This is a genomic window from Gemmatimonadota bacterium (genome assembly GCA_041390125.1).
Lineage (GTDB): Bacteria > Gemmatimonadota > Gemmatimonadetes > Longimicrobiales > Gaopeijiaceae > JAGQIF01.
In genome coordinates, this window is record JAWKQN010000016.1 from 1 (window position 1) to 57,093 (window position 57,093).

At 71.5% G+C, this 57,093-nt stretch carries 54 protein-coding genes (1 of these 54 only partly in view); 26 read left to right on the forward strand and 28 right to left on the reverse strand.

The genetic code is table 11. The annotated features are described in order from the left end of the window. From R3E98_16980 to R3E98_17025, 10 genes are all read right to left on the reverse strand, one after another. On the reverse strand, nt 1-886 hold an 886-nt coding region (locus tag R3E98_16980; protein ID MEZ4425093.1), incomplete at its 3' end, for a metallopeptidase TldD-related protein. 3 nt (nt 887-889) lie between these two features. Continuing rightward, complete coding sequence (locus R3E98_16985) at nt 890-2,497, reverse strand: TldD/PmbA family protein (GenBank protein ID MEZ4425094.1); 1,608 nt, start codon at nt 2,495-2,497, stop codon at nt 890-892. A 46-nt stretch (nt 2,498-2,543) separates the two neighbouring features. Then, nucleotides 2,544-4,145: a TldD/PmbA family protein gene (locus R3E98_16990; GenBank protein MEZ4425095.1), complete on the reverse strand. Its 1,602-nt coding sequence runs from the start codon at nt 4,143-4,145 to the stop codon at nt 2,544-2,546. A gap of 35 nt (nt 4,146-4,180) precedes the next feature. Beyond that, nucleotides 4,181-5,854 (reverse strand): hypothetical protein, encoded by a 1,674-nt coding sequence (locus R3E98_16995; protein ID MEZ4425096.1) that lies wholly within the window; start codon nt 5,852-5,854, stop codon nt 4,181-4,183. After that, complete coding sequence (locus tag R3E98_17000) at nt 5,851-8,685, reverse strand: DUF4159 domain-containing protein (GenBank protein ID MEZ4425097.1); 2,835 nt, start codon at nt 8,683-8,685, stop codon at nt 5,851-5,853. Before R3E98_17000 ends, R3E98_16995 begins: the two co-directional genes overlap by 4 nt. Continuing rightward, on the reverse strand, nt 8,682-10,148 hold the full coding sequence (locus tag R3E98_17005; protein ID MEZ4425098.1) for a BatA domain-containing protein: 1,467 nt from the start codon (nt 10,146-10,148) through the stop codon (nt 8,682-8,684). Before R3E98_17005 ends, R3E98_17000 begins: the two co-directional genes overlap by 4 nt. Beyond that, a complete protein-coding gene (locus R3E98_17010; protein MEZ4425099.1) occupies nt 10,145-11,032 on the reverse strand; it encodes a DUF58 domain-containing protein in 888 nt (295 codons plus the stop codon). The genes R3E98_17005 and R3E98_17010 overlap by 4 nt, the downstream gene beginning before the upstream one ends. A 5-nt stretch (nt 11,033-11,037) precedes the next feature. Further along, on the reverse strand, nt 11,038-12,069 hold the full coding sequence (locus R3E98_17015; GenBank protein MEZ4425100.1) for a MoxR family ATPase: 1,032 nt from the start codon (nt 12,067-12,069) through the stop codon (nt 11,038-11,040). Between the two features lie 175 nt (nt 12,070-12,244). Further along, entirely contained in the window at nt 12,245-13,639 is a 1,395-nt protein-coding gene (locus R3E98_17020) for an aryl-sulfate sulfotransferase (protein ID MEZ4425101.1), read from the reverse strand. A 218-nt stretch (nt 13,640-13,857) separates the two neighbouring features. Next, the gene (locus R3E98_17025) at nt 13,858-14,619 is read right to left on the reverse strand and encodes a carboxypeptidase-like regulatory domain-containing protein (GenBank protein ID MEZ4425102.1); all 762 of its coding nucleotides are present in this window, start codon (nt 14,617-14,619) and stop codon (nt 13,858-13,860) included. 213 nt (nt 14,620-14,832) lie between these two features. Between R3E98_17025 and R3E98_17030 the strand changes: the two genes are divergently transcribed. From R3E98_17030 to R3E98_17070, 9 genes are read left to right on the forward strand one after another with little or no spacing between them, the layout of a single operon-like run. Further along, a complete protein-coding gene (locus R3E98_17030) occupies nt 14,833-16,404 on the forward strand; it encodes a response regulator (protein MEZ4425103.1) in 1,572 nt (523 codons plus the stop codon). A 25-nt stretch (nt 16,405-16,429) separates the two neighbouring features. After that, complete coding sequence (locus tag R3E98_17035; protein ID MEZ4425104.1) at nt 16,430-18,244, forward strand: ABC transporter ATP-binding protein; 1,815 nt, start codon at nt 16,430-16,432, stop codon at nt 18,242-18,244. A gap of 3 nt (nt 18,245-18,247) precedes the next feature. After that, complete coding sequence (locus R3E98_17040; protein ID MEZ4425105.1) at nt 18,248-19,216, forward strand: lysophospholipid acyltransferase family protein; 969 nt, start codon at nt 18,248-18,250, stop codon at nt 19,214-19,216. A 13-nt stretch (nt 19,217-19,229) separates the two neighbouring features. Continuing rightward, on the forward strand, nt 19,230-19,976 hold the full coding sequence (locus tag R3E98_17045) for a glycosyltransferase family 2 protein (protein MEZ4425106.1): 747 nt from the start codon (nt 19,230-19,232) through the stop codon (nt 19,974-19,976). Next, nucleotides 19,973-20,809, forward strand: coding sequence for a DUF3108 domain-containing protein (locus tag R3E98_17050; GenBank protein MEZ4425107.1), 837 nt, complete (start codon nt 19,973-19,975; stop codon nt 20,807-20,809). The genes R3E98_17045 and R3E98_17050 overlap by 4 nt, the downstream gene beginning before the upstream one ends. A 15-nt stretch (nt 20,810-20,824) precedes the next feature. Next, nucleotides 20,825-21,376: an isoprenylcysteine carboxylmethyltransferase family protein gene (locus tag R3E98_17055; GenBank protein MEZ4425108.1), complete on the forward strand. Its 552-nt coding sequence runs from the start codon at nt 20,825-20,827 to the stop codon at nt 21,374-21,376. 7 nt (nt 21,377-21,383) lie between these two features. Continuing rightward, nucleotides 21,384-22,631: a glycosyltransferase N-terminal domain-containing protein gene (locus R3E98_17060; GenBank protein ID MEZ4425109.1), complete on the forward strand. Its 1,248-nt coding sequence runs from the start codon at nt 21,384-21,386 to the stop codon at nt 22,629-22,631. Then, on the forward strand, nt 22,628-23,161 hold the full coding sequence (locus R3E98_17065; protein MEZ4425110.1) for an RsmD family RNA methyltransferase: 534 nt from the start codon (nt 22,628-22,630) through the stop codon (nt 23,159-23,161). Before R3E98_17060 ends, R3E98_17065 begins: the two co-directional genes overlap by 4 nt. Before the next feature lie 4 nt (nt 23,162-23,165). Beyond that, nucleotides 23,166-23,540 (forward strand): cupin domain-containing protein, encoded by a 375-nt coding sequence (locus tag R3E98_17070; GenBank protein MEZ4425111.1) that lies wholly within the window; start codon nt 23,166-23,168, stop codon nt 23,538-23,540. Between the two features lie 15 nt (nt 23,541-23,555). Here R3E98_17070 and R3E98_17075 read toward each other — a convergent pair whose 3' ends face one another. From R3E98_17075 to R3E98_17090, 4 genes are all read right to left on the reverse strand, one after another. Beyond that, complete coding sequence (locus R3E98_17075) at nt 23,556-24,671, reverse strand: glycosyltransferase family 9 protein (GenBank protein ID MEZ4425112.1); 1,116 nt, start codon at nt 24,669-24,671, stop codon at nt 23,556-23,558. Next, entirely contained in the window at nt 24,668-25,072 is a 405-nt protein-coding gene (locus tag R3E98_17080; GenBank protein MEZ4425113.1) for a hypothetical protein, read from the reverse strand. Before R3E98_17080 ends, R3E98_17075 begins: the two co-directional genes overlap by 4 nt. Nucleotides 25,073-25,113: 41 nt before the next feature. After that, nucleotides 25,114-26,706 carry a hydantoinase B/oxoprolinase family protein gene (locus tag R3E98_17085; protein MEZ4425114.1) on the reverse strand — a complete coding sequence of 531 codons (1,593 nt, stop codon included), beginning with the start codon at nt 26,704-26,706 and terminating at the stop codon, nt 25,114-25,116. Nucleotides 26,707-26,811: 105 nt separating this feature from the next. Beyond that, a complete protein-coding gene (locus tag R3E98_17090) occupies nt 26,812-28,602 on the reverse strand; it encodes a hypothetical protein (GenBank protein MEZ4425115.1) in 1,791 nt (596 codons plus the stop codon). On the opposite strand from R3E98_17090, the gene R3E98_17095 reads away from it, so the two are divergent. The 9 genes from R3E98_17095 (at nt 28,547) to R3E98_17135 (ending at nt 37,430) form a co-directional block, all read left to right on the forward strand. Next, a complete protein-coding gene (locus R3E98_17095) occupies nt 28,547-29,356 on the forward strand; it encodes a hypothetical protein (protein MEZ4425116.1) in 810 nt (269 codons plus the stop codon). The genes R3E98_17090 and R3E98_17095 overlap by 56 nt on opposite strands. A 131-nt stretch (nt 29,357-29,487) precedes the next feature. After that, nucleotides 29,488-30,585 (forward strand): tetratricopeptide repeat protein, encoded by a 1,098-nt coding sequence (locus R3E98_17100; GenBank protein ID MEZ4425117.1) that lies wholly within the window; start codon nt 29,488-29,490, stop codon nt 30,583-30,585. 55 nt (nt 30,586-30,640) lie between these two features. Then, on the forward strand, nt 30,641-31,501 hold the full coding sequence (locus R3E98_17105; protein ID MEZ4425118.1) for a zinc ribbon domain-containing protein: 861 nt from the start codon (nt 30,641-30,643) through the stop codon (nt 31,499-31,501). Beyond that, nucleotides 31,498-31,908, forward strand: coding sequence for a hypothetical protein (locus tag R3E98_17110; GenBank protein MEZ4425119.1), 411 nt, complete (start codon nt 31,498-31,500; stop codon nt 31,906-31,908). The genes R3E98_17105 and R3E98_17110 overlap by 4 nt, the downstream gene beginning before the upstream one ends. Nucleotide 31,909: 1 nt before the next feature. Further along, nucleotides 31,910-32,962, forward strand: a complete 1,053-nt coding sequence (locus tag R3E98_17115; protein ID MEZ4425120.1) for an isocitrate/isopropylmalate dehydrogenase family protein — start codon at nt 31,910-31,912, stop codon at nt 32,960-32,962. 46 nt (nt 32,963-33,008) lie between these two features. Next, nucleotides 33,009-34,247 carry a hypothetical protein gene (locus R3E98_17120; GenBank protein ID MEZ4425121.1) on the forward strand — a complete coding sequence of 413 codons (1,239 nt, stop codon included), beginning with the start codon at nt 33,009-33,011 and terminating at the stop codon, nt 34,245-34,247. Between the two features lie 143 nt (nt 34,248-34,390). Next, nucleotides 34,391-35,596, forward strand: coding sequence for an acetyl-CoA C-acyltransferase (locus tag R3E98_17125; GenBank protein MEZ4425122.1), 1,206 nt, complete (start codon nt 34,391-34,393; stop codon nt 35,594-35,596). Between the two features lie 16 nt (nt 35,597-35,612). Next, the gene (locus R3E98_17130) at nt 35,613-36,482 is read left to right on the forward strand and encodes a hypothetical protein (GenBank protein MEZ4425123.1); all 870 of its coding nucleotides are present in this window, start codon (nt 35,613-35,615) and stop codon (nt 36,480-36,482) included. A gap of 69 nt (nt 36,483-36,551) precedes the next feature. Next, nucleotides 36,552-37,430 (forward strand): 3-hydroxybutyryl-CoA dehydrogenase, encoded by an 879-nt coding sequence (locus R3E98_17135; protein MEZ4425124.1) that lies wholly within the window; start codon nt 36,552-36,554, stop codon nt 37,428-37,430. Nucleotides 37,431-37,536: 106 nt separating this feature from the next. Here R3E98_17135 and rpsU read toward each other — a convergent pair whose 3' ends face one another. Together rpsU and R3E98_17145 are read right to left on the reverse strand one after the other, a co-directional pair. After that, complete coding sequence (rpsU, locus tag R3E98_17140; GenBank protein ID MEZ4425125.1) at nt 37,537-37,740, reverse strand: 30S ribosomal protein S21; 204 nt, start codon at nt 37,738-37,740, stop codon at nt 37,537-37,539. A gap of 151 nt (nt 37,741-37,891) precedes the next feature. Further along, nucleotides 37,892-38,476, reverse strand: coding sequence for a hypothetical protein (locus R3E98_17145; GenBank protein MEZ4425126.1), 585 nt, complete (start codon nt 38,474-38,476; stop codon nt 37,892-37,894). A 528-nt stretch (nt 38,477-39,004) separates the two neighbouring features. On the opposite strand from R3E98_17145, the gene R3E98_17150 reads away from it, so the two are divergent. From R3E98_17150 to R3E98_17165, 4 genes are all read left to right on the forward strand, one after another. Next, nucleotides 39,005-39,901 carry a hypothetical protein gene (locus tag R3E98_17150; protein ID MEZ4425127.1) on the forward strand — a complete coding sequence of 299 codons (897 nt, stop codon included), beginning with the start codon at nt 39,005-39,007 and terminating at the stop codon, nt 39,899-39,901. A gap of 18 nt (nt 39,902-39,919) precedes the next feature. Then, the gene (locus tag R3E98_17155; GenBank protein MEZ4425128.1) at nt 39,920-40,537 is read left to right on the forward strand and encodes a hypothetical protein; all 618 of its coding nucleotides are present in this window, start codon (nt 39,920-39,922) and stop codon (nt 40,535-40,537) included. Between the two features lie 370 nt (nt 40,538-40,907). Then, the gene (locus tag R3E98_17160) at nt 40,908-41,111 is read left to right on the forward strand and encodes a hypothetical protein (protein ID MEZ4425129.1); all 204 of its coding nucleotides are present in this window, start codon (nt 40,908-40,910) and stop codon (nt 41,109-41,111) included. Between the two features lie 222 nt (nt 41,112-41,333). Further along, nucleotides 41,334-41,675, forward strand: a complete 342-nt coding sequence (locus tag R3E98_17165; protein ID MEZ4425130.1) for a hypothetical protein — start codon at nt 41,334-41,336, stop codon at nt 41,673-41,675. 146 nt (nt 41,676-41,821) lie between these two features. Here the strand turns inward: R3E98_17165 and R3E98_17170 are convergent, their stop codons facing one another. Next, on the reverse strand, nt 41,822-42,292 hold the full coding sequence (locus tag R3E98_17170) for a single-stranded DNA-binding protein (GenBank protein ID MEZ4425131.1): 471 nt from the start codon (nt 42,290-42,292) through the stop codon (nt 41,822-41,824). A 179-nt stretch (nt 42,293-42,471) separates the two neighbouring features. On the opposite strand from R3E98_17170, the gene R3E98_17175 reads away from it, so the two are divergent. Then, nucleotides 42,472-43,257: an enoyl-CoA hydratase-related protein gene (locus R3E98_17175; protein MEZ4425132.1), complete on the forward strand. Its 786-nt coding sequence runs from the start codon at nt 42,472-42,474 to the stop codon at nt 43,255-43,257. A 60-nt stretch (nt 43,258-43,317) separates the two neighbouring features. Here the strand turns inward: R3E98_17175 and R3E98_17180 are convergent, their stop codons facing one another. Further along, entirely contained in the window at nt 43,318-43,839 is a 522-nt protein-coding gene (locus R3E98_17180) for a hypothetical protein (GenBank protein ID MEZ4425133.1), read from the reverse strand. 329 nt (nt 43,840-44,168) lie between these two features. Here R3E98_17180 and recF point away from each other — a divergent pair, with 329 nt between their 5' ends. The 3 genes from recF to R3E98_17195 are packed head-to-tail and all read left to right on the forward strand — an operon-like array spanning nt 44,169 to nt 49,273. Next, nucleotides 44,169-45,284 (forward strand): DNA replication and repair protein RecF, encoded by a 1,116-nt coding sequence (recF, locus tag R3E98_17185; GenBank protein ID MEZ4425134.1) that lies wholly within the window; start codon nt 44,169-44,171, stop codon nt 45,282-45,284. Further along, nucleotides 45,281-45,616 (forward strand): DUF721 domain-containing protein, encoded by a 336-nt coding sequence (locus R3E98_17190; GenBank protein ID MEZ4425135.1) that lies wholly within the window; start codon nt 45,281-45,283, stop codon nt 45,614-45,616. The genes recF and R3E98_17190 overlap by 4 nt, the downstream gene beginning before the upstream one ends. A 3-nt stretch (nt 45,617-45,619) precedes the next feature. Continuing rightward, complete coding sequence (locus tag R3E98_17195; GenBank protein ID MEZ4425136.1) at nt 45,620-49,273, forward strand: DNA gyrase subunit B; 3,654 nt, start codon at nt 45,620-45,622, stop codon at nt 49,271-49,273. Nucleotides 49,274-49,335: 62 nt separating this feature from the next. On the opposite strand, the gene R3E98_17200 is transcribed toward R3E98_17195, so the two are convergent. From R3E98_17200 to R3E98_17245, 10 genes are all read right to left on the reverse strand, one after another. After that, nucleotides 49,336-50,373: a hypothetical protein gene (locus R3E98_17200; protein MEZ4425137.1), complete on the reverse strand. Its 1,038-nt coding sequence runs from the start codon at nt 50,371-50,373 to the stop codon at nt 49,336-49,338. Between the two features lie 64 nt (nt 50,374-50,437). Beyond that, nucleotides 50,438-50,749 (reverse strand): hypothetical protein, encoded by a 312-nt coding sequence (locus R3E98_17205; protein ID MEZ4425138.1) that lies wholly within the window; start codon nt 50,747-50,749, stop codon nt 50,438-50,440. A 372-nt stretch (nt 50,750-51,121) separates the two neighbouring features. Continuing rightward, complete coding sequence (locus tag R3E98_17210; GenBank protein ID MEZ4425139.1) at nt 51,122-51,982, reverse strand: aldo/keto reductase; 861 nt, start codon at nt 51,980-51,982, stop codon at nt 51,122-51,124. A 67-nt stretch (nt 51,983-52,049) separates the two neighbouring features. Further along, nucleotides 52,050-52,454, reverse strand: a complete 405-nt coding sequence (locus tag R3E98_17215) for a DUF1622 domain-containing protein (protein MEZ4425140.1) — start codon at nt 52,452-52,454, stop codon at nt 52,050-52,052. Nucleotides 52,455-52,683: 229 nt separating this feature from the next. After that, nucleotides 52,684-53,955 carry an ankyrin repeat domain-containing protein gene (locus tag R3E98_17220; GenBank protein MEZ4425141.1) on the reverse strand — a complete coding sequence of 424 codons (1,272 nt, stop codon included), beginning with the start codon at nt 53,953-53,955 and terminating at the stop codon, nt 52,684-52,686. Nucleotides 53,956-54,207: 252 nt separating this feature from the next. Continuing rightward, nucleotides 54,208-54,759: a hypothetical protein gene (locus R3E98_17225; protein ID MEZ4425142.1), complete on the reverse strand. Its 552-nt coding sequence runs from the start codon at nt 54,757-54,759 to the stop codon at nt 54,208-54,210. Further along, nucleotides 54,756-55,517, reverse strand: coding sequence for a CPBP family intramembrane glutamic endopeptidase (locus R3E98_17230; GenBank protein MEZ4425143.1), 762 nt, complete (start codon nt 55,515-55,517; stop codon nt 54,756-54,758). The genes R3E98_17225 and R3E98_17230 overlap by 4 nt, the downstream gene beginning before the upstream one ends. Nucleotides 55,518-55,673: 156 nt before the next feature. Beyond that, nucleotides 55,674-56,063: a hypothetical protein gene (locus R3E98_17235; protein ID MEZ4425144.1), complete on the reverse strand. Its 390-nt coding sequence runs from the start codon at nt 56,061-56,063 to the stop codon at nt 55,674-55,676. 1 nt (nt 56,064) lies between these two features. After that, nucleotides 56,065-56,517: a phage tail protein gene (locus R3E98_17240; protein MEZ4425145.1), complete on the reverse strand. Its 453-nt coding sequence runs from the start codon at nt 56,515-56,517 to the stop codon at nt 56,065-56,067. Between the two features lie 98 nt (nt 56,518-56,615). Then, nucleotides 56,616-57,093: the end of a CRTAC1 family protein gene (locus R3E98_17245; GenBank protein MEZ4425146.1), read on the reverse strand. 1,028 nt of this gene lie beyond the right edge of the window; the window shows 478 of its 1,506 coding nt (coding positions 1,029-1,506); its start codon lies off the right edge, out of view; the stop codon is at nt 56,616-56,618.

The following is a 57,093-nucleotide window of genomic DNA, read 5'->3' on the forward strand; positions in this document are numbered from 1 at the left end:
CATTGAACGGCGCGGAGAAGAGGCGCGGATCCCCCGGATCGGAGTGGATGGTCACACGCGAGTCGATGAACTGCTCCCCGATCTTGTTGCCTCCGCCCGCCTTGCTGAAGAACGAGCGGCCCTCGTCCGCCGAGCGTGCGTTCAGCGAGTTGAGCATGAGGCCCACGAGGTTGCCCACCGCCGTGGGCTCCAGGATGACCGTCCACCGGCCCGGCTCGACCGCGCGCGCGTCGCGCGACATCTCGGCCTTCTCGATGGCGCGAGCGCCCAGCGCCGCGGTGTCGAGGTCGTCCCAGTCGTGCACGCCCGTGCCGGCCCAGCCGGAGCCGGTGCCGTCCGCCGTGCGCACCGTGGTGGTGAAGTTCACGCGCGTGCTGCGCGTGTAGGCGAACAGCCCCTTGGAGGTGGCCACCGCGGAGCAGTCGGCCGAATGGATCAGGAAGCCGGTGGACACCAGGCCGGCGCGCGCGGCCGGCTCGGTCACCGCCGCGATGGCGCGCGCGCGCGCTTCGGGCGCCAGCTCCGCCGTGGACTCGAAGAACCCGTTGGACTCGGGGTACTGCTGGGCACCGAGCTCGCCCATGTACTCCCGGTCGTCGGGCACCAGACGGGCGAGGCGCTCGCTGGTCTCCACCACGCGCTGCAGGGACTCGTCGTCGTAGCGATTGGTGGTGGCCGCCGCCGTCTTCTGTCCGAACGCGCTCGTGATGGTCAGCGTCCCGTTCAGGGTGTCGCCGGACGTGCTCATCTGGTTGACGGCGAAGCGCGTGTTGCCTTCCACGCCATGCTGGAGGTTCACCAGCGCCTGGTCCGCCTTGGAGAAGGACAGGGCCCGCTCGCAGATCCGCTGGGCTTCGTCCCGGGTGAGGATTCCGTTCTCAGGCATCGATCAGGCCCTCCGGCCGGTGTTGATGACGTTGACTTGCCGGTGGCGCGTGATGGGACAGCCGTGCGACACCGAATTGGACTGGGCGGGCTGGCCTTTGCCGTCGCCGAAGGCGCCGCCCATGAAGTAGGTGCTGGGACCGCCGATCAGGTCCATGGAGTTCCAGAACTCCGGCGTGCGGATCTGGTAGGCCACGTCCTTGAGCATCCCGCCGATCTGCCCGTTGCGGATCTCGCGGAACGTCTGGCCTCCGAACTGCGCGTTGTAGCGCTGCTGGTCGATGGAGAACGAGCCGTCCCCGGAGATCAGGATCCCGTTGTCCACGTCCGCCACCAGCTCCTCAAGCGTGACGTCGCGATCGGGGTGAGGCAGCAGGTTCACGTTCGGCATGCGCTGGAACTGCACGTCCGCCCAGCTCTGCGCGTACGAGTTGCCGTGCGAGCGCACGGGCCGGCCCTGGGAGCGGTACCAATCCGCCAGCATGGGGGCCTGCTCGCGCGTGGTCTGCAGATCGTTGAGCACGCCGTCCTTGACGATCAGGTAGTCGTCCGGCTGCACGCCCTCGTCGTCGTAGCCCACGGTGGAGAGGCCACCGGGGGTGGAGCGCTCGCCCTGGATGTTCATGAACTCGGGCCCGTACTGGAACGTGCCCAGGTATTCGGCCGGCGAGCTGATGAAGGACGTCCCGGCATAGTTGGCTTCGAAGCCCATGATGCGGTCGAGCTCGGTCGGGTGGGCGATCGACTCGTGGATCGTGAGCCAGAGGTGGTCGGGCATGAGGATCAGGTCGTACCGACCCGGCTGCACCGGCTTGGCGGACAGCTTCTCCACGGCCTCCTCGGCCCAGCGCGGCGCGTTGCCCACCATGTCCTGCCGCAGCACGTACTCCCAGCCCAGCGCGATGGGGGCCATCTCGTTGGCCTGGCGCGACTGGAAGTCGGACTGGTCGGGCGCCACGGCCGTGATGGTCATGTTGGGGCCGGCGCGATAGATGCGCTGGTCCGTGACCGTGCCCAGGCTGGAGGCGAAGAACTTGTCCTCGCGCAGGAAGAACAGGGACGAGTTCGCGAAGCGCGCGCCCTGCACCTTGAGCGCCGCCGCGTTGGCCGCGAGCAGCAGCTCCGCCTTGTCCTCGATGGAGATGTCGAACGGATCGATCTCGATCGGGCTCTGCCACGACACGTCCGCGTGCACCTCGGCGGGGGCGAGCTCCACCGGCCGGCGCTGGGCCACCCGGTTGGCACGCGCCTGCGCCACGGCCTCCCGCGCGACGCGGGCCATCTCGTCCGGGGTGACCATCATGCTGGCGGCGAAGCCCCAGGTCCCGTCCACCAGGACGCGCACGCCGAAGCCGTAGGTGTCGTTGTCCACCAGGCCCTGCACCCGGTCCTCGCGGGTGAAGATGCCCTGCGTGCGGTTGGCGCTGATGCGCACGTCGGCGTAGCCGGCGCCCGCGGAGCGCGCCTCGTCGAGCGCGCGCATGGCCAGGGCGCGCCGGTCGGCGGCCTGGTAGGCGTCGCGCGCGGCGGCGTTGAGGATCCGGGCATCGCCCAGGATGCCCACGCCCAGCATGGTCGCGGTTCCGGTCCGGACGAAGTCTCTTCGCTTCATGGGGTCTCCGTGAGGATGGGCGCGCTGCGCTCGGGCCCGGAGGCCGTCAGGCGTTGCGTCCGGTGTTGATGACGTTGATCTGCCGGTGCCGGGTGACGGGGCACCCGTGCGATACCGCGTTGGACTGGGAGGGTTGGCCCTTTCCGTCGTTGAAGGTCCCACCCAGCTCCCAGGTGGAGCGCCCGCCGATGCCGTCCATGGCGTTCCAGAACTCGGGCGTGCGCATCTGGTACACGACGTCCTTCAGCATGCCCACCACGCGGCCGTCGCGGATCTCGTGGAACACCTGGCCGCCGAACTGGGCATTGTAGCGCTGCTGATCGATCGAATAGGACCCGCGTCCGTCGATCATGATCCCGCGTTCGACGTCGCCGATCAGCTCCTCCAGGGACACGTCCCGCTCCGGATTGGGCAGCAGGTTCACGTTGGGCATGCGCTGGAACTGCACGTCCGCCCAGCTCTGCGCGTAGGAGTTGCCGTGCGAGCGGACGGGCACGCCCTGGGCGCCGTACCAGTCGGAGAGCCAGGGCGCCTGCTCGCGCGTGGTCTGCAGATCGTTCAGCACGCCGTCCTTGACGATCAGGAACTCGTCCGGCTCCACGCCATCGTCGTCGTAGCCCACCGTGGCCAGACCGCCGTGGGTGGAGCGCTCGCCCTGGATGTTCATGAGCTCGGGGCCGTAGCGGAACGACCCCAGGAAGCGCTCGGGCGCGTCGATGAAGGACGTCCCCGCGTAGTTGGCCTCGAACCCGAAGATGCGGTCCAGCTCGGTCGGGTGCGCGATCGATTCGTGGATGGTCAGCGCCAGGTGGGACGGCAGCAGGATCAGGTCGTAGCGGCCCGGCTGCACCGGCCGGGCGGACAGCTTCTGCACGGCCTCCTCGGCCCAGCGCGGCGCGTTGCCGACCAGGTCGCTCTCATGCACGTACTCGTAGCCGAGCCCGCGCGGGAGCACCGTCCAGCCGCGCTCCTGGAAATCGGAGCGATCGTCCGCCACGGCGGTCACCGACATCAGCGGCCAGCAGCGATGCACGGTCTGATCGGTGATGGTGCCTTCGGAGTTGGCGTAGAACTTCTCCTCCTTCACGAAGGCCATGGACGAGCTGGCGAAGCCGGCGCCCTTCACCGTGAGCGCCGCCGCGTTGGCCTCCAGCAGCAGCGCCACCTGGTCCTCGATCGCCACGTCGAACGGGTCGATCGCGATGGGCGAGCGCCACTCCTTCTCGGCGTGGACCGGCGTGGGCGCGAGCTCCACGGGACGGCGTTGTGCGGCCCGATTGGCGCGGGCTTGGCGCACGGCCACGTCCGCGACGCGGGCCGCCTCGTCCTGCGCGAGCGTGGCGCTGGCCGCGAACCCCCACGTGCCGTCCACGAGCACCCGCACCCCGAAGCCCCGGGTCTCGCCGTCGTCGATGCCCGTCACACGCCGTTCGCGGGTGGCGATGAAGCGGTTGCGGACGGTGCCCACGCGCACGTCCGCGTACGAAGCACCGGCCGAGCGGGCCGCGTCCAGCGCGCGGAAGGCGATGGCGCGTGCGAACGGGTCCCCCACAGTGCGGGGCCGCAGCGCCGCGTCGAGCAGGGAAGGATGGAGGGACAGCCCGGCCGCAGCGGCTGCGCTCCGCACCACGAATCCACGTCGGTCCATCGTGTCGTCTCCTCGGGCGGCGCATCGGCCGGCCGTCAGGGCCCGCCGGCCCGCCGTCTCATCGTCCACTCCACCGCCACCACCAGCGCGAGCAGCGCACCTGCCGCGAGCGGCAACCGGGGCTGCTCCGCGGGACGCCACGGGACCTCGGATACGGGCGCAGGGCCGCTCGCGTTCCCCGGGGCCACGGGAATGCCCGGGGCGTCCGCGCGCCCGGAGGCGATGGCCGTGAGCGCCACGTCCGCCGGGTCGGCGGCTCCAGGGGTCTCCACCACGGCCACACCGATCGGCCCACCGGGCCCGTCCACCCGCCACAGACCGGGCACCGCGGCCAGGAAGCGGGCCACACCGGGCTGGACATCGTACGGCTCTGCCCCCGCCCCGCCCACCCCCGCGATCACCGGCACCTGGACGACCCGCCCGTCCGGGGCTTCGACCTCCAGCGTGGCGGGCAGGCGTGCGCCCGCCTCCAGCGGGCGCACCTCGATGCGCACCGGTGTGCCCGGCAGCACCGGGCCGTCGGGGCCCACCAGCCGCAGGGGGGTCGGCAGGCCGCCTGCGGCCCACTCCACCCAGCCGCGCCACCACGCGCGGTGGGCCTCGACCGCTCCGCCCTCCATGCGCCAGCGCCAGGTCTCGGGCAGGCCCAGGAAGCCCACCCGGCCGCGTCCGACCTGCGCCACCGCCGCGACCGGCCGGCCGGCGCTGTCGGTGGCGGCCACCGACGCGGAGACGTCCCCGGCCAGCGTCACCAGACCCGACCGGACGGGCGCCGCCGGGAGCGGGCTCAGCTCGGCCGGAAGCGCCCAGCCCGGCGCCGCCCCCACCGGGAGGGGGATGCCCACACCCAGCGAGTCCCCCAGGCCCCACCCGGTCAGCAGCGCGGTCAGGCCGGGGGAGGGGCGCCGCCCGTCGAGCCCGGGCGCGAGGAGCACGCCCCCGCCCGAGGCCACGAAGCTGCGAAGGGACTCGATGAGGGCCGCGTCGGGGCGGACGTCCCCGAGCAGCAGCACCACGTCGTAGGCGGCGAGCTCCTGCGGCCCATCGGCGGGGATGTCCACACGACCCAACTCCACCCGGGCGTCCACCTCCGCCCCGGCCTCGTCCAGCGCGCGCAGCGCGAAGCGCGACTCCCAGCCGGGCTCGCCCGTGCGGGCCAGCACGCGCACGGGTCTGGCCGGTCCCACCCACGCCCCGACCGCAGCGGTGTCCCGCCCGCTCCACGCGGACCAGCCCTGCCAGCCCTCCCGGGCGGGGCGGACCTGCAGGCCCACCCGACCGACGCCCTCCGGACCGATGGGGACGTCCACCGAGTCGACCGCGCCCGGGCCCTCCGTGAAGTGGAGCCACACCGTCTCCCCGGGCGCGCCGTGCACCGTGGCGGCCAGCGCGGCCGCACGTCCCGCCCGCGGCCGGTCGGGGGCGACCAGCGACACCGTGCGGGGCGGGCCCACGGGCAGGGTCAGCGGCGGCACCGCGGGACCGGGTGCCAGCAGCGCCAGCGCGGCGGCGTCGGGTGCAGTCGCGCCGCTCCAGCGGATGCGTGTGGGTGGAGCTGGGGCCAGCAGCGCGCCCGCGACGCGTGCGGCCTCCGGCCGCTCCAACAGCAGCGTGCGGGGAACGCCGGCACCGGGCTCGCGCAGCAGCAGCAGGCCCAGCACCGCCAGGCCACCCAGCAGGACCCCCCGCAGGAGGGCGGGGACGCTCATCGGGTCAACGCGTAGAGCAGGACGTTGACGCCGAAGCGGGTGTTGTCGAGCGCCAGGAAGCGCTTGTTCTCGGCGTGGTAGTTCCACTCCGAGGCGTAGTCCTTGTTCGAGTAGAGCACGCCGATGCGCCCACCCTGCTCGATGGCGAACAGCTCGCGGTGGATGAGGCCGTCTCCCCAGCCCGACAGCTCGTGGCCGGTGATGGGCGGGCCGTCCTCGAACGGGAAGAACGTGGAGTAGAGCGCGTGGTCGGACGGCAGCGGTTGGAGCGCGTCCGCGCCGAAGATGCGGGCCAGCTCCGACAGCACGGACCGGTGGAAGGCGCCGTCGATGTCGTGGTTGTGGTCGTCGATGAAGAGGAAGCCGCCGCGCTCCACATAGCGCTTCAGGTTCTCGCTCTCGGCCTCGTCCAGGCGGAGCGGCAGGTGTCCGGTGAGGAACACGAACGGATAGCGCAGCAGCTCCGGGCTCGAGAGATCCACGATCACGCCCTCGCCGTCCACCGGCAGCGACGTGTACTGCGCGAGCGAGTGGGCGAGGTTGGACGGCACCAGCGGCGCGGAGTCCCAATCGCCCGAGCCGTAGCGCGCGGTCGCGAACACGAAGGGCGGCGTCACTGGTGCGCCCCGGGCCGGGCGTGCGTCCGCGGTGTCCGGCGCCGCGGCCCGGCGCGCCAGCCAGGCGGCGCCCGCGGCGTCCGTGGCCACGGGCAGCGGAGCGCCTGTCCCTGCGGAGCGCGCGGGCGTCAGGGCCCGGCGCGCCTGTGCCAGCAGCCTACGCGCGTCCTCCGGCTCCGCCGCGTCCACGCGGTCGGCCGCCCGCGCCACCGCGCTGGCCGCCTCCACCGATCCGTCCGGAGCGCCCAGCAGGGCCGCGGCCAGATCGCGCAACCGGAGTGCGAGCGCTGCATCGGCGTCGTCCCCGAGCGCCGACAGCGCGGCCTCCACGTCCCCACGCCAGTGGGCGGCGTCCGGCGCGGCGTCGCCCCGAACGCGCGCCGCCGGTCGGGCCTCGTCCACCTCGCCGGTGCCGCGCGCGGCCGCCAGGTCGAGCGGGGGTCGCGTCACGCGTCCGCGCGCGTACACACGGTCGGCTTCGCGCAGCGCCTGCAGATGGTCGAGCGCCACGTGCTGTGGGGGGAGGGAGGGCTCGGCCTCCGCCTGCCGCAGAAGGCGGCTGGCGTCCCACATGGCGTTGAAGGCCGACACCAGGTCGTTGTTGACCTCCACGATCGGGCTGCCGTCGTGGTCGTGGCCGGGCGGCTCCAGGGCGGGGGGCGGCCGGGTGGGGTCGGCGGGCTCGGGCTCGTCGTCGGCGTGCTCGTCGGGCGCGGCCTCGCGCACGAACATCACCTCCTCCACCCGCTCGCGCAGACGATCCTGCTCGTCCGCGATCTGCGCGGCCTGCGCGGCGAAGCGCTCGTCCGTCAGCGTGTCGCGCGCGGCGATGAGCTCCTCGGTGAGCAGGATGATCATCCGTTGCGACAGCACCGGATCGCGCTCGCGCTCGATCGGGAAGCCGATCAGGGTGGTCACCTCCGCGAGGCCGTCCTCGTCCGCGACGCGGATCAGACGCGTGGCGGAGACGCCGAGCGCGGGCCCGGTCACGTCGTTGCGGTCGCGCGCCTCCGCGCGCACGTGCAGCACGTCCCCCGGGCCCAGGCCGGTGCCGGCGACATCGAGGTCCAGCACCCCGACGAGCGTGTCCCCCCGGCGCTCGACCGCGTCCCACGCCCAGGTGCCCTCCTCGAACGAGAAGGACTCCCCGCTTCCGCTCGAGCGCACCCAGTGCAGCTCCCACGGACCGGTGCCGTAGTCGTCGGTGGCGCGCGCCGCGATCCGGACCGTGCCGGACGCCTGCGCCAGCACCAGGTCGGCCGCCGGTCGCTCCAGGGTCACCTCCGGAGGGCGATCCTCCAGGACGGACAGCGCGATCACGCGCCGGTCCACGACGTCGCCGTCCGGTGCGGGGCGGAGGCGGAGGTCCACGCCGCGGTCCGCCGGACCCACCGTCCAGCGCGCCACGGCCGCACCGGCGCCCGACTCGAGCCGGAGGGGCCCCACGCCCACGCGGTCGGCCTCGACCACCCCACCCCCGCGCTCCACCCGGAGGGTGAGCACGGAGCCCGGCAGGACCGGGACGACCCCGGAGGCGTCACTGCGCCGGACGGGCAGGCCCGTGTAGGCGGGCGGCGTCACCTCGAGGGCGAGCCCGGTGAAGGCCGGCGGCGGAGCCGTGGGATCGGCGACGGCTCCAGCCCCGGCGGCGCCGGGACCCGCCCCGGCCGCCCGGCCATCCTCCAGGTGCACCCAGCGCGCGCGAAGCCCCTCCAGGCCCACCGGGTGGAGGGCGAGCGCCAGGCCCAGCGCCACCAGGCCCGTGGCGGCCCAGCCGGCCGGGCGTCCGCTGTCGACCGGGACCACGCGCGCCGGGGAGACGGCGCGGGCCCGCACCTCGGCCCGGCGCCGGAACGCCGCCCCGGTGGGCCCGCTCAGGTCGCCTTCCAGGGCGGTGGTCAGCAGGTGCTCGAGGGCCGGGTCGCGCTCCTCCACCAGGAGGGCCGCGCGGCGCGTGTCCCCGAGTCGCCGGGCGGTCCGCGCGCCGAGCGCGAGCGCGACCCCGGCCAGCAGCGCCGGGAGCCACCGCAGCACCGCCCGCGCACCCGTCTCCAGCCCCACCAACGCGTCCAGCCCCAGCAGCAGCAGCGCCGCCGCGGCCGCGAGCGCCAGCGCCGCCAGCGCGCCCTGCAGCCACGCCCGGCCCCGCCAGCGCCGTTGCACGGCGCGCAGGAGCGCGTGGACCGCGTCTCCACCGATCCGGGACGGGGTCATGATCGCCGTCCGCGCTCGAGCCGCGTGACCCGCACCGTCTCCGCCACGGCCACCAAAAGGGCCGCGGCCAGGAGCCAGCCCTCGAGCGGGCGTCCCGGGCCCGGGCCGAGCGCCGCGGCCGCCACCGGAGCGGGCGCGCCGCCGGCGAGAAGCGCGCGCGCGGCCTCGTCCAGGGCCGCGTCGGCGCCGGTGGCGTCGTCCGCCGACCGGCACCCGTCCACCAGCGTCCGGATCAGCGCCGGATAGGAGGGGTCCTCCCGACCGGCCTCCCAGGGCGCGCCGTAGCGCACGACGCAGCCGGCGCCCCACGGGAGCGCCGCGGCCACGGGTCCGCCGTCCACGCGCACCACGGGAAGGAGCCTCCCCTCCGCCGGCGCCGCGGCGCGCCCCGGCTCGAGCCTGGCGTCGTGGAGGGGGAGCCTGCGATTCCCGACCCGCAGCCCGGACGGTGCGGCCGCGGCCGCGGTCGTGGCCCAGCCCTCGGCGTCCCACAGCGCGTTCAGGGGCGGAGGAAGGGCGTCCGCGGCCGGCGCCACCACCAGCACGGTGTCGCCCAGGCGTCGGGCCCGGTCCAGCGCCGGCTGGAGCGCCGCCGCCACCGAGACGAAGTGGAGCGTGGGCGCGTCCCCCTCGGGGGCGGACTCTGCCACGCGGTAGCCCAGGACCTCCAGGGCGGCCCGGAGCGGGGCGGGAGCGCCGGGGTCCACCCGAGCACCAGCGGGCATCCCGGCGCCGCGCGTCGACGCGGACGGGTCGCCGGGGGCGCCGGCAGGACCGGTACGGTGCGCATCGGCTCCCGGCGTCCGCCCGGACGGGTCTTCTCCGCCCGCCGCCCCCTCCCCGACCGCCACCACCCGCAGCGGTCCCGGCCAGGCCTCCGCGCGGAGCAGCCCGAGCTGCGCATCCCAGGCGCTCCAGCGCGGACGGGTGATCAGCACGGCCTCGACGTCGCGGGTCGTCGTGTGCGGGAGGGCGCCGCGCAGGGCGCGCAGCGCCACCAGGTAGGAGGACTCCTCGCCCGTTGTGCCCTGCTCGGCCACGGCGCTGGTGTCGGCCGCCGGCACGGCCGTCCCGGGGACCGACGCGAACGGGACGATCCAGGTGCCCTCCACCCCGGCCTCACGGGCGGCGGCCGCCCGTGCTTCGGCCCACACACCCGCCATGCCGGCACCCCGGTCGAGCAACACCACACGCGTGCTGCCGTCCTCCCGGTCGGGCCGCCACCGTGGGGCGGAGAACAGCGCGCCCAGCAGCAGGGCCAGCAGCATGCGCAGCGCGAGCACGCCCGGATCCGTGGGACGGCGCCGGAAGCGCAGCGTGCTGCGCGCGTCCTCGCGCAGAAAACGCGCAGTGGGGAGGGGAGCGCGGTCCGGCGGTCGCGGCGCCAGGAGGTGCAAGACGAACACGAACCCGGCGAGCATCGCGCCCGCCACGAGCGCTCCCGGCGCTCCGAACGCGATCATCGCAGCGCCAGCCAGGAGCGGAGCGCGTGCCCGATCGGCGCGTCGGTCGTGAGCGGCACCAGCTCCGCGCCCCGTTCGTGGAAGCCGGCGGCGAGTCCGTCGTACCACGCTGCCACGCGCGTCCGGAACTGCGGATCGTCCCCGGGTGCGGCGGCGATCTCGGCACCGGGCCGCTCCGGGTCGAAGAAGCGCGCCGGCCCGAGCGGCTGCAGACCGAGCTCGACCGGCGTGGCCACGCGGAAGCCGATGACCTCGTCGCCCCGGGCCCGCAATCGACCCACCGCGTCCAGCAGGCCCGTGTCGTCCAGGAAGTCGGACAGGATGAGCACGCGTCCCTGGCGGCGCAGCGCCTGGCCCACGCCGTCGAGCGCGTCGGCCAGCGAGCCGGTGCCCTCCGCCCGCAGGCGTTCGAGCGCGAGCAACACCTCGTGCAGGTGACCGCTGCGGTTGCGGGAGGGCAGGGCCAGCCGCACGCCGTGGGGCCCCGTGGTCGCCAGCCCCACTGCGTCGCCCGCGCGGAGCATGACGTGCGCGAGCGCGGCCGCCAGGTAGGAGGCGTAGCGCAGCTTGCTCGGCTCGGAGCCGAAGCCCATCGAGGAGGACGTATCGAGCAGCAGGAACGCCTGCAGGTTGGAGTCCTCCCGGAACTCCTTCACGTACAGGCGATCCGTGCGCGCGAAGAGGCGCCAGTCGATGTGGCGGACGTCGTCGCCCTGCTGATAGGAACGATGCCGCGTGAACTCCTCGCCCGCACCCAGGAACGGGGACCGGTGCAGGCCGGAGATGAAGCCGGCCACCACCTGCCGCGCCACGATCTCCAGGCCACCCAGGCCCGCGAGGAGGCCCGGTGGAAGCAGATCCGCGGAGCGTGCCGTCGCGGTCATCGACTTCAGCGGACGCCGCTCGTCGGCGGCGGCACCGCATCCAGGAGCCGCGTGACGACGTCGTCGGTCGACGTGCCCTCGGCCTCCGACTGGAACGTGAGCAGGATGCGGTGACGGAGCACCGGCGCCGCGATCCGCCGCACGTCGTCCGGCGATACGTGCAGCCGTCCGCGCAGGAGCGCGTGGGCCTTGGCGCCGAGGATCAACGCCTGCCCGGCGCGCGGACCTGCCCCCCAGCGCAGCGCTCCCGAGACGGTGGGGCTCCCGCCGTTGCGGCCGGGGCGCGTGGCGCGCACCAGGTCGGTGGCGTACCCGATGACCGCATCCGACACGGGCACCGAGCGCACCAGGCGCTGCAGGCCGAGGATCCCTTCGGCGTCCAGGACCGGGGTCACCGACGGCGCCTTCAGACCGGTGGTGGCGCGCAGGATCTCGGCCTCCTGGTCCCGCTCCGGGTAGTCGACCCGGATCTTCAGCATGAAGCGGTCGAGCTGGGCCTCCGGCAGCGGATAGGTGCCCTCCTGCTCGATCGGGTTCTGGGTGGCGAGCACGAAGAACGGCGTGGGCAGCCGCAGATCCTCGCCGGCCACGGTGACCGTGCCCTCCTGCATGGCCTCCAGCAACGCGGACTGGGTCTTGGGCGGTGCGCGATTGATCTCGTCGGCCAGCAGCACCTGCGTGAACACAGGGCCCTGGAGGAAGCGCGCCTCACGTCGCCCGCTGCTGCGGTCCTCCTCGATGACCTCGGTGCCGGTGATGTCGCCGGGCATCAGATCGGGCGTGAACTGCACGCGCCGGAACTGGAGCTCGAGTGCCTCCGCCACCGTGCGGACGAGCAGGGTCTTCGCCAGGCCGGGCACGCCTTCCAGGAGCGCGTGCCCCCCGGACAGGATCGTGAGCAGGATCTCCTCGAGCGCGGCCTCCTGCCCGACGATCCGCTGTGCCACCTCGGCACGCAGACGGGCGGCGGCCGCCAGCAGCCGCTCGGCCTCCTGCTCCACCCGCTCCGCGTCTTCCAACCGGGACGTCTCTGTCATGCGCTCCTCTACCGTGGACGGTCCGGGCCTGGTCCCCGGGCGCGCCGTGCGTACCCGCGCGGGACGCCAAGGATCGGGGGGCGGGCGTGGCGGCGGCCGCTTCGGGGATGCCTGGCGGGGCGCTCGTGGTTGCTCTCCGCGGACGCGCCGAGGAGGACCGTCGCGCACGCGGACCTCAGGGCCGCTGATACCCGTACAGCGAAGGAAGCGCGTGCGCGCGGTAGAAGATGGCGGGTTGTCCCCGCCAGCGTGGCTCCGCCGACCAGACCACGGAGCCCGCCGGGGTCACCTCCGCGATGTGGGCCGGCACGCCGAAGCCGACGAGCGTGTTGCCGTTGGTCAGACGCTCGGCGCCGCTCACGAACATGCTGAACAGCGGCGGGTCGGGCCGGTACTCCCACACCATCGTGGCGGTGCGGGCGTCCAGGTCCAGCGCGTACTCGACCGCGCGACTCTGCGGGGGGTCGTGCCGGACACCGTTGTCGAAGAGCAGCAGGTTGCCGTTCGGGAGGGTGCGGGCCATGTGCTGCGCGCTGAAGAAGCCCAGCGGATCGCCCACGAATGCGAACTCGTTGTGGACGCCCCCCAGGCGCCAGAGGATGTCGCCGCTGCGGCCGTCGATGGCGGTGACCTCCCCCAGGTGCCGCCACGAGACCACGTAGTTGCCGTCGGAATCGACATCGATCGAGTTCGGGTGCTCGAAGTCCAGCACGGGCTGGTTGCGCAGGGACTCGGGGGGCTCGATCCAATCGGCCGGATCGAGGTGATCCCACGCGTTCCACTCGAACTCCACGGCGCCCGCCGCCGTGAGTCGCTGCAGACGGTGTCCCGCCACCAGCGCGCCGTCGATCCCGCCCCAAGGGCGGAAATCCATGGTGCGGTGATCGTACGCGAGCAGGTGGATCCGCTCGAGCGCGCCGCCCTCGAAGTCCAGCAGCAGCTCGTGGGAATCCGTGTAGAGCCCACCGGCGGCCTCGTACTCCCGCACGATGGAGCCATCCAGGCCGAGTTCCACATAGCGGCCGTCCAGCGGCTCGAACCCGCTGGTCTCGCCCACGAACACGGTGATGTGGCCGTTGGGCTGCTGCTTGGTCTCCTTGGCCGGGTTGGGGGCCACCGGATACTCGTGCAGCTCCCGGTACCAGCGGATCCGGCCCTGCCGGTCGAAGGCGTACACGAGGCCCGGCGTGCCCAGGTTGCCGCCGTTGACGAGCGTCAGCGGGTGGGTGGGCGTGCCGGTGGTCGCGATCGTCACCTCACGCAGCCGCTCGGGCAGGGCACCGGTGGTGAAGGTGTCCGCGGTGGCGGAGGCCCGGCCCTCGGGGCCGGCCAGGTCCACGATCGTCGTGTAGGCCCGCTCCTCCAGCAGGCCGAGCGCGAGCAGCGTCCCCTTGCCCGCGGTGAGTGCCACCCACGGCGTCGTGTCCGGCGGTTCCCCGGACGTCTGGAGGCGCAGCCGGGCGGAGTCCGCGAAGCTCGCCTCGATCTCCACGGAGACCGACAGGCTGTTGTGGGGATTGGGGGTGACGACGGCCGCGCCGAGGCTCGGGGGGAATGGATCCGCGATCACCGTGGGCGGGTCCGAGCAGGCGCTGGCACCCAGGGAAGTCGCGGCGCAGCAGAGCCACCACGGACCGCGGCGGAGGCGCAGGGGAAGTGGGCGTCGGGCGTCGGTCACCGGCCCAGGATGCGCGGCGGCGGAGCCGGACGCCAGCGCACGGCGACCGCGGCGCGGCGCGCATCGCCGCGACCCGCCCCCGGGTCACCCGGTGGGGTTCGGCTCCGAGCCTACCGCTTCGTCCACATCAGGATCACCCCGCAGCGCGCGTCCCCGAACTGGGGAGGCACCTCGGCCGGGCTGTCGTAGACCTCGAGCCCGGCCAGATCCCCCGCGGCCACCAGGTTGTCGAAGTCGGTGGCCGGCGGCGTGGTCCCTCCGAACTCGACGATCGCGTTGTCCAGGTAGATGCGGGGAAAGCACGGGGGCCGGTTCTGCATGGTGCTGCGGAGCGCGTAGCGGGTGATCACCGCGCGGAAGGGCATGCCGGTGCCGCTCTCCAGGACCTGCACTCCGGGGATGACCCGCAGCAGATCGGTGGGGCGGATGGGTGCCCGCTCGGCGATCTCCTGCTCGTCGAGGAACGTGCCCGGCCACAGCCGCTGCCGCTGGTAGAAGCCCGCCGCCTGCAGGCGGATGGAGGTCCGCTCCACGGCCACGGCCAGGGAGTCGAGCAGCACGGGACGCGGGTCCACATGGAAGGTCACGAGGGTGTTGCGCGTCGTGCTCAGCTCCACCGGACCGTCTACGTAGGTCTCGGCCGACAGGTGGCTGACCCGCACGTAGTAGACGCCATCTTGCGGGACCGGGATGGCGAAGCGGCCGTCGAACCCCGTGAAGGCGGTCGCCACGACCTCCTGCCGCAGATCGATGAGCTCGACCGCGGCCGACGCGATCGGGCTGTCCCAGGTGGTATAGAGTGTCACGCCCTGGATGTACTGGGCCGCACCGGGTGCCGCCGTCGCCGCCAGGGCGAGCAGCCCTGCACCCACCGACGCCCCTTGTCGACGACGCCGGTGCGCCGTCCCCGCTGCCCCACGTCCCGTCATCAGCTCCCCCTGCCCGCGGTCCCTCGTTGCTACGCGCCGGTGCCGCCTGGGGTCCATACCGGGTTGGCCGCGCATGGGCCTGGCCCTCCGCAGGATCCAGGCCCCGCCTCTCCGCACCGACGTGGCCCCCCCTTCCCGCTTTCCCTAGCTTCCGGCATGTCCACCGCGGGCGCGAAGCGCATCCTCTGGGTCGATGACGAGATCGACTTCCTGAAGCCCCACCTGCTGTTCCTGCAGCAGCGGGGCTATCACGTGGACGCCATCGCCAACGGGGACGACGCGCTGGCCCTCCTCGGCGAGAACCCGTACGACCTGGTGCTCCTGGACGAACAGATGCCGGGCCGCCGCGGCCTGGAGGTCCTGGAGGTGCTCCGCCGCCGTGATCCCCACGCCCGCGTGGTGATGATCTCCAAGTCGGAGGAGGACCGCACCATGACGGAGGCCATCGGGCGCCGGGTGGACGACTACCTGGTCAAGCCCACGAGCCCCCGGCAGGTGCTCTCGGTGGTGACGCGGATCCTCGAGGGCTCGTCCATCCAGCAACAGCGGGTGGCGCAGGACTTCGCGGCGCGTTTTCCGCAGCTCTCGCGCAAGAAGGCCGAGGCGGCCGACGCCGACACGTTCCGTGAGGTCTACGCCGAGCTCGTGGACTGGCACATCCGTCTGGAGAACGCGGGCGAACACGGCTTGTTGGAGAGCGTGCAGGGCCTGACCGAGGAGCTGCGTCGCGACTTCGGGACCTGGACGGTGCGGCAGTACCCGGCCTGGCTCCGGGCCGGCCGCGACGACCGGCCGCGCCTGTCCGTGGACGTGGTCGCGGACTTCCTGGTGCCCGCGCTCGGGCCCGACCCGGTCTATTTCGTGGTCCTCGATTGTATGCGGTTGGACCAGTGGCGGGTCATCGCGCCGCTGCTGTCCCCCTGGTTCGACGTCGAGGAGCACTTCCAGTTCTCGATCCTGCCCACGGCCACGCCCTACGCGCGCAACGCCATCTTCTCCGGTCTCTTCCCGGACGAGATCGCGCGCCGCAACCCCGGCTGGTGGGACCTGTCCGACGACGAGGGGAGCCTCAACGCCTTCGAGGACCGGTTGCTCGCCGAGCAGTTGAAGCGGCTCACGGGTCGGGAGATCCCGGTCCACTACGAGAAGATCTTCGGGGATCGGGGCAGCGAGCAGGTGCGGGCGCGGATCCGCTCGGCGCTCGGCAACGGTGGCGTCATCGCCCTGGTCTTCAACTTCGTGGACCTGATGACGCACGGGCGCTCGGAGTCACCGATCCTGATGGAGGTGGCGCGCGACGCGGCGGCCCTGCGCGACCTCACCCGCTCGTGGTTCGAGCGCTCCGCGCTCTTCCAGGTCCTGCGGGAGGCGGCGCAGGAAGGCCGGCAGGTCATCTTCACCACCGACCACGGCTCGCTGCACTGCATGCGGCCGGCCACCGTGTTCGCGCGCAAGGATGCCACGTCCAACCTGCGCTACAAGTTCGGCAGCGACATCCGGGCGGAGGATCCCAAGGCGGTCCTCATGGCCAAGAACCTCACGGACCTGCGACTGCCCGCGGGCAAGCCCGGTGTCCACTGCCTGATCGCGCTGGACGACCACTTCTTCGTCTATCCGACCAAGCTCCGGGAGTACCAGGCGCGCTATCGCGGCTCCTTCCTGCACGGCGGCGTCTCGCCCGAAGAGATGATCGTGCCGGTGGCCCGCCTGCTCCCGCGCGGCCGCTGAGTCCAGATCCGGTGCCCCCGGTTCCGTGAAGCTCTACCTGCGCGTCCTCGGCTATCTGAAGCCCCACGCCGGCGTCTTCGTCGTGGCCGCGCTGGCGATGTTCATCTTCGCCGCGCTCGATGCGTTCTCGCTGGCGCTCCTGATCCCGTTCCTGCAGACGCTGTTCGGAGGATCGGGCGTGGGGGCGTCGAGCGGGGGCCGCCTGGACGCGATGCTGGACGCCACCATCGGTCGGGTCGTGGACCTGCGAGGCGATCCCCAGGATGCCATCCAGGGGATCATCCTGTTCATCCTGGTCGTCGTCACGCTCAAGAACATCTTCGACTTCATCCAGAACGTGCTGGTGGCGCGCGTGGAGCAGGGCGTCACGCGCGACCTGCGCGACGATGTCTACGACCACCTGCTCGAGCTCGACCTGGCCTTCTTCGGGCGCACCCGCACCGGCCAGATCATCTCTCGCCTCACCAACGACGTCGAACAGCTGCGCACCCTGGTGACGCGCGAGCTGGCCAAGACGCTGTCGTCGTTCTTCGAATTCACGGCCGCCATGGTCCTGATGCTGGGTCTGTCGGTCAAGCTCACGCTCGCCGCGTTCCTGGTGGTGCCGGGCGCCATGGCCATCTGGGGCCCGCTGGTGAAGAAGCTGCGGCGGGGAGATCGGCGCGTCCTCGACCTGGCCGGCCAGGTGAGCTCGCACATCCAGGAGACCCTCTCCGGCATCCGCCTGGTGAAGACCGCCTCGGCGGAAGGACACGAGCGCGAGCGCTTCCGCGCCCTGACCCGCAGCTACTTCCGCACGTTCCTGCGCACCCAGAAGTGGCGGGCGCTGGCCGCGCCCATCACGGAGCTGCTGGCCGCCTTCGGGACCGTGGTGCTGCTGTGGTACGGCGCCCGTCTGGTCCTGGTGGAGAATGCGCTGAGCGGCGCCGAGTTCGTGGGCTTCCTGGTCCTGAGCATGAAGCTCTACTCGCCGGTGAAGTACCTCTCCAAGCTCCCCGCGCTCGTCCAGCCGGGCCTCGTGGGCGCCGAGCGCGTCTTCGAGTTCATGGATGCGCCCATCGAGATCCGGAACCGCGCCGACGCCCGTCCCTTCTCCGGACTCGAGCGCGAGATCGTCTACGACGGCGTCTCCTTCGGCTACCGCGCCGGCGACCACGTCCTGCAGGACGTGTCCTTCCGGGTGCCGCGGGGCAGCGTGGTCGCGCTGGTGGGGCCGAGCGGGGCGGGCAAGAGCACGCTCGTGGACCTGCTGGGCCGCTTCTACGAGGTGGGGGAGGGTGCCATCACGATCGACGGCACCGACATCCGCGACTTCGAGGTGCGGAGCCTGCGCCGTCAGCTCGGGATCGTGTCGCAGGATACGGTGCTCTTCCACGACACCGTGCGCGCGAACATCGCCTATGGTCTGGACCACGTGGACGACGCCGCCCTGGAACGGGCGGCCCGGGCCGCCCACGCCCACGAGTTCATCCAGCACCTCCCCAAGGGCTACGACACCGTCGTGGGGGAGCGTGGCGCCGAGCTGTCGGGTGGACAGCGGCAGCGCATCTCGATCGCGCGGGCGATCCTGCGCGATCCGCCCATCCTGATCTTCGACGAGGCCACGAGCGCGCTGGACACCGAGTCGGAGCGGCTCGTGCAGGCGGCCATCGAAAGGTTGCTGGCCGGCCGCACGGTGTTCGTGATCGCACACCGACTCTCCACGATCCGGAAGGCCGACCAGATCCTGGTGTTGGAGAACGGACGGGTCGTCGAGCGCGGGGACCATCGCGCGCTCCTGGACGAAGGCGGCCTCTACAGCCGGCTCTACGCGCTGCAGGCCGCGGGCAGCGAAGGCTGAGGCATGGAGGAGCGCAGGCCCACGGTCGCGCACCGGCTGGAGCACGCGGGGCTGTCCGCCGTGCAGACGCTGGTGCGTCTCGTGCCGGAGTCCGCGGCCCTCGCGGTGGGCGCCGGAGTGGCGCGGACGGCTGGTGCGCTCCGCATCCGGCGCCGGCAGGTGGACGAGAGCCTGGCGCTGGCCTTCGGGGACCGCCCGGCCGGATGGCGGGCGCGGATCGCGCGCGAGGCCTACGGCCATCTGGGCCGCGAGGTGGCCATGCTGCTGCGGTTGGGCGCGCTCCGCGGTGCGGCGTTGCGCGAGGCGGTGCTCGCACACACCACCTGGGGCGACGCCGCCACCGAAGCGTTGTTCGCGGAGCTGCTGGAGGCGGCTGCGGCTGGACAGGGCAGCGTGCTGGTGACCGGACACCTGGGCAACTGGGAGCTGGCCGGGGCGGCCCTGGCGGTGCGCGGGCTGCCCCTGGATGCGGTGGCGGTGCGCCAGCGCAACCCGCTCATCGACCGTGAGCTGCGCCGCCATCGGGACGCGCTGGGCTTCGGCGTGCTGGATCGCAGGGAAGCCGCCACGCGGGTCCCGGCCGCGCTGCGGGCCGGGCGCACCGTCGCGCTCGTCGCCGACCAACACACGCCGGGCGGCGTGGTCCTCCCCTTCTTCGGGCATCCGGCGGCCACGCCGAAGGGACCGGCCGTGTTCGCGCTGCGCACCGGCGCGCCGGTCCTGGCGGGGTGCGCGGTGGTCCGGCCCGGGCCGCCCCGGCGGTATCACGTCTTCCTGGAGCGGATCGAGGTCCCGCGCTCGGGAGACCTGGACGCCGATATCCGATCCGTTACCGGATCGTTCACGAAGGCCCTGGAACGGCGTATCGAGGCCGATCCGGGCCAGTACCTGTGGCATCACCGCCGCTGGCGGCGACGTCTCCTGGAGGAACCGCCCCCGGCGGCCCCGGTATTACGCGGCAACCGACCCTGACCGGATCCTCCCCATGATCTACATCTGCATCCCGGCCCACGACGAAGCGCGCACCCTGGGTGTGCTGTTGTGGAAGATCCGGAAGGTCATGCGGGAGTTCGGCCGGGACTACCGCATCCTGGTCCACGACGACGGGTCCCGGGACGGCACCGCGGAGCTGCTGGGCCGCTACGCGCGCGTGGTCCCGCTGGACATCGAGCGTTCCTCGAGCGCCCGCGGCTACGGCGCGACGTTGCACGCCCTGCTCGAGCGGGCGGCGGAGGTGTCGCCCTACCCGAAACGGGACGTGGTGGTCACGCTGCAGGCCGACTTCACCGAGAGCCCCGACGCCATCGTCCCCATGGTCAAGGCCATCGAAGGGGGCGCCGATCTCGTCTGCGGCACGGTGACCGAGGACCGGGGCCGGACGCGCGGAGAGCGCTTCACGCGCTGGGCCGCGGGCCGACTCCTGGGCTCCTCGCTCCGCGACGCACCCGTGCCCGATCCCTTCTGTGGCCTCCGGGCCTTCCGGGTGATCGTGCTCAAGAAGGCGCTTCGCTCCGGGCAGTTCACGCCCCTGGCGCCCCTCTCCGGACCGGCCGTCAACCTGGAGGTCCTGCGCTCGCTGTCGCCCTTCGCCCGACGCCTCGTGGAGAGCCCCGTCGTGGAGCGGGGGGATCTGCGCCAGCGTCCGTCCCGGCTCCGGGTCCTGTCGGCCCTGCGCTCGTTCGGACGGATCCGGGGTCGCGTCTGGACGGTCGGGGTCGAGGACGCCGCGTGAGGCGCCTTGCGCAGGCGGCGCTGTGGATGGTCGTGGCCGCGCTTCCGGTCCCGGCCCAGGCCCAGTCCGAAGCCCAGGCCAACGGCGCGGGAGACCAGCCGCTGAACTGGCCGCGCACCCTGGTGGAGATGCCCTGGGGACCGGGGGAGCGGCTGGGCTACAAGCTCAAGTTCGGCTGGTTCAACGCCGGGCGGGGCACCATGTCCGTCGAGGGCGTCGAGAACGTGCGCGGCAAGGCCGCCTACCACATCCGCTGGACGCTGGACGGTGGGCTACTGGGCGCCGAGGTCCACGATCGCTACAGCTCGTACGTGGACGTGGAGAACATCACCAGCCGCCGCTTCATCCAGGACATCCACGAGGTCAACTACAAGCGGCACCGCGAGTACGAGATCTACCCGGAGGAGCAGCGCTGGGAGCGGATGGACAACGACGATGCCGAGACCATGCAGGCCACGCTGCCGCTGGACGACATCTCCTTCGTCTACTTCGTGCGCTCGCTGCCCCTCCAGGTCGGGGACGTGGACACGATCCCGCGCTACTTCAAGGACAGCGGGAATCCCGTCATCGTGCGGGTCCTGCGCACCGAGACCATCGAGGTGCCGGCCGGCACCTTCGAGACCGTGGTGGTGCAGCCGCTCATCCGGACCTCCGGGCTGTTCGGGGAGGGAGGCAAGGCGGAGCTGCACTTCACGAACGACGAGCGCCGCATCCTGGTCTACATGAAGTCGGATCTCACGATCGGGTCGTTGAGCCTGCATCTCGAGTCCATCGAGGAGGGCACGCCGATCACGCAGGAGTTCCTGCGCGCGCAACGCCTCCGCATCCGGTAGGAGGAGACGCGCCCCGTGCGTCTGTCGCTGCGCAAGATCCGCCTCCGGCTGGTCTGGCTCCTGATCCTGCCCTTCCTGTGGTTCGCCGCGCCCACCCCGGCCCTCCTGGCTACCGGCGCCGCCGTGGCACTCGTGGGACTGGCCATCCGCGCCTGGGCGGCGGGCTACATCCACAAGGAGATGGAGCTCGCCACCGACGGGCCCTACGCGCACGTCCGCAACCCGCTCTACGTCGGCTCGCTCCTGGTGGGCCTGGGCGTCACGGTCGCGGGCGGTCAGTGGGTGTTCGTCGTCGCGTTCCTGCTGTTCTATGTCACGGTATACGGGCGCACGGCGCGGGGGGAGGCCGAGTTGCTCTCGGCCAAGTTCGGCGAACACTATCGCGCGTACGCTGCGCGCGTTCCGCTCTTCTGGCCGCGCCTGACGCCTGCCGCCGTCCCCGGGCCGCAGCCGCGGCCGCGCTTCACCGTGCGACGCTACTGGAAGAACCGGGAGTACGAGGCCGCCCTGGGGCTGCTGGCGGGCTTCCTGTTCCTGGCCGCCAAGCTGCTCTGGTGGCCGCGCTGAGCGCGCCGTGGGCCTGGGCTACGACGTCGCCTATCTGACCGCGGCCGTGCTGGCCAGCCCGGTGTGGGCCACCCGCATGCTCCGTACGGGCAAGTGGCGCACCGACTGGTCGGGGCGCTTCGGTCGGGGGGCCGCGCTGGCTCCCGATCCCCGGCCCACGGTGCTCGTGCACGGCGTGAGCGTCGGAGAGGTGGCCTCGGTGGCGCCGGTGCTCGCGGAGCTGGAGGCGCAGGGTCTGCGCCCCGCGATCGCCACGACCACCGATACGGGCGCGGCCCGGGCGGAGGCCCTGTACGGCAGCCGCATGCCGGTGCTGCGCTACCCGCTGGACGTCTCGGCGGCGGTCGCGCGCTTCCTGGACCGCACGCGGCCCGACGTCGTGGGGCTCGTCGAGCTGGAGGTCTGGCCGAACTTCGTGGCGGCCTGCACGGCGCGCGGGATCCCGGTTGCCGTGGTGTCGGGACGCCTGAGCGCCTCCAGCTTCGCGCGCTATCTGCGCGTGCGTCGACTCGTGGCCCCGACCTTCCGTCGGCTCGCCGCGGTGGGAGCGCAGACGGAGACCTACGCGGAGCGCTTCGTGGCGCTGGGCGTGCCCGAGGCGCGCGTGCGGGTGACGGACAGCACCAAGTGGGACGCCGCGCCCACCACCGTGGACGCTCAGGCCACGCGGGCCCTCGCGCTCGCGCTCGGGATCGACCGGTCCCGGCCGCTGGTCGTGGCCGGTTCGACCGGACCCGGCGAGGAGGCGCGCCTCCTCGCGGAGCTCCCGGCCGACCTGCCGTTGCTGATCGCGCCGCGCAAGCCGGAGCGCTTCGCCGAGGTGGCGGCGCTCGACCCGACCTTCGTACGACGCTCGCAAAGCCCCGACGGGACCGAACGCCCCCCGGGCAGCACCCGCATCCTGCTCGACTCCATGGGCGATCTCACCCACGCCTACGCCCTGGCGGACGTGGCCGTGGTCGGGCGCAGCTTCGTGGCGCTGGGCGGCTCCGATCCCATCGCGCCGGTCGCGCTGGGGCGCCCCGCCCTGATCGGCCCCTACCACGCCAACTTCGACGATGTGGTCGGCCATCTGGCCGGATCGGGCGCGCTGGTGGTGTCGGACCGGATCGTCGAGACGGTGCTGGGGTTCCTCGACGATCCCGAAGCCACCGCGACCGCGGTCGCGCGCGGGCGGGCGGTGATCGAGGCGCGCCGCGGCGCGGCCGGGCGCACCGCCGCGCTGCTGGGCTCGCTCGCCGGAGGGCGACCATGAGGATCGTGCAGGGTCGGTTCGCGAACCGGAGGCTGACGTCTCCCGGGGGACGGGTGCGTCCGACGGCCGAGACCGTACGCGACCGCTGGATCTCGCTGCTCGAGCCGCACCTGGAGGGCGCGCGGGTGCTGGATCTGTTCGCCGGCACGGGAGCGGTGGGTCTGGAGGCGCTCTCGCGTGGGGCGCGCTACGTGGACTTCGTCGAGAATGGCGCCGAAAGCCTGCACGCGCTCAAGGCCAACGTGGCGGCGCTCCGCGTGAAGGACCGGGCGCGCATCTTCAAGCGGGACGCCATCCCGTTCGTGGAGGCGCTGCCGGAGGGGGCCTACGACATCGCCCTGGCGGATCCGCCCTACCTGTCCGCCAAGCTGCTGCGCATCGTGGAGCAGTGGCGGGCCGTGCCGTTCGCGCGCATCCTGAGCGTGGAGCACGCGGTCACGCAGGAGCTGCCGGTGCGTGGTCGCTTCGTGGACGTGGAGGATACGCGCATCACCGTGCTGCTGGCAGGCCGCCACTCGAACGGAGGCTGATCCGATGCCTGGACCCGTGGTGAACGCGCGCCAGACCGTCCAGTCGCTCCCCGACCTGTGGTCGCCGCGCGTGATCGCACGGGTGGCGGATCAGTACGTGAAGGTGGCGCGCGTGCACGGCGAGTTCGTCTGGCACGATCACGCGAACCAGGACGAGCTGTTCCACGTGCTCGAGGGCGAGCTCGTGATCGAGTTCGAGGACGGCTCCGTCACCCTGCGTCCCGGGGACGTGCACGTGGTGCCGGCCGGCGTGCGTCACCGGCCCGTTGCGCGGGAGGAGTGCTGGGTCATGCTGGTGGAGCCCGTGGAGACCGAGCACACCGGTGCCGAGCGCACGCCGCTCACGCGCAGCATCGACGAGCAGCTCGGGACCGGGTAGGCGCCGAGGCCCACGTTACGCCGGCTCAGCGCCGGCTCCGCCCTCCGCGAACGCCAACCGCCCTTTCGCCGCCTCCAGCACCTCGTGCGTGGTGACCATGTGCATGCACGTGAAGAGGCCGTTGCAGACCGGATTCCTCCAGCAGGGGGCGCAGTGGATGTCCTCGCGCAGGATGATGCCGCGCTCGGTGGGGGTGCTCTCGTAGGGGAGGGACGCCCCGAAGATGCAGACGGTGGGACGATCGAACGCCAGCGCGATGTGCGTCAGCCCCGTATCCACCCCGATCGCCAGGCGTGCCCCCCGCACGATGGCGGATGCCTGCCCCAGGCGCGTGCGTCCCACCAGGTCCCGCAGCGAGGAAGGACCCTGCGCCAGCAGGGGCTCGGCGGCCGCGCGGTCGGACGGCCCTCCCAGCAGGACCGAGGGCAGCCCCAGCGCGCGCTCCAGCCCGTGCGCGACCTCCGCCCAGCGCTCCGCGACCCAGTGCTTCTGCGGCCACGTCGTGAAGGGGATCAGCACCGCATACCCGTCCTGGAGCCCCTCGCTGCGGGCCCACTCGGCCGCGAAGCGGGCATCCTCGTCCGAGACGGCCACCTCCATCGCGAAGCCGTCGGTCTCCAGACCGAGGCAGCGCGCCAGCTCGTGGTACTGCGAGGAGACGCGGGAGAGGTCGGGGTCGAAGAAGTCGTAGTGCACCAGCCGGTCGGCAAACTCGCGCGACCCGACGCCGACACGGGTGCGCGCGCCGGAGATGAAGACCAGCGACGCGCTCTTGAGCAGGCCCTGCAGATCGATGGCCAGGTCGAAGTGTCGCTCGTGCAGCAGGCGGCGGAAGGCGCGCACCCGCCGCCACACCGCGAGCAGCCGTCCGCGCTTGAGCAGCGCCTTGAGCTCCTGGCGTGGCCAGACCAGCACCTCGTCCAGGAGCGGGTGGTGCTGGATCAGGTCCACCGTGTGCGGCTCCGCCACCCAGGTGATCCGCACGTCGGGGAAGGTGCGCTTGAAGGCGCGCACGAGCGGGGTGGCGAACACGACGTCGCCCCGGGCGCTCAATCGGACCAGGAGGACCGAGCGCGGCGGATCGGCGCGCAGGTCGGGCGCCCGACGGCGGGCCTCCGGGCTGCGCGTCACGAGGGAGCGGGGCCCGACTCCATCAGGTAGAGCGAAGGGCCGTCGTAGGTGCGCCCCTTGATGCGGATGCGGAAGCGGTAGGCGCCGGGCATCGGGAAGACGACGTCCTCCAGCGGCATGATGAGCCGGGTGCGTGGCGGTGGCTGGTGGGCCGGGCGCGCGTCGACGTCCGTGTGGCCGTCGACGGTCAGCGCGGGCTTCCCGTTCGGATCCTCGAGGTCGACGCGGAACGAGAAGCGTCCGTGGTCGTCGTGCGCCCATTCGATGGCCACCACCAGCGCCATCGTGTGCTGGGCCGGGAAACCGGGCGCGTAGAGATCGTTGAAGACGCCCTTGAGATCGAGCCGACCGAGCTCGTCGGTGCCCGCCTCATCGCAGACGAGGGCCAGTTGCAGTTGCATGACGCACGGGTTTGGGGGGCTGCGCGTGGGTTGGACCGGGTTCAGCCCGACTCCGGTCCGACGGCGTCCGAGGCGGGGCGGCCCCATCCGCCGCCGCCGGGCGACTCGATGCGGATGCGCTCTCCTGCCTGCACCCACAACGTAACCTTTCCGGGAAGCGCCTGGTCTCCGTCGGGACCCCCGCGGGTGTTGCGCCCCGGAGCGCCGTCGCGGCCGCCGCGGGCCCCGCCCGGTCCGCGCGTGCGGCGCTCCGTGAGCAGCGTCACCTGCGACTCGGCGAGGAGCTCGATGTCCCGCACCAGGCCGTCCCCGCCGCGGTGGAGCCCCTCCCCGCCGCTCCCGCGCCGCAATCCGTAGGCGTGCACCCGGAACGGGTAGGCGTGCTCGAGCGCCTCGACCGGCGTATTGAGCGAATTCGACATGTGCACGTGCACGCCCGACAGGCCGTCCGCGTCGGGGCCTGCGCCCATGCCGCCCCCGACGGTCTCGTAATAGGCGAACGGCTTCCCGGTCCGGGGATCGACGCCGCCCACGGTCAGGTTGTTCATGGTGCCCTGCGAGAGCGCGGGCATCCGGTCGGGCAGGGCCGCCGCGAACGCGCGCAGCAGGACGTCGGTGATCCGTTGGCTGGTCTCCACGTTGCCGGCCGCCACCGAGGCGGGAAGCCCTGCCGCCACGAGCGAGCGCTCCGGCAGCACGAGCGTCACCGCCTCCATGGATCCGCCTCCGGCGGGCAGCGGCTCGCCCAGCAGGTCCTCCACGACGCAGCGCACCACGTAGCGGACGGCAGAGGTCGTGATCGCGGCGACCGCGTTGACGCCGCCCGGCGCCTGGGGCGCCGAGCCCGTGAAGTCGACGGTGGCTCCGTCCGGGCCGATGCCCAGCCGGACGCGGATGGGCAGGGGTCCGCTGCCGAACCCGTCGTCCTCGATGAAGTCCTCGGCGTCCCACTGCCCGGCCGGGATGCGGGCCAGGCCCGTCCGGACCAGGCGATCCGCGTACGTGATGAGCGCGTCCATCGCGGCGAGCGTGGCCGCCGCGCCCCGTCCCGCGGCGATCTCCAGCAGACGGGTGGAGCCGGCATGAAGGGCGGCGAGCTGCGCGTCGAGGTCGCCTCCCCGCTCCTCGGGGGTGCGCACGTTGGCCAGCAGCAGCCGCCACAGATCCTCGTTGCGGCGACCGGCCACGTAGAGACGGACCGGCGGGATGCGCAGTCCCTCCTGCACGATCTCGCGCGCCAGAGGCATCGATCCGGGCGACATGCCGCCCACGTCGGAGTGGTGGGCCCGGGACGCCACGTAGCCCAGCGGCTGCCCCTCCGGCCCGAAGACGGCCTGGATGAGGGTCAGGTCGGGCAGATGGGTCCCCCCCTCGAACGGATCGTTGACCAGCGCGACGTCGCCCGGAGCCAGATCCCCCAGTGCCGCCAGAGCGGCGGCGACGCTCATGGGCATCGCCCCCAGATGCACGGGCATGTGGTCGCCGAGCGCCACCGGGCGCCCGTCGGGGGCGAACAGCGCGCACGAGTAGTCGCGCCGTTCTTTGATGTTCGGCGAGAAGGACGCGCGGCGCAGGGCCGCGCCCATCTCCTCCGCCAGAGCCGCGAAGAGGTGGCGGAAGATCTCCAGCGTCACCGGATCGGCGGGCCCGGCGGCTGGGTCGACGGACCGGTCCGAAGCCTGCATCTCAGGGATTTGCACTCAAGGGGCTCGCGAAGGTATCTTTAAGGTCTGTTGTGTTCATTCTTTCCCGGTCCGGTGCGCCGGACATCGGGAGTACGTCGGATGGAGGAGCGTGTGGCGGAAACCACCCTCGAAAGGGCTCGGAACGAGCTTTTCAGTCATATCAACCGTTGTGGCGTTCTGAACGCGGGCGAAGAAGATCAGCGCCAGTGGATGAACGAGACCATCGACTATCTCGGCGAGCGCTATCCGGATCTGACGGATACGGATCTCCGGGATCTCTATACCGTCGGCCTGCGTTTCTGCAAGCCGGTCCTGGTCAACGGCGCGCCCACGCGTGCCGAGGCCCGGGCGACTCCCGTGGACTCCGGGTCCAGCGCGGTAGCCACGGGCAACTGACCCGGACCGGACGCCTCGACGGCGTCCAGGTCGGAAGCGGGGGGCCGTGCCCGATCGGGCATGGGCCCCCGTACGACGCCGGCCCCCGGCGTCCGCCTCCCGTCCCTCGTTGCCGGCCGGCGCTGGCGACCTTTCCGTACGGCGCATAAGTTCGGCCCCGCGCGGCCGGGATTTCCCCCACTTCGACACCTCCGGGACGGGGGTTCGCCAGGGGGGACGGCCGCACCGAGGAGGACGGAGACCGCCTCGAGGTCTCCTCCGGGAGGGGCAGCGCAGCAGGCAGCGCGCCGCCGGATTCCGTTCAGCTTCTCCGCGCGCCGGCCCGGCCGGACCCGCGGGAAACGGGGGACTCTTGGCCAGCACGAAGCGGAGCACCGGGTCGCGGACCCGCGCAGGGACGACGCGGGGCAAGGCGTCCCCGACCAAGGCGAATGCCGCGAAGCGCCGTGCGGCGACGTCCGCCCGGGGCAAGGCAGGGAGCTCGAAGAAGAAGGCGTCCACGAAGAAGGCGTCGGCCAAGAAGGCGTCGGCCAAGAAAGCGTCGGCGAAGAAAGCGTCGGCCAAGAAGGCGAAGGGCCTGGCGGCGAAGAAGAAGACCGCCACCCGCACCCGGGCAGCCGGGAAGAGCAGCGGCAAGGCCGGGAAGGGCAGCACGAACACCGGGACCAGGCGCGGCGCCGGCAAGGCTGCCGGGAGCAAGGCGTCCCGGTCCGGGACCGCCCGGAAGAAGAGCACCAGCGCGAAGAGCACGAGAAAGAAGGCAGCGGGCTCCGCCCGCGCGGCAACCACCCGTAAAGCGACCGGCGCGAAGAAGAAGTCCAGCGTGAAGAAGACCTCGAGCCGGGCCTCGGCGAAGGCCGCCTCCTCCCGGAGCGGAGCCAGCAAGAAGGCCTCCGCCGCCGGCACGACCCGGAGCAAGGCCACCGCCAAGAAGGCCGCTCCCAAGAAGGCCGCTCCCAAGAAGGCCGCTCCCAAGAAGGCCGCCTCGAAGAAGGCCGCCTCGAAGAAGGCCGCTCCCAAGAAGTCCGGGGCCGGGAAGGCTGCGGCCTCGAAGGCTGCGACCGCGAAGAAGGCGACGAAGTCCGCCGGGGCGTCCAGGGGCGCGACCCGGAAGGCGACCGCCGGGAAGGCGCCCGCCGGAGCCAAGGCCACCTCGGCCAAGGGCCGCCCGAAGTCCTCCGCGGCGCCCAAGGCTGCCGCGGCCTCCCGGGCCCCGGACACGAAGGAGGCGCCCGGGAAGTCGGCCGCGAAGACGGCGACGCCGAAGAAGGCGACGTCCGCGGCGAAGAAGAAGGCGGCACCGAAGAAGACCGACGCTGCCGTGGCCCCCGAGGCCTCCGCCGAGGCACCGAAGGCCGCAGGCCGCCGCCCGGCTCCGAAGAAGGAGGCTTCCGTGCAGGAGGCTCCGGCCAAGGAGCCGACGAAGAAGACGGCGGCCCCGAAGACCAAGGCCTCCCCGAAGGCCGAGGCTGGCGCGCAGGAGACCGCCCCGGCGGAGTCCACGGCCACGGAGTCGACGACAGACGCCGCCGCTCCGAAGCGCCGCTCCCGGGCCAAGGCGGCGGAGTCCAAGGCCGAGCCCACGCCTGCCGCCGCGGCCGAGCCCGCCGCCTCGGCCGTTCCAGCCGAAGCCGCTGCGCCGCCGGCGAAGGCCGACGCCCCGGCGCCCGCGCCGGCAGCGCGTCCCGCCAAGACCCGGAAGTCCCGGCCCTCCGCGGCGGCCCGCAAGCGGGCGGCGCTCCTCCTGGAGGCGGACGAGCCGACCGAGCCGGTGCGCAAGCCGCGCAAGAAGCTCCGCGCCGCGCCGAAGCCCGCCAAGACGCCACCCGTGCCCAAGCACGTGCGCGTCGCGGATCAGCCATCGAGGACCGGCGCGCTCCCGCTCCAGACCAACGACGAGATCCTGGACGAATACTACCGCGGCGTCCGGCTGCGCTCGCCGATGGGTGGATATCTCGACATGATCGGGTCGCGGGGCTTCGATGACGGATCGGCTGCCGTGATCTTCGAGTGCACCACCTCCTCGCTCCGGTTCGAGCTGGGGATTCCGGCCGCCACGCCCGCAGAGCAGGCGGAGGTGACCGCGCAGACGGAGGTGGTGGACAATCCGGTCTGCCCGCGGTGCGGCCCCACACGGCCGCTGGTCCTTTCGGGGCCGCGCTGGGCGTGCCGGTGCGGCGTCGCGTTCACGGAAACCAGGTGATCCGCCGGCGCATGTCGGCGTCCCGCCGCGTGCTGGTCGCTCCCCGGAGCGGCCGTTAGATTGCGCGCGCGAGGCCCGGCCTGGGCGCCGGGGGTGCCGTGATGCCGGGGCCTGCCCCGGAAGACGGGTCCATGTCCGACCAGTTCCTCAGCTCCGAAGACTACGACGAGCGAGCCCATCGCCTCTACAATGAAGGCGACTACGAGGGCGCGCTCGAGTTGCTCAAAGAAGGTCTCTCCATCTATCCGGGCGCGGTCGACCTCTACGTCGGCCTCGGCTACGCCCGGCTCGCCCGCGAGGAGTTCGCCTGGGCCCGCCAGGCCTTCGAGCGGGCGCTCGTCCTCGACCCCACACACGAAGACGGACTCGTGGGCATGGGCGAGACCCTCCTGCGCTTCGGCCAGCGCGAGGCCGCGCTGCGCTACTTCCGCGCGGTCGAGCAGGTGGGGATGGGGCAGGATCTGGACCTGCTGCTCACCATGGGCCGGGCGCTGTACCGCGAGGCCATGTACGGGGAGGCGCGCGACTTCTTCGCGCGGGCCTGTGCCGTGCGTCCCCAGAACGCGGAGGCCGCCGCTTCGTTGGGCTACGCGCTCCACCGCCTGGGAGACGAGGTCGGCGCGGGACGCCAGATCCGCCGCGCGCTGCGCATCGATCCCGACGCCCACGAGGCGCGCATCTATCTCGGGCACCTGCTGTACGACCGCGGGGACTGGGAGGGCGCGCTGCGCGAGTTCGAACGGGTCCCTCCGCACGAGCACTGGGATTCGCTGGCCGTCTGGCGGCTCGTGGAGCTCAAGCGCGCGCTCTGGCATCTGGAGCCGGGAGACGTGCGGCTGGCGCCGTGGGAGCGACGGCTGGAGGAGCTCGAATCCTTCACCGATCCGATCGACCAGTTGCTGGCCGAGATCGAGAACGAGGCGCAGCGCGCCGAGAGCGAGCCTGATCCCCGGCAGCTGGAGCTGTTCGGCGCCGAGCGCAGCGCCCGTGAGCAGGCGGTCCACCATGTGCGCACCCCCGGCGGTCAGGTCCTCCGGGGCACGTGGCGCGAGATCGTCACGCAGATGCGCGACCAGGCAGGGTTCGGACACGAGACCGTGACGCAGTACATGCGTCGCCTCGCCGAACGCTGGCACGAACAGCTCGGGGTCGACATCCCCTTCAACGATCCCCGTAACTTCCTGCGCGCGGCGATCGACGCCGGGATCATGCGGCTCGAAGAGCCGTGATCGCCTCACCTCCATCCCGCCTCCACCCATGACGACACCGAGTGCCCCCCCACCGGTGGAGCGCTTCCACCGCGTCCTGGTGGACGAGATCGCGCGCCGACGTCCGGACTACCTGCGCCGCCCCTTCACGGTTGCCGAGATCTACCAGACGCTGGTCCCCTATCGCAGTCATCGGGAAGTGCTGGGGGTCCAGATGAACGGGGACTACGAAGATGCCCTCCTGCGGCTCCTGGCGGGTGCCGGGGAGCTCGTGCATCTGCAGTCGGAGCCGGCCCTGGGTGAGCTCCGGCGCGAGCTGGAATCGCGGAACCCCAATACCGGGCTGTTCCGCGAGTTCGCCGCGGCAGAGGTGCGGCTGAACCCGGACCGGCTCCCCTCCGACGTGCGCGCGCGCGCGGCGGACACCGGCGCGATGCCCGCCTCGAACCCCGCGTTCGCGTCGGACGCCGCGTCGCCGGAGTCCCCCGCGCGCACGGAGTACCACCCGCCGCTCGAGCACCAGGCGCCCCGGGAGCCTCGAGCGACCTGGGAGTACCCGGCCCGCCGGGAGTCCCAGGCGGCTCCGGAGCACCCCGCGCCCCTGGAGCTCCACCCACCCGCTCCGCCCCCGTCCGGCTCCTCCCCCGCGCCGGCCGGGAACGGTACCGCGTCCGACTTCCTGGAGGCGGACATCACCCCCGTCGAGCCGACCGCTCAGGCGAACCCGACCCCGGCGCCCCCGGATCCCGGGTCCGCGGCCGGCTCCTGCGGTTGGTGCCAGGGTGTCCTCCCCGACCGGACCGGCGTCAACTTCTGTCCGCACTGCGGTCGCAGCGCGCGCCTCAAGCCCTGCGCTGCCTGCGGAGACGAGATGGAGCTGGGCTGGCGCTACTGCGTCCGCTGCGGCGCCGACGCGGGGACGGCGGCAACCGGGTGATCCGGCGGCGGCTCCTGGCCCCCGCTCGCGCCGTCCTCCTGCTCGCGGTCCTTCTGCCGGCGTGCACGGAGGGCGGGCCCGCGCCCGAGGACTCCGACCCGGTGGTGTTGCTCGGCGGACGGGGCTCCGAGGAGCACGTGCTCCCCGAGCGCCTGGTCGTCCCCGGGGGGGCCCGCGTCCGCTTCACCACCGTGGATCGCCGCGTCCACACCATCCGCTTCCTGCTGGACGAGCTTCCCGAGCCCGCGCGCCGTTTCCTGGAGGAGACCGGCCAGGACGCGAGCCCACCGCTCCTCGAGCGCGGGACGGTCTTCGAGGTCTGGTTCCGGGATGCGCCCCGGGGCTTCTATCCCTATCTCGCCGAGGGGCACGGGGCCCCCGTGCGAGGCGTCATCGTCGTGGAGTGACATGAAGAACGTCGCGATCATCCCGGGAGACGGGATCGGAGCCGAGGTGGTGCGGGAGGCGCTCAAGGTCCTGGAGGCGGCCCGCACCCGCTTCGGCGGCGATCTTGCGATCCGCGAGTGGGACCTGGGCGCGGAGCGCTATCTGCGCGACGGCGTGACCATCACGGACGAGGAGTTCGCGACCCTGGCGCAGGCGGACGGGATCCTCCTGGGCGCCATGGGGGACCCCCGGGTCCCGAGCAACGTCCACGCCCGGGACATCCTGCTCGGGCTGCGCTTCCGGCTGGACCTCTACGTCAACTACCGGCCCTCCTTCCTGCTCCACCCCTCCCTGTGCCCGCTCAAGGGATTCGAGGAGCGCCCCATCCGGATCGAGATCTTCCGGGAGAATACCGAAGATCTCTATGTGGACCTGGGGGGCCGCTTCCGGCAGGGGACTCCCCACGAGGTGGCCCTCCAGGAGTCCATCCACACCTGGCACGGAGTGGAACGGATCGTGCGTGCCGCGTTCGAGCACGCACAGGCCCGCGGGCGCGGTCGGGTCACGTTGGTGGACAAAGCCAATGCGATGCCGTCCGCCGGCGGACTGTGGCGGCGGGTCTTCCGTGAGGTCGGGGAAGAGTTTACCGGAATCGACCGGGACATGATGTACGTGGACGCCGTGGCCATGGATCTGGTCCGTCGCCCGGATCGGTACGAGGTCCTCGTGACCTCCAACCTCTTCGGCGACATCCTGAGCGACCTGGCCGCCGGCATCACGGGGGGCCTCGGCCTCGCCCCGTCCGCGAACGTCCATCCGGGTCGGATCGGCCTCTTCGAGCCGGTGCACGGATCGGCCCCCGACATCGTGGGGCAGGGCGTGGCCAACCCTCTGGGCGCCATCCGCTCCGCCGCCCTGCTGTGTGAGCACCTCGGCCTGATCGAGGTGGCGGAGGTCATGGAGACCGCCGCGCGTGCATCGTTGGCGGAGGGAGTGACGACGCCCGACCTGGGCGGCTCCTCCTCCACCGCGCAGGTGGGTGACTGGATCACGGAGCGGGTCGAGGCCGGCTGACCGCCGGGGAGATACACGGGTGACGCGCACGAGCGTTGGACACAGCATGATCGGGCAGATCCTCCAGAGCTTCGGGCGGATCACCGAGAAGGACGTCGAGGCCGCTCTCGAGTACCAGAAGGACCGGGGCGGCTATTTCGGCGAGGCGCTGCTGGCGCTCGGGTTGGTGACCCGGGAGGAGCTGGACTGGGGCCTCGCCTCGCAGTTCGACATCCCGTACGTCTTCCCCGACCCGTCTTCCGTGGACGTCGAGGCCGCCCGGCTGGTCACGGCCGAATGGGCGATCCGCCACCTGGCCCTTCCGGTCATGCGTACCGTGGACACGCTGCACGTGGTGGTGGAGTCCCCGGCCTGGTCGGACTCCCTGGAGGAGCTCGAGACCCGGACCGGCCTCAAGGTGGAGCTGGGGTTGTCCTCCTCCACCAAGATCCGCGAGCTGATCTCGCGGGTCTTCGACGACAGCGAGGCCGAGGTGCCGGTCGTGGCGCTGGAGCCCGCGACCGTCGAGGACCTGGTCGCCGTGGCGCTGTCCACCCGCGCGACCTGCCTGGGCCTGTCCGTCCGCAAGGGATCGGTCACGGGCTGGTACGAGACCCAGAAGGGTCGCATCGACCGCATGCCCATGACGGCCGATTCCCGCGAAGCCCTCGACCGACTCCTGGCTCCGGCTCCGGCCGCCGTACCCGAGCCCGGCAGCCATCAGTGGCGGGGGCGGCTCTCCGCCGGCGACGAGCTGGTGGACGTCGACGTCCACCGGTTGGTGGCCGACAGCGGAGAGGAGTACGTCTTCCGGGTCGACATGGACGCGCCACGCATCACCGCTCCCGATCGCTCGGTGGTGTCGGAGCTGCGACTCCTCGTGGCGTCCGGCGTCGGTCAGTTCCTCTTCGGCTGTGACGATGCGGCGGTGGCTGCCCGGGTGCTGCACCGGCTTCCCGAGCTCACGCTCGAGGGACCTGTGCGCGCCGTGGCCGTGAGCGACCGCCCGGTCGACGAAGCCGACGACCTCTTCGTCCAGGTGGTCCCGCCCGGTGAGCCCGGCCGCACCAAGGCCCTGCAGGCGCTCCGGTCCTTCCGCTTCGAAGCGGCCACCGTCTCCCTGGACGGCGACCTCGCGGAGTGGTGGGCGAACGCCTCGCAGATCGCGCCCGTGCTGTTCGTCCTTCCTCGCGACGGGGTCCAGCGCCAGCGGGCCATGGACGAGGGCCTGGTCTGGGAGATCCGCGTGCGCGCCGCCTCGGACGGCATGCTGGACTGGTCGCTGGATACGCCCTCCGCGCCCTGAGTTCCGCGGTCCCGGGACCGCGTTCTTCCTCCGCTCCCGCACGCGTTCGTCGGTGAACGCAGCGGCGTGGCGGGGGTACGCCCCAGCCTGCCGTTCTCCCGCCGTCCGTCCGGTCGGCGTCGAATCAAGCCTACGGAGGTTGGATGGGGACCCAGGGTCAGGATCGTGACGTCGTCTTTCTGTCCGGCAAGCGCACCGGCTTCGGTGCGTTCGGGGGAAGCCTGAAGGACCTGAGCGCCACCCAGCTGGGTGTGGTCTCGGGTCGGGCCGCCCTCGAGGCCGCCGGCGTCGATCCCGCGCAGGTCGGTCACGTCGTCTACGGCAACGCGCTGCAGACGTCGGCCGATGCCATCTATCTGGCCCGTCACGTCGGCCTCGGGTGCGGCGTGCCCGAGCAGACCCCCGCCCTGACCGTCAACCGACTCTGCGGCTCCGGCTTCCAGGCCATCGTGTCGGGCGCGCAGGAGATCCTGCTGGGGCAGGCGGACGTGGCGCTGTGCGGCGGCACCGAGTCCATGAGCCAGGCGCCGCACGTGGTGCGTGGGGCGCGGTGGGGGCAGCTCCGCCTGGGCGACCCCGCCCGCTACTTCGAGGACGCGCTGTGGGCCGCGCTGCTCGATTCCAACTGCGGCCTGACCATGGCGCAGACGGCCGAGGAGCTGGGCGACCGGTATGGGGTCACCCGCGAAGCCTCCGACGAGGTGGCGTTGCGCTCGCAGCAGCGCGCCAAGGCCGCGTGGGACGCCGGCCACTTCGCGGCGGAGATCGCGCCGGTGCCGCTCAAGACCCGGAAGGGCACGGTCGAATACGCCGCCGACGAGCACATGCGGCCCGACACGACCCTGGAGGCCCTGAGCTCACTCAAGCCCTACTTCCGCGAGGGCGGGTTTGTCACGGCCGGCAACGCGTCCGGGATCGGGGACGGCTCCGCCTCCACCGTCATCGCGGACGCCCGCTGGGCGGAGAGCCAGGGCCTGGAGCCGATCGGGCGGCTCGTCTCCTGGTCGTTCGTGGGCGTGGAGCCCCGCATCATGGGCATCGGCCCCGCGCCGGCGTCGCGGCAGGCCCTGGAGCGCGCCGGCCTCACGCTGGACGACATGGACCTGGTCGAGATCAACGAGGCCTTCGCTCCCCAGTACTGTGCGGTGGAGAAGGACCTCGGCCTCGACCCCGGGAAGACGAACGTGAACGGGGGCGCGATCGCCATCACGCACCCGCTCGCGGCCTCCGGCGCCCGCATCACCCTCCACCTGCTGCACGAGCTGCGGAGGCGGGGAGGCCGCTACGGGCTCGGCGCCGCCTGCATCGGCGGGGGACAGGGCGGGGCGGTGGTGGTCGAGGCGTTCTGAGCCGGGTGCACCGGGGATGGCCGAGCGCGGACTGGTTCCGGACGACCGCGGGAGGGGCCTGAGTCGGCACCAGTTCGAAGAGGTGATCCGGCGGGCCGCCGAGCTGGCGGCCCGGGAGCCCGACGCGGGAAGCCGTCTCTCCGAGGCCGAGCTGTTCCGGATCGCCGGCGAGGTGGGGCTGCCGGAGGAGCACGTGCGCCTCGCGCTGGCGGAGGTACGCTCCCCTCCGCTGCCTCGGTCCGGGCTTCCCGCCCTGGTGGCCGGGCCCTGGGTGCGCGTCTCACGGGTCGTCCCGGGCACCCGCGCCGAGCTGGCCGCCACGATCGACCGCTTCCTGGTGGGCGGGCGGCTGCTGCAGCCGGTGCGCAAAGGCACGGACCAGATGGTCTACTGGCCGGCCAAGGACTGGGCGTCCCAGATTGCGCGGGCCGCCTCGGCGACCGGGAAGCGGTACTACATCGCGTCGGCCAAGCGGGTGGAGGTCTTCCTGGAGCCCGTGCGGGACGATGCCGTGGCGGTGGAGTTCGCCGTCGATCCGGGGCTGCACTCGGAGAACCTGGCCGGTGCCATCCTGGGCGGGCTGGGCGGAGGAGGGGGCGCGGGCGTCGGCGTCGCCTTCGCGGTCGCCACGGCCGCGCCGTTGGCCCTGGGCGTGGCGGCCGGCGTCGCGGTGGGAGCGCTCGTGGCGGGCGGAATCGCCCACGCGGTCGGCGTCTCCTACCACAGCCAATTGGAGCGGGTGCGGCTCGAGGTGGAGGGCGTGCTGGACGCGCTCGAGCGGCGTGAGCCACTGGAGCCTCCGCCGCCCTCGTGGCGCCGCTGGGTGTCGCGCCATTTCGGGGGCATCGCGAAGGACCTGGGCTTCGAAGAAGAATCCGAACGTTGATTCTGCACGCACCTGTGCGTGCCCTGGACACGCCGGTCTTCCGGCCGGCATCGTGAAAGGAGCAGTGGCTTGGAGATCAAGAAGGTAGGCGTCGTCGGGTGTGGGCTCATGGGCAGCGGCATCGCCGAGATCAGCGCCAAGGCGGGGCTGGACGTGGTCGTGCGCGAAGTAGACGCGGACGCGCTCGCCGCCGGACGGAAGCGCATCGAGAAGTCGCTGGCCAAGGCGGTGGAGAAGGAGAAGATGACGGCCGAGGAGCGCGACGCCGCGCAGGGCCGCCTCACCTGGACCACGGAGCTCGCCGACCTGGCGTCCTGCGACCTCGTGATCGAGGCCATCGTGGAGAGCCTGGAGGCCAAGAACGAGCTGTTCGGCACGCTGGACGGGCTCTGCGGGCCCGACACCATCTTCGCGTCCAATACCAGCTCGCTCACGATCACGGACATGGCCGCGGCCACGTCCCGTCCCGACCGCGTGGTCGGGCTCCACTTCTTCAATCCGGTGCCGGTGATGAAGCTGGTGGAGGTCGTGCGGACCATCGTCACCAGCGAACAGACCTTCGAGCGCGCCTTCGCCTATGCGCGTGCGGTGGGCAAGGTGCCGATCGCGGCCAAGGACAACTCGGGCTTCGTGGTCAACCTGCTGCTGGTGCCGTACATGCTGGACGCCATCCGCCAGCTCGAGCGCGGCGTGGCCAGCATCCAGGACATCGACACCGGCATGGTGCTGGGCTGCGGCTACCCGATGGGGCCCTTCACGCTGTGCGACTTCGTGGGGATCGACACGCTCTACCGGATCTCCGAGATCATGTTCGAGGAGTACCGCGAGGAGCGGTATGCCCCACCCCCCCTGCTGAAGCGCATCGTGGCCATGGGGCGCTACGGCCGGAAGACCGGGAAGGGGTTCTACGACTGGTCGGGCGAGAAGCCGGTGCCGCTGCCGATCTAGGCGTCACGCCGGGGCGGTCGCCCCGGGTTGGAGCGGAGCCTACGGGCACGAAAACGGCCGGCCTCGCGGGTGCGAGGTCGGCCGTCCTACCCGCGGTGGGGGAAGGTCAGGTGCGCGGAGACGCGGAGCGGCGCTGGCGCCGGCGCTCGCGACGGATGGCGGCTTCCCGCTTCCGCTTGCGCTGCGCGCTGGGCTTCTCGTAGAAGCGGCGCTTCCTGAGCTCCGAGTAGAGACCGGAACGCTGCACCTTGCGCTTGAAGCGCCGCAGCGCGCGCTCGAGGCTCTCGTTGTCCTGAACGACGACTTCCAAGGGACCGCTCCCAAACCGGGGTCGAACGGATGTCCTGCCAGCAGGCAGAGAACCCGAAATATGGACTTCGGCCCGGGGGCAGGCAAGGCCCGGGCCGTGGCCCGCCGGCCCCTCCCGGGACCCGCTCGGCGGGGCCGGGCCATCCAGGCCCTCAGGGCAGCGGCCCCCCGTCGCGCAGCGCCGTGAGATAGGCCGCGTGCTCGTCCGGGTGCGCGCGCACGTCCTCCCGCCAGACCTCGAAGGGGGGCAGCGGGAGAAGGCGCTCCAGGTGTTCGACCACGGCCAGGGCGAACTGCAGCCGGTCCTTCATCCCGAACTCGACGGCCCGGCCCTCCAGGATCCGCTCCACCACCCGGTCGAAGTCGTCCGGGGTCATCAGCGCCACCAGATGCCCGACCTGGTCGATCCGGTAGGAGGCATAGCGCGAGCGGAGCTGTGCCTCCTCCTCCGCGTCGGGCGCCCGGGCCGAGGATTCGGCCTCCTCGGCGTTGCGGGTGAGCAGGTTCCGGAGCCAGCCCCGCGTCGGCCGCCGCTCGGCGGCAGCGCGGGCTTCCACCTCGAGGGCGGACTCGAAGAGCGCCCGGAGGAGTGGACGACCGAGGCCACGGGCTCGGCGGTCGATGTCGCGCTCGCTGGTCTCCAGGAAGAGCTCGGCGGTCTCCACCTCGCGCTCCTCCTCGGTGCTGCGGAACAGCAGATGACCCTTCCACCGGTGCGCGCCGGCACGCCAGGTCACCAGGAAGCACGCCCATCCTCGCCCATCATGGTCGAGGAATCCGAGGGACCGGACGTGCCGGGGCCGGAGCGGGTCCAAGCCGTCGCTGGGCATGATCCCTGCCTGTGTGCAGGCCGGCCTACGGGACGCGTGCGCAAGGTGGGTGAGGGCCCGGTCCGCAGCAAGCGACCACCGCAACCCGCGGTCCTTGCTCCGTCAGGAAACAGATTGTTATCCTGTGCGTCCCTTCCGCTCCGGACGCGCCCGCCTGGCCGGGTGCGCGCGTCCACGCGGAAACGGAACAGGGGTCCGCCAGAGAGACGGGACCCCTGAAAACGAAGAAGTCCCCAGTGGCCGCTGGGGACTCCCTCGGAACGGCACGGAAACGGGCCGGCCGCCTTCGCTGTCGTTGTCGCGCGAAGCATAGGCCGTGAGCCCGGCGAGTGTCAAGGTCGGCGTGCGCCTGCGTGCGCCGGCCGCCCGAGGGGTGGCTCCTCCCGCTGGGGGAGGTGTCCACCGCCATGCGCCGGGCCGCGAGGACACCAGTCGATGCTGAGCGCGAGCGATGTGAAGCGGGGTCGACCCGACGCCCTGGCCGACGTGCCGGGCACGCCCGACCTCGCCCTCACCCGGGCGGTGGTGCTGTATTGGGACCGCCAGGTGATCGGTTCCGCCACGTCCCATCTGGACGACATCGGCGTCGGCCTGGTCCTGGAGGGCCGCTACGCCGCCTCCACGTCCGTCCTCGATCTCGGCAGCACGCGCGTGCGCGAGCTCGACCTGTCCCGTGAGCTGGCCGTGCTGGGCTGGGTCCGACAGGAGACGCTGACCCACGTGCTGGATCTCATCAGCGCCACCGCCGAGCCGACCCGTCCCGGCGCCCTCGCCGGACCCTACTGCTTCGGGCTGGGCCTGCGCGTGCTGGGGCACCTCGGATTCTCGAGCCTGACCCGGGCTGCCTTCCTCCGGATCGGCTTCCGGGACGTTCGCCGCGACGTCGACGCGGACGGCCGTCGCGGCATCCGCGTGGATCTGGGGGAGGACGGCGTCGCCGCCTTCTCGCTCGATCCCGACGACGTCACCCTGAAGGTCCAGGTCGATCGGCCCCGTGATCCGGCCCACCTCGAGGTGGCCCTGGGTCGCTGCTTCCCCGGCTTCCCGCTGCGCCGGGCCGGCCTGCTGCCCCGTGGTTCCTCGGTGCTGTACGAAGCGCGGCTTCCGCTGCCGCGCTCGGTGGGCGAGACCCGGGAGCTGATGCGCCAGATCCGAGGAGGGCTGACACGCCTGGTCGCGCGCTTCGAGCCGGCGCGGCACGAGGAGCTGGCGCGCGGCCTGGAGACCTTCGGGGCACGCGACACGTTGCTGCGGTTCCACCCGGCGGGCGCGGCCTCCGCCGCCCTGCTGGAGCCGCAACCGCACGTCGACACCCCACTGACCGTCCACTAGCCCGGAGAACGTCCCCCGATGGGCGAACGAACCGTCTTCTACACCGGAGCCTCCCGCGGTCCGGTGCTGCAGTGGACCCGCACGCGGGCGCCGGCCGAGCAAGCCGCGCGTGCCTCGTACGATCGGTACCTGGAGCGTCAGTGCCAGGCGTTCCTGCACCTGGTGCCGCGCGAGGGGATCCGTCCCCTCTACGCCCGCGCCCGCGCCTGGGCCGCCGAGCGGGGGATGCACGAGGCCAAGGATCCCATGGCCTCGCTGCTCGCCTACTGTCGTGCGCATCTGCCGCTGCCCTCCTTCCGGGTGTGGATGGAGGACGTGGAGGCCCACCCGGGCGCGCACGCGGAGGAGATCTCCAGGCTGCCGACCTCCGAGGAGGACCGGGCGCCGAGCCGTCTGGCGGCGCGTACGATCGAGTACGGGGGTCGTCGCTGGAACGTGGGTCTGAACGTCTTCCACGAGGACGGCACCTGGCGGGGATTCCTGGAGTTCCACGAGGCTCCGCATGTCGGAGTGCCCGTACGGGCGCACCGTACGGCGACCGTGTTCTGCGAGCCCAGGCTCACCACCGTGCAGGAGATCTTCGAGGGCTTCCGCGACGACACGCTCGCCGGTTTCCTGCGTTCCACGCTGCCCTGAGCCTCCGACGTTTTTTGGTAAATTTTCCCCGTGGGTCCGGTCACGATTTCGCGACGGCCAACCCCCGGAATCTCCCGTGGCGGCGCGGTTTCTCTCTAAAAAATTACGAAAAACCGGTGAGCGGTCCACGCCCGGAACACGTGGATTCTCAACCCCGCGAGAATTTGCGCAACGCATTGTGGTACAAGAACTTACGGGCCGTGCCCCAAGCCTCTGGACGAGGGGTCGCCGACTTGCGGGGGCGTCGCCGCTTCCCTAAGATCGTCGCGCGGTCGGGGACGGTCTGTGTCCTGGCAAATTGGGGTGCCCGAGCGCTGTCCACGGCGAGTGAGTTCGGTTCGTTTTCGGTACGGAGGGTCAAGGTCTGCTCATGTGGGAGACGTGCTCGGTCCAGCTGAAGGTTCGACTTCCCAAGGAAGTCGCGGCGCAGGCGGAAGAGGTCCAGATGACCGATCCGGAGTTCCTGAGTCGCGTGGTTCTCTACGGCCTGACGCGGAGATCGATCTACCGTCACCTGCGGGAGCAGGGCACGCCCGCCGCTGTCGAGAGCGCCCCCTCGCCGTACCTGACCTGAGCCGCATGTTCGGTCGGCGATGCCCGGCATAGTCGGGCAGCCGCCTCCGATCGACCCTGAAAGCGCGTCGGACCTCCGGTCCGGCGCGCTTTTTCGTGTGGCATCGCTCCGTGACCGGAGGTACCGGGGGGATGGGCCCGACCCGCCCGGGGCTGGCGGAACCCGGACCAGCACCCCATATGTCGGGCCGGAGTCCCCCGACTTCGAGACATGGAGGCTCTGGTGAGCGAGCCACAGGCCAAGGGCCCTCGGCTCTCCGACGATCAGGCGGTGCTCCGGGCCAAGTACTTCGACTACTGCTCGGCCCGTGTCGCCGGTCTGTTCCTCACATTGTCGCCGGACGAGATCTTCGTCCTGGCGGAATCGGCATACCGCGACGCGGCCCGCCCCGCGGAGCGGTCCTACGACGCCATGGTCCGGGCCGCGACCACCGTGCTGGCTCGCCGTCTGGGCCTGCCCGCGTTCGAGGAATGGGCACAGGCCTATGCCGAGGACCCCACCCGCTTCGAATCCGAGCTCCTGGGCCTGTGGGCGAGCGACCCCGGTTCGGCTCCGCCCCACTGAGTCCGTGCCCGAGCGACCTCGACCGAGGGGAACGACCGAGGGGCGGGCGCCGGTGGCGCCCGCCCCTCGTCACGACAGCCCTGGCTTCCCCCGGGCCGGCCGAACCGCCCCGGATGGGAGGCTCGATCAGGCCGGGAGATCCCCGATCAGAACGGGAGGTCGTCGTCCGGCTCGCTCAACGGAGGCGGGCTGCCCCCGCCGGAGCGGTCGTAGGACGAACCCCCGCCGCCGTAGCCGCCCGACGAGCGGCCGCCGCCCCCGCCGTCCCCACCGCCGCCGGGCCCGCCCGACCCGAGCATGACCATGTCGGACGCCACGATGTCGGTCCAGTAGCGGGTCCCACCCTGGTCGTCCTGGGTCTGCGAGTACTCGATGCGGCCTTCGACGTAGATGCGGTCTCCCTTGTGCACCCACTGCTCGACGATGTCGGCGAGCTTCCCGAAGAAGGTGACGCGGTGCCAGTCCGTGCGCTCCTGCTGCTGGCCGGAGCGGTCCTGGAAGGTGCGGTTCGTGGCCACCGACATCTTGGCGATCTTGGCGCCCCCGGGCGTCATCCGGATCTCGGGATCGTTGCCGACGTTGCCGATCAATTGCGCTTTGTTCAGGGACCGAGCCATCGCTCCGGGCACTCCTGGGTGTGGAAGGACTTCGTGCGACGAGACAGCGCGCTGCCGCGGATGAGCGCGCCGAGAGGGAAGGTACCAGCGGGGCGGGGCGCTCGCCATGTGTCCGGGGGGCGTTCGTAGCCCTCCCGGCGGGTGGCGAGCGACCCCGGGAAAGGGGTAGCTTCCCGGCCATGAGCGAACTCGAATTCGTACGTGTGGAGCGGGACGGCGCCATCGCCACGGTGGTCATCGACCGACCCGAGAAGCTGAACGCGCTGAACCCGCAGGTGATCGACGAGATCGGCCGGGCGTTCGGCGGCCTCAAGGACGACGCCGACGTGTTGGGCGTCCTCCTGCGCGGGGGCGGCGAGAAAGCCTTCGTGGCCGGGGCCGACATCGGCGTGCTGGCCACCATGGACCCGCTCACGGGCGTGGACGTGAGCCGTCAGGGGCAGGCCGTCTTCCGGGCCATCGAGCGCTTTCCCAAGCCGGTGGTGGCCGCCATCGGGGGATTCGCGCTTGGGGGTGGCTGCGAGCTCGCGCTGGCCTGCCATCTCCGGGTGGCCTCCGAGAAGGCGAAGCTCGGTCTGCCGGAGGTGGGTCTGGGCATCATCCCGGGCTACGGGGGCACGCGCCGCCTGGCCCGCCTGGTCGGGCTGGGCCGTGCGCTCGAGCTGACCCTCACCGGCGCACACATCGACGCCCGGCGCGCATACGAGATCGGGTTGGTCAACCAGGTGTACGCGCCGGAGTCCTTCCTCAGCGAGGCGCGAGCCTTCCTGGAGGGGATCGTCAAGAACGGTCCGGTCGCGCTGCGCATGGCGCTGGAGTCCGTCTACCACGGTCTGGACGTGGACGAGGACGACGCCCTCGCGTTCGAGTCCTCCCTGTTCGGGCTGCTGGCCTCGACGGAGGACATGAAGGAAGGCATGGGCGCCTTCCTGGAGAAGCGGAAGCCGGCGTTCAAGGGGCGCTGAGCGGGGAAGGCCAGACGTCCCGGCCGCACACGAGCCGTCCTCCGCGCGACTGCTCCCGGATCAGGGATCGACGAAACGCGACTCCATGGCCAGGATGTGGTCTGGAATCGCCTGGCCACGCTCCCGGGCACGCTCGAGGTCGAGGCGCGTGGTGTACCCACCCCGTATGGCGCCGTCCGGCATCTCGAGCTGCCAATCCTCGAGTTCCGACAGCGCTAGCGTGTAGGGTGGCCGCCCGACCGGCTTCCCGCGTCGCGGTGGCGTATCGAGCCCGGCGACGAAGGAGTCCTGCCCGAGCTCGAGCAGCTCCCCCCACACGTGCTCGAGTTCCCCGCGGCTGGTCTGAAGGGGGAACTTCACCGCGATCCGTCCGCGGTGGGCTGGGAAGAGCTCGCGGAGCGTCGGCACGCTCCCCCTCGCCTTGGCGATGGCGTCCGACCAAGGCGGGCTGGTCATGTCCTCGAACGCGCCCGGCGGCTCCCGGCGTGACCCCGACCACCAGACGACCGTCGCGATGACAGCAACGGCAAGAGCAAGAAGAAATGGAGACACGTCCGACACCACCCTCAGGTCGACGCCCAATCCTCGGCGCATAGGCCGCACATCCAGCATGCCTGGGCCGATCGGGGGCGCGCAAGCCAGGCACCCTCCCACGCTCCGCGTCGATCGATGACACCGCCGGCACGGTTCCGCCTTCTCGTCCGCCCTCGGGCTCGCGCGCTCGTCGAAGGGGCTGTCCGCGCCAGTGGGGGGGGCCGAAAGGGAAATCGGCGACCGGGCCGGGATCAGGTGGGCTAAGTCCTTGGAGGCCTTGGTCTTCGAGCCAGGCATCCCCGGTGGAGGTTCCACCCTCCCGGTGTTAGATTTCCTGTCATGCCGCAACGGTCGTCGGGGCCCGCGCTCGAGCCTCCGTGCGCCTGAGCGCCCTCTCGCTCCGGAACGTCCGGAACCTCGCCGCCCAGCGGCTGGAGTTCCCCCCGGCCGGGGTGGCGGTGATCGGGCCCAACGCGCAGGGGAAGTCCAACCTGCTCGAGGCCATCTACTACCTGGAGACCCTGCGCTCCTTCCGGGGAGCACAGGATGGACAGCTCGTGCGTTTCGGCGAGGATCACTTCCGCATCGCCGCCACGCTGAGCGGGGAGGACGGCGGGGACAGCATGGAGCTGGCAGCCGCGTTCGAGCGGCAGCAGAAGCGCAAGAAGGTCACCGTGGACGGAACGGCGGTGGAGCGCCTTTCAGACGGCCTGGGTCACCTGGCCGCGGTGATGTTCTCCCCCGCGGATGCGGCCCTGGTGAGTGGAGGCCCGGTGGAACGGCGTCGGCACGTGGACATGGTGCTGTCGCTGAACCAACCCGGCTATCTCGCCGCCGCCCAGCGCTTCCGTCAGGCCCTGGCGCAGCGCAATGCGGCCTTGCGGGCGGGCGCCGGCGCGCCGGCGGTACGGGCGTGGGATCCTCCGCTGCTGGACGCGGGCGCGGCGGTGATGGGCATGCGGGCGGACTGGGTGGACCGCTGGGCGGACCGGTTCGCGGAGCTGTACGCGGCCGTCTCCGGCGGTGAGCGGGCCCGGCTCCGCTATGAGCCGCAGGTGACCCGGGAGGAGGGTGAGTCCTGGGCGGAGGCCTATGCCCGCGCGCTGGATGCCGTCCAGGACCGGGACCGCCGCCTGGGCAATACGGGCGCCGGGCCCCACCGGGACGACCTGGACATGACGCTGGAGCGGGACGCGGGCGGCGGCACGTCGCTGCGCGACTTCGGGTCCGGCGGCCAGCGCCGCACCGCGGCCCTGGCGCTCCGGCTGGTGGAAGCCGAGACCATCCGGGCCAGCCGGGGGCAGCCGCCCATGGTGCTGCTGGACGACGTCTTCGCGGAGCTGGACGAAGCGCGCTCCGAGCGCGTCATGACGCTGTTCGACGAGGCCTGGGTGGGACAGGTGATCCTGACCGCACCCAAGGAGAGCGACGTGCGCGTGCGCGCACACGCCCTGACGCGCTGGAGCATCGCGCGAGGAGTGATCTCGGCATGAAGGAGAAGGGCCCCCGCGCGCTGGGGGACCTCCTGTCGAAAGTGCTGGCCAGCCCGACGCTGCAGGCCGGGCTGGCCCGCGCACAGATGGTGGACGAATGGGCCGAACGCGTGGGACCGCGGATCGCCGCGGTCTCGGACGTCCAGTCCTTCTCCGGTGGTACGCTGTTCGTGGAAGTACGCTCGAGCGCCTGGCTGATGGAGCTCGAGATGATGAAGCGGGAGATCCTGGAGCGGCTGAACCGCGGCCGCACCCAGGGACCGATCGACCGCATCGTGTTCGTGCAGGCGCAGTCTCCGGGACGTGCCGGTACCCTCTCCGACTCCGAGTAGAGCATGGCCGACAAGAAGAAGCAGCAGGGAAGCGACTATACCGCCGGTCAGATCCAGGTCCTCAAGGGACTGGAGGCGGTACGGAAACGCCCGGGCATGTACATCGGCTCCACGTCGGCGCGTGGTCTCCACCACCTCGTCTATGAGGTCGTGGACAACTCCATCGACGAGGCGATGGCCGGGTACTGCACCGAGGTGCGGGTGATCATCCATCCCGACGATTCGGTCACCGTCGTCGACGACGGGCGCGGCATCCCGGTGGACATCCACCCCACGGAGAAGGTGCCGGGCGTCGAGCTGGCCATGACCACCCTCCACGCCGGCGGCAAGTTCGACAAGAACACCTACAAGGTCTCCGGCGGTCTGCACGGCGTGGGCGTCAGCGTGGTCAACGCCCTGTCCGAGTGGCTGGAGGTCGAGGTGCAGCGCGACGGCCAGGTCTATCGGCAGCGCTACCAACGCGGCATCAAACAGAATGAACTCGAGGTCGTGGGCAAGTCGAAGGAGAGCGGCACCACGGTCACCTTCAAGCCCGACGCCCAGATCTTCACGGAGCTGCGCTACAACTTCGACACGCTCTCCAACCGCTTGCGTGAGCTTGCCTTCCTGAACAAGGGCCTGCGCATCGTGCTCGTCGACGAGCGCGAAGCCAAGAAGGTGGAGGAGACCTACGAGTACGAAGGCGGCCTGGCCAGCTTCGTTGAGTTCCTGCGGGGGAATCGCGTTCCCTTGCACGACAAGGTCGTGTACTTCGAAGCGTCGCGCCCGGAGGCGGAGATCGAGCTCGCGCTCCAGTACGACGACGGCTACTCCGAGAACACGCACACGTTCGTCAACAACATCAACACGCACGAGGGCGGCTCGCACCTCACGGGACTCAAGGGCGCGCTGACCCGCACCATCAACGACTACGCCCGCAAGAACAAGCTGTTCAAGAAGGATGACGAGAGCCTCTCCGGCGACGACGTACGCGAGGGCCTCACCTGCGTGCTCAGCGTACGCGTCATGGAGCCCCAGTTCGAGGGACAGACCAAGACCAAGCTGGGCAACTCCGAGGTGCGGGGCGCGGTGGAGGCCGCTGTCAACGAGCAGTTGGGCATCTTCCTGGACGAGAACCCCAAGGCCGCTCGGGCGATCATCGACAAGTCGCTCCAGGCCGCACGGGCTCGGGAAGCGGCTCGCAAGGCGCGGGATCTGGCGCGCAAGAAGAGCGCGTTGGAGAGCGGCGTGCTGCCCGGGAAGCTGGCGGATTGCTCGCTCACCGATCCCAGCCTCTGTGAGATCTACCTGGTGGAGGGAGACTCCGCCGGTGGGTCGGCCAAGATGGGCCGCGACCGTCAGTATCAGGCCATCCTGCCGCTGAAGGGCAAGATCCTGAACGTGGAGCGGGCGCGGATCGACAAGGTGCTGTCGAACGAGGAGATCCGCGCCATCATCACCGCCATCGGAGCGGGCATCCGGGACGACTTCGACCTCGGCAATGCGCGGTACCACAAGGTCATCATCATGAGTGTGGATGCCGCCGAGCACGTCTTCGTGCGTACCGAGGGCGGTGTTCGCATGACCGAGATCGGACCGTTCGTTGATGGTCTGCTGGAGGAGCACTCGAGCCGGCCGCGGTACGCACCCCACTGCGAGAAGCGCGAAGGCGGCGACCTGGGCGACGTGCTCTGCTTCGACGTCGACAGCAACGAGCTTCGGTTCCGACCCATCAAAGGCGTGCTGCGGCATCCCATCGACGAGGCGCTGTACGAGATCCGGACGGCCTACGGCCGTACCGTGCGGGTGACGGCCAGCCATAGTGTCTTCGTGGAGGAGGACGGACAGATCGGGCTCCGTCGTGGAGATTCGATCCACGCCGGTCAGCGTCTGGTGGCGCCGCGCAAGGTGACGTGGCCGGAGACGGCTCCAGCCCGGATCGACCTGCTCGCAGTCATGGCCGCGGATCCCGAGTGCGCGTCTCAGGTGGTTGCGCGCGGACCCGCCGTGGAGGCCTGGTACCGTGCCCGGGTGGAGGCCGAGTATGCGGGGCGGCCGGAGTGGAGCGAGGCCCGCGTCTCCCTCTCGGAGGACGCTCGCGCCGACATGGCGGCGGCCCGCCGGGCGTCGGGCATCGCCAATGCCGCCCTCTGCGAGGCGGTGGGCATCCGGCAGCCGGTGACGTTCTATGGATGGGAGCGGGGAAGCGCTCGGCCGACCCTGACCCATCTCGAGGCGTACCTGGATGCGATCGGAGCGTCGCGCGAGGACGTGCTCGCCCGTTCGGACGTGGGCCCGAGCCGCCTGCAGCAGACGTGGCGGGATCAGTACAGGGCGGCGCCGTCCAACCGCGTGCGCGACTACGTGAACGTGAGCGAGCTGACGCCCGAAGACGTGGCCTGGTTCGGAGAGCGGGACGACCTCACGCTCACGCCCAGACACCACGCGACGCAGGGTCTGCCCCGCCACCTACCGGTGGGTGAAGCACTCGCCACGCTGTTGGGCTTCTACGTCGCGGAGGGGTCGGTCTCGGTTCGGGGAGGCATCCGCTTCGCCATCGGGGCCCGCAATGCGGTCCTGGTCGATGATCTGGTCCGGTCGTGCGAGGCCGTGTTCGGATTGACGCCGCAGGTCTACGAAGGAACCGGAGGGCGGGTGGCGGAGCTCCGCATCGTCAACAGAGTGGCTGCGCTGGCCTGGGGTCGGCTGTTCGGCTTCCTGGGAGCGAGGGCGCACACGAAGCGGATCCCTGATCTGGTCTTCGAGCTTCCCCAGCCGGCCAAGCAAGCCTTCGTCCGAGGGTATTTCCTCGGGGACGGCACCCTGGCCCCCCGCCGGCTGGCGTTCACCACCACGTCGCGAGAGCTCGCATCTGGCCTCAGCTACCTGTTGTCGGGCTGGGGTGTCGTGGCGTCCCTTGCCTCGCGCGAGCCGGATGGTGTGGAGCGCTCCATCCGGGGCGCTCCCTGTGTGAGTCGCCACAGCGCCTGGACAGTCAGCGTGAGCGCGCGCGAGGACATCGAGACGCTGCGCTTCGTCTGGGAGGGTGCACCGGGCTGCGAGAGGATCGAGGCGTTCGTCGCCAGCGAATGGCCAACCGTGAATCGACGCTTCCGCTCGCTGCCCGGTGACCTGATGTCGCTCCCGATCCTGTCCGTGGAGGAGGTGGAAGCGACGAACGGCTTCGTATATGACTTCTCCGTGGCAGAGGACGAGAATTTCGTCGCCGGAATGGGCGGCCTCTGCTGTCACAACACCGACGCGGACGTGGACGGGGCGCACATCCGCACGCTGCTCCTGACGTTCTTCTTCCGGCAGATGCGGGAGCTGATCGAAGAGGGGTACGTCTACATCGCTCAGCCGCCGCTCTACCGCCTGCAGAAGGGGAAGACGGAGCTCTACGCCTACTCCGACAATGAGCGGGAAGAGATGCTCAAGCGGTTCGGTAAGAGCGATGGCAAGGTCAACATCCAGCGCTACAAGGGCCTGGGCGAGATGAACCCGGATCAGCTCTGGAAGACCACGATGGATCCGGAGAGCCGGACCATCCTGCAGGTCACGATGGAGAGCGCTGCCGAAGCGGACATGATTTTCTCCCGCCTGATGGGAGACGACGTGGAGCCGCGCCGGGAGTTCATCGAGAAGAACGCCAAGTTCGTGAAGAACCTGGACGTGTAGCGGCGCTACGGCGAAGGGCGTGGGCCATCGGGGGGCGGCGTCGTGACGCCGCCCCCCGTTGCTCATTCGAGACGCAGGCGCACCTGGACGATCTCTGAATTGCTGAGGGCGGTGAGGGTGTCGCCGTGCAGCGTGGCGCTCCCTGCGTTTGCCAGGAGCGTAGCGGTGTCCGGATCATCGCTCATGAGCCGGCGGACCACCCGTGTCTCGAGGTCGATCGCCAGTCCGAAGAAGTCCGGCCCGCGCGCGAGCAGCAGAACCGTGGCGGGTGGCTGCAGATCGGCGTCCTTCACCAGGAACGTCGAAGCCAGGAGCCATACCGGACGGGTGGGATACATCCGGTCGATGTCAGCCACCAGCGGCGACCACAGGGCGACCGGAAGCGACGCGCGGCCGACGAGATCTCCCGTTGCCAGGTCATAGGTCAAGAACGTGCCGCTCCGTTGCTCGAAGATCACGGCCTCGGTGGCGGTGACCCCCACCAGCACCAGCGCCGCAGGAACGCCGGTGTTCTCGGCTCGGAGCGACTGCAGTTCTGCGGGCAACACGCCGAAGGGGCGGCTTCCGTCTCTGCCCACGACCCGCATGAGCGCCACCGAATCCGGGGCCAGTACCAGCACGGTACCGTCCGGCAGGAGCGCGAGTCCGTCCGGCGTCGGGCTGGCATCCCCCAGGTTCACGACACCCACGTAGGCGCGACTCTCGACGTCGAAGAGGAGAACCCGGGCCGTGTTGTAGTCGTGGACCCCGATCCGCGGACCCGAACGCGACAGCAGCGCGGGACCCGTCATCTCGCCCGGCCCGCTTCCGCGACCCGCGAGCCGTCTTCGGACGCGGAGCTCGGGAGTGAGCTCCACCAGGTCGCTGGCACGAGGATCCGTCACGAGGTATCCCCCCGGTACGGCGCGGATAAGGACCGGTAGCGTCAGCCCGAGGGAGTCGTCGAGCACCTCGACCCGGTGCGCGAGCATCTCTGTGGTACGGATGTCCTCGCCCATGCGGAAGTCCTCCGGTTCGGCCGGAGGAGGAGGCGCACAAGCGCCGACCATCAGGGCCAAGGCACCGACGACGAGGTAGGTGGCCACACGACTCGACGGCATGGATCCTCTCTTGGGTTCGGGAAGACCACCCGGGGTCGCGCGCCCCCGGGTGGCTCCGTCCGGGTCAGATCAGCGTGTAGGTGCTGCAGTCGAGCCTCGTCCTCTGGCCGCCTGCCATCTGGTACAGGCCCTCGTAGTACTGCACCTCGGTGGTGGTCGTGTAGCTCCCGCCGAACTTGGAGAGCGATCCTCCCGCGCTGTACGTGACCGTCTTCGTGACCAGCCGCTCCGCGATGAGCGTGCCGAAGGCGGGATTCGAGCTCCCTCCCGAGATGTAGTCGGAGCAGCGGGTCGGGTCCGCCTTCACGGGGTCGGGCAGGTTCAGCGTCAGTGTCATCGCAGCCAGGAGTGCCAGAAGGAGTGACCGTCGAAGCATCGTGCCTCCTCGTGCTGGCGCCGCCCGTATCCGGGCGGCCGTGAATCGAACGCCGGCTCGGATGCGAGCGGCGTCCGACAAGCTCACGCGAGGGCCGGGGCGCGAGGATGGACGATCGGGCCTGGTGACGCGGATACACTGTGGCCGACCGAGCGGGTTTGTCCATGTACGGATGGGACAGATTTCCGGTCCGGTGGGCGGCGGTCCGCGGGGCCGGTGGTTCCGTGCCGGCGGCGTGGGGAGACGCGGGCCTGCGCCGGCGGGTGGGGCGTGTGGCCGGATCGGCCCCGAGGGGCGCGGGTCGCCTCAGCAGGGGCGATCAGAGGCCGGGGCGGAGCCCCGGTGCCGAGCTGCTACGACCCGCTGCCTTCCTCAGGGATTCGCGAAGACCGGCATGTCCCGGGCTTCGCCGTAGTCCTCGATCGGGGCTGCATTGCGGAGGCGCTCCATGTCCTCGTCCGTGATGACGAAGTCGACGTCCGCATTCTCCCTCATGTGCTTCGCATTCGCCGTCTTGGGCAACGGCAGGAGGCCGAGCTGCAGCGTGTAGCGGATGGAAAGGCGGGGAATCGAGACTTCGTAGCGCCGCGCCATCTCCGCGATCTCCTTGTTCTCGAGCAACGCGCCGTGGCCGATGGGGGAGTACGCCTCGACCAGCATCCCCCGGTCCTGGACATTCCGGATGAGGTCGGCAGGTGTGTTGCTGATGTGGGCCAGGATCTGGTTCACCATGGGCTGGACCGAGCAGACCTCGAAGAGGTTGTCGAGATCCGCCTGCTCGAAATTCGACACGCCGATGGCCCGCAGCTTCCCGGCCTCGTATGCGTCCTCCAGTGCCTTCCATGCCTCGCGGTTCCCCTCGAAGTAGCGATCCTGCCCGCGGAACTCGGCCCAGGGTTGGGGGCTGTGGATGAGCATGAGGTCGATGGATTCCAGCCCCAGCGCCTCCAGCGATCCATCGATCGCCGAGGCCGCCGCCGCGTACGACTTCACTTCCGCGGCCAGCTTCGTGGTCACGAACACCTCGTCGCGCGCGGTTCCGCTCGACTCGAGTGCGCGACCCACCCCCGCCTCGTTCTGGTAGGCCTGAGCCGTATCGAAATGGCGGTAGCCGATCTCGAGCGCATCGCGAACGGCTTGCTCGACGTCCTCATCGGTGACCATCCACGTGCCGAGCCCCAGCTTGGGGATCTCCACGCCGTTTGTCAGGGTGTAGGTTTCGTGCAGGATCATCGGTTGGATCTCCATGCGTCGGGTTTGCGAAGGAAGGGGTGTTGCTTCCGGCTCCCGTCCGCTGTGCCTATCCCCGCCGTCCGCCCGCGGCAGATGGCGGGGACCCGATGGTGGAACTGGCGCCGGACGGCGCTGCGTTCTGCTGCCACGGGAGGCGGCCTTCGATCTCGGCTTCCAGGGAGAAGCTGAGGAAGGTCCGGATCAGGACCACCAATCCAAGGGCCGAGACGGTCCGCAGCGTCGGCTCGACCAGGATGGTCCCGATGATGTCTCCCGCCACGAGGAGCTCGAGCCCGAGCAGGATCGCCCGGCCCAGGTTGGCGCGGTACTGGTGGTAGACGCGCGGGAACGCCTCCCGGCGCACGATCGCGGCCAGGAAGACGCAGGTCGCAATGATGCCGCCGATGAGAATGGCCGCGACCCCGGCCATCTCGATCCAACGTGCGACCGGTTCCACCCACCCTCGTTCCATCGTTCCGATCCTGGGTCCGCCGCGGCCTCCGTGTTTCGACCCGCGGTCCGGTGACCGCTGGACCGGAGCGACCCGGCCGCGGGGACCGGGCGGGGAGCGGGTCGATGCGGCCCACCGGTGCGCCGATCCCGGAACGAACCCCCGTACTGCTGCTCCGGCGCCGGACGCGACCACGGCCGCGGGAGGAGCCAAGCGCAACAAGCGTTCCGGTGGACGACGCCGGGGATCGTCAACCTCCCCCGGCGCGCTGCCTGAGCAGCGCCAACACCTCCGGCTCGGCGGCCAGGCGAGGCTCGTCGATCCAGGCCGGGTCGACGTGCGCGCCTGCGGCCACGAGCGCGCCGACCGTGCGCCGGTAGGGGTCCGGGGACCGTCCCTCTTCCAGCCACGCGTGGAGCGCCCACACCAGGGGTGGGGTCCCGTAGCGGCCGTCCAGCGCATCGATCTCCGCCCCGCGCGCCAGGAGCAGCTCCACCAGGGCGGCGTGGCCTTCGTAGGCGGCCAGGTGCAACGCGGTCCGGCCGTCGTCCGCGGCCCGCTGCGACGGGTCCACCCCCGCATCCAGGAGAACCGCGAGGGTCGGACGTTGGTCGTACCACGCCGCCATGAGCAGCGCCTCGACCGCTTCTGCGGAAGCGGGCGCGAACGGTGTGGACTGGATCCACCGTTCGATGACGTCGACCCGTCCGATCCCGGCCGCTTCCACCAGATCCAGGGCGGCGCCACGCGCGGCGAGATGCGCACCCGCTTCGGGACACCCGTTCGCCAGGCAGGCACGAACCATCCCGGGCGCAAGCGCCGCGCCCCGCTCGAGCAGCAGGTCGATCAGGTCGTTCTGGACGCCCCTGCGTCTCGGATGCGCGCTCGTTGCCACCAGACCGAGTGTGGTGGCGCCCCCGCCGTAGACGTCCGCCTCGGCATCGATGTCGGCACCGGCATCCAGGAGGAGGCGGGTGAGCGCCACGATGTTGGGCGGAGTCCTCTGCCGATAGTTCTCCACCCCGTTCGCGGCCACGTAGTGCAGCAGTGTCGCGCGGTGCTCCCGGGTGGAGCGCGCGTGGAGGAGCGACGGGTGGGCAGCGAGCACCTGTTCGAGCCCAGACAGGTCTCCTGCGACGATCGCATCCGCAGCGCGCTCGAACGCGCCCGCGGGCGAGTCCTCCCGGACGAGGGACTCGATGTGGCACAGCAGCGCGGTCCAACTCGGGAAGCCGTGGGCGCGCGCGATCACGAACAGCGCCTGACTGACGTTCGACCCGTGGTCTACGAGCCGTGCGTGCGCGAAGTCGGCGAGCTCGTGGACGTACCGCCTGGGGTCACGAGGCGAGGAACGCTCGTCCGGCAACAGGCGCAACAACGCCTCGACCCAGCGGGCGGCCCAGGTCCGGATACCGTCGATCCCGCAGTGGCTGGCCTCGACCAGCTCCTTGGCGCGGGTCCGGTACTGGGCCGGAGAGGGACGCGGCGGAAGCGGGAGGACGTCCTGGGGATTGGGATACATACGAAGCTCCTTTCGTGGTGCCTGGCGTCCGCACAGATCAGGCTGAAAGAAGATTCGTTCTGTCGGGGTCCTGCGGCTGGGTGGGCACGGCCCTTTTCGCGGACGGAGAGCGCCCCTGCGCGCGGACGGAAGCTAGAGGGAGCCGACGGCCGTGGGCAAGCGCGACGCTACGGTGCCCGCGATCATCGGGGGCCGAGCGTTTGGATCCGCGCGGGGATCGAAGCTCAGGCCGCGGGCCCGTGCGACACGGACTCAGGTGATCCGCAGCGTCTCCACCACGATGAAGGAGAGCAGCAGGAGCACAGCGCCCACAGTGGCGACCGCGTGATAGCGGAGGGACCGCACCGAGGCCAGGGACGCGAGCAACACGGCCGCGAGGAGGTTGAGGAAGGCCGCCTGCGGATCCGCGGCCCGGAGCGCCCGCAGGGTCTCGAGGACCGACGCGGCCGCCAGCACACCGAAGAGCAGGCGGTGGATCCCGAAATAGTGGGCTCTCAGGTCGTACTCCGCACCCGGGTCCTCTGCCGGCAGCACGAGCGCCGCTGCCAGATAGAACAGGACCGGCACCAGCAGCACCAGCAGGAACGAGAAGAAATTCCAGCCCTCCTGGAAGCGCAGCCCGAAGGCGGCCCACCACCACTGCACGAGCGCGACGAAGACGAGGCCGCTCCACGTGAGCGGTAGCCAGTGGTAGCGGACGCGGCCCCGCGCGCGGGCCAGACGTTGCACTCCGCCCAGCAGCTCGGTGACACCCAGGCCCAGCACGATGGAGATCAGGACGGACAGGTACTCGAACGGCGTCACGACGGGTCTGCCCCTTCTTCGGAGTCGGAGTGGCTGCGCTCCGCGTGTCGGGCGGCCACGGCGTCGAGGATCCTGCGGCCTACGGCGCCGCCATGCACGTCGATCGCGGCGTGGAGGATCATGGGCCAGAGCAGCGACGCGGTTCCCACGTACAGGAAGCCGGCCAGGATGCCGATCACCCCGGTCTTGATCACACCGCTGCGGCCCTGGTAGGCGTGCGCGACCCCGAAGGCGAGGCCGGCCAGCAGGGCGGACGTCCACGGGCCCGTCCAGACACCCACCCAGGCGATGAGGAAGCCGCGGTAGAGGATCTCCTCACAGATGCCGGCGGTGAGCGAGAGCGCCGCGAAGGCGCGGGCCTCCTCGTCGGTGCGGGGCAGCAGCTCGGCCACCCCCAGGGTCTCCCCTGCATACTCGACGAGCTCGGCGCGCTCCAACCGCCGCACCGCCCGCCACTGCCCGGCCAGGAACGCCAGTCCCAGGCCGGTGATGGCCAGGCCGGCGAGACTCCCGGCGTCCAGCGGGAGCTGGAATCCGAGCGAGGCCGGGCTCCGACCCGCCATGAACCAGCCGAGCAGCACGATGCCCGTGACCGTCCACTGCCGCGCCATGCCGCGCACGTACTCGCGGCGCCGGGCACCGGGACCGCCGGTCGCCACGGCCCGCCGGAAGCGCGCCCAGCTCCACCGTGCGTGCAGCGGGAACGCGATCAACAGGACCGCGGCGAGGAGGTGGTCCCAGAGGGTCGGTTCGATCATGAGGGGTGGGCGGCGTGCGGGTCTCGATCCCCACGGTGGACCCGGAGAGCGCGGTGCGCCAGTCGCACGATGTGCGAAGCAGGCGTTATAGACGCCGTCGCGGCCTCACGCGGGCGGCGGCCGCCCTCACCCGCCGCCGCTGGCGAACGACCGTGCTCAGGGTCGCCGCTGCAGCGACGGCAAACCCCGGAACGCTTGCAGGTCGTGCTCGAACGTGCGCTCGTGCGCGCGGCCGTCGTCGTCCCGCCATCCCACCGTGGCGCGGAAGCGGACGGGTTTGCGCTCCAGCAGCGCGCTCAGGCGGTCCACGAAGACCCGGATCGGACGGTCGGGCCGAAGCAGCCCGAGGCAGCGGAAGAGCGGCAGGTCTCCGAGCGCGACCTGTCCTCCGAGCGCCGACAGCGGCGGGTCGAGCGTGACCCGGACCTCGTGCGCGGGCGTCTGACCCACATTGAGCAGCACGAGCTCGACGACGTCGTCCGTCACGTCCACATCGAGCACCACGTACGGGGGGCGCGGCTCCCTGCGCGCGTCGGGCGTGGCCACGTCAGTCGTCCAGGTCGATGCCTTCGTGGCAGAGCTCCAGCGACTCGATGGCCACCTCCGACCCCGTGGCCTTGAGGTCCGGGCCCATCCATCTGCAGGGCCAGGCGCGCCGCAGGTTCCAGCGCATCACCTCCTGGCGGCTTTCATCCAGCAGCGAGATGCGCACGGTGGCGCGTTGCACGTTGCCCTGCAGGGCGCTCAGCAGCCAGTTCCAGAACGTCGCGTCGCCGGTCACGCCCCGCTTGCAGACCAGGTTGGGATACTTCGCGAGGCCCGGCATCTTCCGCACGGTGATGTCCTCGGTGCCGACCCGGTACTCGATGACGTCGATGTCGACGCCCAGGCCGGTGATCTCCGAGAAGGATCCGCGGGCCGTGGCCCCGTCGCTGATCCCCTGCACCTCGATCAGGAAGTTGTAGTTGCCGTAGGGATCGTCGCGGTAGGTCGGGGGCATGTCGGATCTCCGGCAGGGGGTGTCCTTCGGGAGTGGCGTGAACGGCGCCCGCGGGAGGTCAGGAGGCGGGCCCGCCTCGCGTGTCCCAGCGTCGTGCGCTACCGCTCCACCGTCAGCACCCGCCCGGGCAGCGCGCGGTAGTCCACGCCTTCCACCCGCTGGCTCGTGCGGCCTCCGGGCGTGAGCACCGTCACCTCCACATCCACGCGCTCGATCCCCGCGGGCAGGCCCACGTGCACCGGCGCGGCGCCCTGCGAACAATAGCCGCCGCCCGTGTCCACGAGCCGCGACCCCAGGAGTCGGTCCGTACCGGACTCGAAGACCCGCACCTCCGCACCCGCGCGCGTATGGCGGCCGCTGGGATCGAGCACGCGCACCTGGACGGAGCGCTCCGCGCGCTCGGCCGGGAGCAGGTTCCGGAGCAGGGGATGCGTCCCCACACCGGGGTCGTTGTTGGCGAGCGCCAGGTCCAGATCGCCGTCCGCGTCGTAGTCCGCCCAGCGCACGCCGTGGCTCGCGCCCTTGGTCAGGATCAGCGCGGGCGTGGCGTCCGCGAAGGTGCCCTGGACGTTGCGG

Bases quoted from the DNA above. Each gene is read 5' to 3' on its own strand.
- R3E98_17190 (MEZ4425135.1), top strand. From the start codon at position 45,281: ATGAAGGAGAAGGGCCCCCGCGCGCTGGGGGACCTCCTGTCGAAAGTG.
- R3E98_16995 (MEZ4425096.1), bottom strand. From the start codon at position 5,854: ATGAGCGTCCCCGCCCTCCTGCGGGGGGTCCTGCTGGGTGGCCTGGCG.
- R3E98_17000 (MEZ4425097.1), bottom strand. From the start codon at position 8,685: ATGACCCCGTCCCGGATCGGTGGAGACGCGGTCCACGCGCTCCTGCGC.
- R3E98_17045 (MEZ4425106.1), top strand. From the start codon at position 19,230: ATGATCTACATCTGCATCCCGGCCCACGACGAAGCGCGCACCCTGGGT.
- R3E98_17215 (MEZ4425140.1), bottom strand. From the start codon at position 52,454: ATGGAACGAGGGTGGGTGGAACCGGTCGCACGTTGGATCGAGATGGCC.
- R3E98_17160 (MEZ4425129.1), top strand. From the start codon at position 40,908: ATGTGGGAGACGTGCTCGGTCCAGCTGAAGGTTCGACTTCCCAAGGAA.
- R3E98_17115 (MEZ4425120.1), top strand. From the start codon at position 31,910: ATGAAGAACGTCGCGATCATCCCGGGAGACGGGATCGGAGCCGAGGTG.
- R3E98_17200 (MEZ4425137.1), bottom strand. From the start codon at position 50,373: ATGCCGTCGAGTCGTGTGGCCACCTACCTCGTCGTCGGTGCCTTGGCC.
- R3E98_17040 (MEZ4425105.1), top strand. From the start codon at position 18,248: ATGGAGGAGCGCAGGCCCACGGTCGCGCACCGGCTGGAGCACGCGGGG.
- R3E98_17125 (MEZ4425122.1), top strand. From the start codon at position 34,391: ATGGGGACCCAGGGTCAGGATCGTGACGTCGTCTTTCTGTCCGGCAAG.
- R3E98_17070 (MEZ4425111.1), top strand. From the start codon at position 23,166: ATGCCTGGACCCGTGGTGAACGCGCGCCAGACCGTCCAGTCGCTCCCC.
- R3E98_16990 (MEZ4425095.1), bottom strand. From the start codon at position 4,145: ATGGACCGACGTGGATTCGTGGTGCGGAGCGCAGCCGCTGCGGCCGGG.
- R3E98_17015 (MEZ4425100.1), bottom strand. From the start codon at position 12,069: ATGACAGAGACGTCCCGGTTGGAAGACGCGGAGCGGGTGGAGCAGGAG.
- R3E98_17205 (MEZ4425138.1), bottom strand. From the start codon at position 50,749: ATGCTTCGACGGTCACTCCTTCTGGCACTCCTGGCTGCGATGACACTG.
- R3E98_16985 (MEZ4425094.1), bottom strand. From the start codon at position 2,497: ATGAAGCGAAGAGACTTCGTCCGGACCGGAACCGCGACCATGCTGGGC.
- R3E98_17170 (MEZ4425131.1), bottom strand. From the start codon at position 42,292: ATGGCTCGGTCCCTGAACAAAGCGCAATTGATCGGCAACGTCGGCAAC.
- R3E98_17150 (MEZ4425127.1), top strand. From the start codon at position 39,005: ATGCTGAGCGCGAGCGATGTGAAGCGGGGTCGACCCGACGCCCTGGCC.
- R3E98_17175 (MEZ4425132.1), top strand. From the start codon at position 42,472: ATGAGCGAACTCGAATTCGTACGTGTGGAGCGGGACGGCGCCATCGCC.
- R3E98_17155 (MEZ4425128.1), top strand. From the start codon at position 39,920: ATGGGCGAACGAACCGTCTTCTACACCGGAGCCTCCCGCGGTCCGGTG.
- R3E98_17230 (MEZ4425143.1), bottom strand. From the start codon at position 55,517: ATGATCGAACCGACCCTCTGGGACCACCTCCTCGCCGCGGTCCTGTTG.
- R3E98_17210 (MEZ4425139.1), bottom strand. From the start codon at position 51,982: ATGATCCTGCACGAAACCTACACCCTGACAAACGGCGTGGAGATCCCC.
- R3E98_17065 (MEZ4425110.1), top strand. From the start codon at position 22,628: ATGAGGATCGTGCAGGGTCGGTTCGCGAACCGGAGGCTGACGTCTCCC.
- R3E98_17120 (MEZ4425121.1), top strand. From the start codon at position 33,009: ATGATCGGGCAGATCCTCCAGAGCTTCGGGCGGATCACCGAGAAGGAC.
- R3E98_17240 (MEZ4425145.1), bottom strand. From the start codon at position 56,517: ATGCCCCCGACCTACCGCGACGATCCCTACGGCAACTACAACTTCCTG.
- R3E98_17100 (MEZ4425117.1), top strand. From the start codon at position 29,488: ATGTCCGACCAGTTCCTCAGCTCCGAAGACTACGACGAGCGAGCCCAT.
- R3E98_17195 (MEZ4425136.1), top strand. From the start codon at position 45,620: ATGGCCGACAAGAAGAAGCAGCAGGGAAGCGACTATACCGCCGGTCAG.
- R3E98_17005 (MEZ4425098.1), bottom strand. From the start codon at position 10,148: ATGATCGCGTTCGGAGCGCCGGGAGCGCTCGTGGCGGGCGCGATGCTC.
- R3E98_17130 (MEZ4425123.1), top strand. From the start codon at position 35,613: ATGGCCGAGCGCGGACTGGTTCCGGACGACCGCGGGAGGGGCCTGAGT.
- R3E98_17220 (MEZ4425141.1), bottom strand. From the start codon at position 53,955: ATGTATCCCAATCCCCAGGACGTCCTCCCGCTTCCGCCGCGTCCCTCT.
- R3E98_17010 (MEZ4425099.1), bottom strand. From the start codon at position 11,032: ATGACCGCGACGGCACGCTCCGCGGATCTGCTTCCACCGGGCCTCCTC.
- R3E98_17030 (MEZ4425103.1), top strand. From the start codon at position 14,833: ATGTCCACCGCGGGCGCGAAGCGCATCCTCTGGGTCGATGACGAGATC.
- R3E98_17080 (MEZ4425113.1), bottom strand. From the start codon at position 25,072: ATGCAACTGCAACTGGCCCTCGTCTGCGATGAGGCGGGCACCGACGAG.